Raw genomic sequence first — 56,892 nt, 5'->3', positions numbered from 1 at the left:
GTCCCGTTCGGCAGGAGCCTGACCTACCGGTTCGCGCAGTCGGCGTTCTGGGGGGCGCTGGCCTTCGCCGGCGTCGAGGCGCTGCCGTGGGAGGTGACCAAGGGGCACCTGCTGCGGAACCTGCGCTGGTGGGATCGCCAGCCGATCCGCGACAGCGCGGGACTGCTCACCATCGGCTACGGCTACCCGCAGCCGCACATGGCCGAGCAGTACAACGCGCCCGGCTCGCCGTACTGGGCCATGAAGGCGTTCCTGCCGCTCGCCCTGCCCGCCGAGCACCCGTTCTGGACCGCCAAGGAGGCCGACGCTCCCCCGCTGCCCGAGGTCAGCACGCAGCCGGAGGCGGGCGTGGCGCTGATGCGGTTCGAGGAGGGACGGCATGTGGTGCTGCTCAGCGCGGGGCAGCGCAACCCGTGGGCGCGGCACGGCGCGGCCAAGTACGCCAAGTTCGCCTACTCCACCCGGTTCGGCTTCAGCGTGCCGGCCGGGACGCTGAAGCTGGAGCAGGGCGCCTTCGACAGCACGCTGGCGCTCAGCGAGGACGGTGAGCACTGGCGGCCCTGCGAACTGCCGGACCAGGTCTCCGCCGCCGACGGTGTGCTGCACTCCCGCTGGACCCCCTGGGAGGACGTGGAGATCGAGACCTGGCTGGTGGCGCTGCCCCCGTGGCACGTACGGGTGCACCGGATCACGACCGGGCGGGCGCTGCGCACGGCCGAGGGCGCCTTCGCGGTCGACCGCGACCAGCCGCCCATCCGGATCGACACCGGTTCCGGCCGGGCCCGGCTCGACGCGCCCCACGGCCTGTGCGTGATCGAGGACCTGACCGGTGGGCGGGAGGGCGACCTGGTCACGGCCCTGCCCGGCACGAACGTGCTCACGGCGCGCACCACGATCCCCACGCTGAAGGGCGACCTGCCGCCCGGCGAGCACCTGCTGGCCTGCGCGGTGCTCGGCCTGGGGCCCACGGGCCCGGACGCGGCGGACGGGTGGCCGGAGCCGCCCGCGTGGGAGACCATCAAGCCCCTGATCGGCCCTGGCTGACGCCTATCTGGCCAGGTACTGCTGGAGGAGTTCGTCCATGGTCCGCCCGACCTGGTCGGGGTCGGCGCCGAGCTTGACCAGCACCTGGACCGCCACGCTCGCACGGTCGCGGATGAGCCCGAGCAGGAGGTGTTCGGTGCCGATGTGGTCAAGGCCACGTTGCACGGACTCCTGGTTCGCCGCCTGGAGCACCTCGTTGGCCGACGACGTGAACGGAAGGTAGCCCGACGGAGCGGACTCGCCTCGGCTCCGGCTTTCCTCAACCTGTCGGCGCACATCCTCAAGGGTGAGGCCCAGGTTCTTGAGAACCTGGGCCCCCACACCCTCATCTTCACGGATCAAACCAAGCAGAAGGTGCTCGGTGCCGATGGAGTCGTGGTTGAGCGTCCTGGCCTCGTCCTGGGACAGGACGATGATACGTCGAGCTCGGTCGGTGAACTTCTCGAACATCCCGCCACTCCTCGCAAAGCAGTCAGTCAGGTTTTGTCCTTGCGCATGCTAGTGCGTCACACCCGTCACACCCGCCACACCGGGGCTGCCGCGCTCGGTCAGCTGGTGGACGAGGTGTCGGCCTCCTGCTCCTGACCTGCGGTGGCGGAGCAGCTGTCGGCGGGCCGGAGGTGCTGCGGGTTCTGGAGCTGCCGATTCCCGAGGCCGGGCCGGGCGAGATCCGGATCCGCGTGCACGCTGCGGCGGTCAACCCGATCGACACGATGGTGCGCAGGGGAATCGCCTTCGTCTCCGACGCCGAGCCACCCTACGTCCCGGGGATGGACGCGGCCGGCGTGGTGGAGCGGATCGGCGAGGGCGCCGACACCGATCCGAAGGTGGGCGACCACGTCATGGCCGTCGCGGTCGTGTCCGGGACGCACGGCGCGTACGCGGAACATCTCGTCGTCCCCGCCGAGTCGCTCGTCCGCGTCCCGGCGGGCATGAGCGACGTCGAGGCCGCCACGCTGCCGATGAACGGCCTGACCGCCCGCATGGCGCTGGACCTGCTCGAGCTTCCGCCCGGCGCCACCGTGGCGGTCACCGGCGCGGCGGGTGCCGTCGGGGGCTATGTCGTGCAGCTGGCCAAGGCCGACGGGTTCCGGGTGATCGCCGACGCCGCGCCCAAGGATGAGCGGCTGGTGAAGGACCTGGGCGCCGATGTCGTACTGCCTCGCGGTGATGGGTTCCCGGAGCCGGTGCGCGCGCGGGTGCCCGGCGGAGTGGACGGACTCGTCGACACCGCAGGTCTCGTCGCGTCCGCTATACGCGCGGTTCGCGACAGCGGCCGGGTGGTGTCCTCCCGTGCCGGCACCGAGGGGACTGGTGACCGCGGCATCGTGACCCGTTCGACCTTCGTGCCCCGCTACGCACGCGAGCACGACAAGCTGGACCGCATCCGGCAACTGGCCGACGAAGGCCGGATCGTCCCACGGGTCGCGAAGACCCTGCCCGCCGAACAGGCCGCCGAGGCCCACCGGCTGCTGGAGGCGGGCGGCCTGCGTGGACGGGTGGTGCTCACCTTCTAAAACCGCCGCCGGACGTCAGGCGGCACGGGCGTCCAAGAGGCGCAGGTGACAGCCCGCCAGCAGGTCGAAGAAGTCGGGATCCACGTAACAGCCGTTCTCGTCGGGATGTCCACAGCTACCTGTCCTGCGTGGAGCCGGCCGCCGCCAGGCGGGGCATTCCACCTCTGGTGGAATGCCCCGCCGTAGAGAGCGATTTACCAGTGAGCGCCGTTGTGGAGCTGGCCACGGACCGCCCCGTCGGGGAACTGGGCGGTGTGCATGTTGGCGTACCAGTTCTTGGGGTGCTTCTTGATGTCCCTGAGCAGGCTGCTGTTGACGCGGACGGAGCCGAAGCTGGTGTTGCCGCGAATGGTGCCCTTGGACAGCAGGTCGATCACGACGGGTCCGTTCACGCCCGCCTTGCCGCGGTGGATGTGGAAGTTGGTGGGCTTGCCGGTCTTCCTCCACTGGACGAAGTAGTAGAAGCGGTTGCCGTTGATACGGAACTTGGCAACGGCCACGCCGTCCGGGTCGTTGACCTTCTTGCCCGCCTCGCGCACCTCATTCCTGCCGAGGAGCCCGGCGGCGAAGTAGTACTTCCTGGACGTGCTGGTCATGGGAGCGCGGCTGTGCGCGGCGGGGACCGTGACCGTCTCGGCGGAGTGGGGCAACCGCCATTCCGGTGCGGCGGCCGCGGGAGTGGCGGTCACCGCGGTGGTGGCGACCACCGCGACCGCTCCGGCCGCCGCCGCGCCGCCAATTACCCGCCGCCACGAGATCCGCCCGCTGCCCGCCTGATTTAACGTACTCATCATTGCCTTTCCTTTTTGACTCGCGCTTCTGACCCTTTGATCGCTGCAGACCATATGAAAGACGATAGTAGTCGTTCTGCGTAAAAATGCACATTCGGCATGTGAGCAATGCCACAGGGTTTTCACAAGGGCATGAGATGCGTTCTTGAAAAATACTGAACAGAAAGTGGAATTCGCACTCGCCGACTGGAATCCTCAATAGGCGTCTTGATAACGAGTGAATATTTACTGGATTCGCGACTCAATCGTCCAGCGTGGCCAGGAACTCTTCGGCGCGCCGGGCGAACAGGTGGGTCCCGCGTTCGGTGGACAGCGCGCGGCACCTCTCCGCGACGGCCCTCACCTCGGCGACGGACTCCCCGCCGGCCAGCAGCAGTCGCGCCCGCAGTAGGAGGAGCAGGCCCTCCGCGTAGCGCTGACCGTAGAGATCGAGGCAGGAGTCGGCCCTGTCGAGGGCCGCGGCGGCCTTGTCCAGCGCGCCGGCGACCAGCCACATCTCGCACAGATGCCCGTAGAAGGTCGAGACGCTCGCCCGCGGTGGGTCGAGGAGGTTCGTGGCGATGATCCGCTCGGCCTCCGCCCCGGCGCCGGCCGGGTCCTTGCCGGTCATGGCCAGCGCCCAGCACCGGGCCAGCCGCTGGTAGGTGCCGAGGAAGACGAAGGAGAAGTCGGGGTCGGCGGCGATGCCGCGTTCCGCCGCGCGCAAGGCCCGTACCGGGTCGCCGATCAGTGCTTCCATCCTCGCTGTGTGCGCGGCCCACACCGTGATCGTGAACGGATCGTCGCCAGGGGCCGCCAGCCGGTCGAGCAGCGATCGCGCGCCGTCGATGTCACCGTGCATCGCGGTCGCCTCCGCGAGCATCCCGATCATCAGCAGCTGCAGGTCGTACCAGACGGGATCCTCCTCGCGCCGGACGACGCGGGTCAGCAGGATCTCGCTCGCCTCGGTCAGGCGGCGGAACGCTTCGCCCATGTTCCCGTCACTGAACTGCTGAAGTCCCCACGCCTGCAGCCCGTACGCGCGTACGAGCGGCTTGGCGGACGCTTCACCCGCTGCCAGCAACCGGCGCGCCAGCAGCCCGCTGCGGTCGTTCTCGAGGGCTTGGGCGTGGGCCGCCCAGCGGGAGTAGAGCAAGACGATGGCGTCGACTTCCCGGCCGAGGCGCCGAGCCAGGAGCTCCGCGCGTTCCAGCAGATCCACCGACGCGGTGCCGTACATCTCACGCATCCCGACGACCGCGATCAGCTGGGACAGAGCGGGCAACTCCACCTCCGCGAGGCTGGCCGTCCGCGCCACCCGGACGGCCAGCCGCAGTTGCCGCTCGGCGGCCTCGAGCGCGGACTTGGCCGCCGCGTGACGGCCCGCGCGCACCAGCGCCGCCGTGGTCCGGCGCGGATCGGCGAGCGGGCCGGCCGCCCACAGGTGGTGGGCGACGCGCTCGGCCACGTAGTCGCCGGAGGAGTCGGTACGTTCGAGCGTGTCGGCCACGCGCAGGTGCAGCGGGTTCGCCCGCCCGGGAGGCGTGGTCTCGGAGACGGACTCGCGGACCAGGTCGTGCGAGAAGCGGAACGAGAACGGGTTCCCCGGTGTGGGTTCGAGCAGGCCGAGCGCTTCGACGGGCTCCAGGCGGTCAAGGCAGGTCTGCACGTCCAGGCCGGCGACGCCGGCGAGCAGGCTGAGGTCCACCTCCCGGCCGACCAGCGCGGCGATCTGGAGCAGGTTCCTGGCGCAGTCGTCGAGCCCGGCCATCCGGTCGCGTACGACGTCTCGCACGGTGGCGGGCACTCCCACTCGCGCTCCGGCGTCCTCGACGAGCGCGCCGCTGTCGGCGAGTAGCAGGGCCAGCTCCCGGACGAAGAACGGGTTGCCGGCCGTACGCGTATAGATGCCGCGGACGGCCTGCGGGCCTGGATCCTGGCCGGTCTCGCGGCGGACGAGCTCGGCCACCTCGGCCATTCCGAGAGGACCGAGCCGGGTACGGAAGTGGCCGGGCCCCCGGCTCGCCGCGGCGAGCGTCCGCGTCAGCGCCGATCCGGGTACGGGCGCGCGGTCGCGGAGCCCTCCGATGATCGCGGTGCCGGCCGGCAGCCGGGCCGCCAGGTGGCTGAACAAGCGCAGCGACGCCACGTCCGCCCACTGGAGGTCGTCGATCACGAGCACCAACGGCCGTTGCGCCGCGACCTGGCCGACGGCGGCGACGGCCGCCTCGAACAGGCGGAACTGGGCGCCGGCGTCGGGTGCCACCGATTCGCCGAGGACGTCGCCGGCCGGCTCCAGGAGGTCGCCGAGTTCGCCGGCGAGCCACTTCTCCCGCGCCGCGCCGGGCAACTCGTCCAGGACAGCGCCGACCGCCTGGATCCACGGCCACATCGACGGCGTTCCTTCGCCTTCCAGGCAACGGGCCCAGACGACGGCCGCGTCACGCTGCTCCGCCTCGGCGGTGAGCTCCTCCAGCAGACGGGTTTTGCCTATCCCCGGCTCGCCCTCCAGGACGATGAGCCCCGTGCCGCCGGTGAAGGCCGGCTCGATCGCCTGCCGCAGCGCCGTCAGTTCCTCCGCTCGGCCGACCAGGACGCCTCCGGATCTCGCGATGGCCCGTACCGGCGTGGGCGAGTGTCCGGGCGCCCGCTGCACGGTCTCCGTCAGGTCCTGGTTCAGCGTCCGCCGGTGCGCGGCGGCCAGGGCGTGGCCAGGGTAGATGCCAAGGTCCTCAGCGAGGCGGGCGCGGACCGCGCGGAACACCGACAACGCCTCCGCCTGCTGCCCGGCGGCGCCCAGCGTGGAGATGAGGCTCGCTTGCACCGGCTCGTGCAGGGGCGCCATCCTGGCCGCCAGGTGCAGGGAAGGCAGCATCCGCGCCGGCCGGCCCAGCGACACCGCGAGCTCGGCGGCCGCCGTGCACGCGTCGAAGAACTGGCCGTCCAGCCTGGCGAACATCGACGTCGCGGCCGGTCCCTGGTTCAGCCCATCGCCCGCGGGGCCCTGCCAGAGTTCCAGCGCTTCCACGTAACAGTCGAGAGCCTCCTCGTGGCGCTCCTTCGCCAGGGCGGCCCCGGCGGCCTCGACGAGGTTCCGGAACACGACCAGGTCCAGCGTCCCGGCGCCCGCCGCGAACAGGTAACTGTTGCCGCGCCGCTGCAGGAACGAGCCGGAACTTCGCGCCGAGATCTCCGGCTCCAGCAGCCGGCGCAGCGACCCGACGTACTTGTGGATGACGTTGAGTGCGCTCGCCGGCGGATCATCCTGCCAGATGAGATCGATCAGCTCGTCGGTGCTGATCGGCCGCCCCTCCCGGGCCAGGAGAAGGGCCAGCAGGAAGACCTGCTGCCGCGGACCGGCGCTCAGCTCGACGCCGCCCCGCCAGAGCCGTAAAGGACCGAGAATCTGGAAGAGCAGGGAGTCGCCGGAAGCCCGTCCGTCCTCGCCACCGCCGCCGGTGGGAAGGATTGCCACAGCCACGCGTGTACCACCTTGGAATGTCATGGGGATCGCCTTGAGCTTGGACAGTGAAGCCGAGCGCGAAGCCGGCCGGTACTGTGATCCTGCTCAACCAGTGCCCATTCCCGGTCCAGGCCTGGGGTCGCGTGTCAGGTGGTGGGGTGCCCGCTTCTAAGATCCGAGGTGTGGCCAAGTATTTCGCTCTGCACCCGGACAACCCCCAACCCCGCCTGATCAGCCAGGTCGTCGAGTCGTTAAACACCGACGGGCTGATCGCGTACCCGACGGACTCGTGCTACGCGCTGGGGTGCCGGCTGGGCAACAAGGAGGGCCTCGATCGGATCAGGGAGATCCGCAGCCTCGGCAGTGATCATCACTTCACGCTGGTCTGCCGGGACTTCGCGCAGTTCGGTCAGTTCGTTCACGTGAGCAATGCGGTGTTCCGGCTGGTCAAGGCGGCGACGCCGGGCGGATACACCTTCATCCTGCCCGCGACCAAGGAGGTGCCGCGGCGGTTGCTGCACCCCCGGAAGAAGACGGTCGGTGTGCGGATCCCTGATCACATCGTCACCCAGGCGCTGCTGGCCGAGCTCGGCGAACCGCTGCTGTCGAGCACCCTGCTGCTGCCCGACGAGACCGAGCCCGCGACACAGGGCTGGGAGATCAAGGAACGGCTCGATCACGTGGTGGACGCGGTCATCGACTCGGGCGAGTGCGGCGCCACCCCGACCACCGTCGTCGACTTCTCGCAGGGTGAGCCCGAGATTCTTCGTCGCGGCACGGGAGACCCGTCCCTCTTCGAGTAGGTTCGAGCAAGGGTGAGGGCCGCCCCGATCATCACGGGGCGACCCTGGCGGCGGCCGGCGCTCGGCCGGTACGGCCGCGGCCGCGGAGCACTTGGCCGATGCGAGCCAGTGGCGCGGAGCACTTGGCCGGTGCGAGACGGTGGCGCGGCTACTTGGCGGCCAGCTCCCGGCCCGCGTCGCGGGCGGCGGCGAGGGCGTCGCCGTGAAGCTGCGCGGCCAGCGGGCGCAGCGATTCCATGGCCGGGTTGGTGGCGGCGAGAGTGAGCTCACGTTCGACGATGGTGAGGTCGGCCTCCCACATGTCACTCAGAACCCGCGTCAGGTACGGGGTGGAGTGGTCCCAGCCCTCACGCGGGGTCCCGGGTCCATAGCCGCCGCCACGCACGGTGGCCAGCACGGTCGGCTTGCCCTTCAGCACCGGAGTGCCGGCGCCCGCAGCGGCGATGACCAGGTCGGCCCAGGTCTTGAAGTGCTGGGAGACCCCGTAGTTGTACAGCGGCACGGCCAGCAGAACCGCGTCGGCCGCTTCCAGTTCGGCCGCGAGCCGCACGGCCAGCGCCAGCGCGTCACGCTGCGCCTGCGTGCGGTCGGGTTCGGGGACGAACGCCGCGGTCGCCGCGAGCGCCCAAGCCTCGGCGGGCAGCGGGTCGGTGGCCAGGTGACGACGCACCACCGGCACGCCGGGCCGGGTCGCGGTCCACTCGGCTTCAACGAGGTCGGCGAGCTCGGCGCTGGAAGAGGTGCCGGGAAGGATGCTGGCGTCCAGCCGGAACAGACTCATGATCATCTCCTTTAGAGTGCCGCGTCACGCGGCTCAACGGTGTCGGCGGCGGCCTGACCTGGGTGCCGGCGCCCCGACTCGCTTCAGCATAAGCGGACTTTACCCCGCTTTATATTCCAGAGGTAGGGTGAGAACTTGTGGATCTCCCTGTGGTGCCCTTCGGTCGTCCCCGTGCGGAACGGGTGGACGCGGCGCGCAACCGTCTGCAACTGCTCCAGGTGGCCCGCGAGATGATCGCCGAGCACGGGGTGGAGAAGGTGACCATGGACGGCCTGGCCGAACGGGCCGGCTTGGGCAAAGGGACTGTCTTTCGCCGGTTCGGCACCCGCGCGGGAATCTTCCGGGCCCTGGTGGACGAGGACGACCGCGCCTTCCAGCAGGCCGTCATGGGCGGGCCACCGCCGCTCGGCCCCGGAGCCGACCCGGTGCAGCGGCTGATCGCCTACGGCCGGGCCCGCATCGCCTTCCTGCTCGACCACCACGCGATCGTCCGCGCGGCCCTGGACCGCAACCAGCCCGTCCCCGTCGGCGAGCACAACCTCTCCCGGCTGCACGTCCGCATGCTCCTGGGACAGGCGCGCCAGTACGAACTCCTGGACATCGCCGACCTCGACAGCCTGGCCGTCCAGCTCACCGCCGCCCTCGAAGGCCCGATCCTGCTCTACCTGGGCATGTCGCGGCCCTTCCCGGCCGACCCCACTCCGGCCTCCATCCCGTTGGCCGACAGCTGGCAGACCATCATCGAACGCCTCTTCCGAACACCGTCACACAGCGGTTAGCTCACGGGCAGCGCCCCAGATACCCGATTGACAGGCCCGTCAGAGAGCGGCGTGGGCCCAGTCGGTGAAGGTCGTGGTCGGGATCGCGAGAGCGTGGGCGAACTCGGGACGCGCCGGTGCCGGATGCAGGCTGGCGTACCGCTGCGACAGGACATACTCGCGGCGCAGACCGGCGGCCTGTGCCTCCGAGGGGTCGGCGGGAAGGGTGATGGGCCTTCCGAGGACCTCGGAGAGGATCGCGGCCGCCTCGCGGAAGGTCAGCAGGTCGCCCGCCAGTTCCAGTTCGACGCCGTCGAACCGCCCGGGGCCGGCGAACGCGGCCGCGGCCGCGACGCCGATATCGTTCAGGGCGACGAAGGGCTGGGGAACCTCGGGATCCATGGCGACCAGCAGATGGTCCGGCCGCCCGTCGGGGAAGTAGAACGACGGGTAGAGGAGGTTCTCCATGAACGTGCTTGGGCGCAGGATGGTCGTGTAGCGGGTCGCCGCGTCACGCATCGCCTGCTCCGCGGCGGCCTTGCTGCGCCAGTAGTGTCCCATGTGGGCTCCCCATCGCTCCTCGTCGATCGGTTCGCGGCGGCCCGCCCCCGACACCGAGGTGTGCACGATCTGTTCGACGCCGGCCTTCTGCGCCGCGGCGGCGAGATTGCCGGCGTATCGCACCTCCGAGTCGCCCATGAGATCCGCCAGGTCGGGCATCTGGATCGAGAACACGCCTCGGGCCCCGTCGAGGGCCGCCACCAACGAAGCCGGGTCCCCCAGGTCGCCCGTCACGAGCGTGGCGCCGTGGGCGGCGATCTCCTGTGCGCGCGGCGAGGTGGGATCGCGTACGAGAGCGTGCACGTCCGTTCCCGCTCGGAGCAGGGCTCGCGCGGTCGCCCCGCCCTGCCGGCCGGTCGCGCCCGTGACCAGCACGAATGATGAATCCGACATGTCTGCCTCCAGCGACCCCATAAACGGAGGGGCACCCCGCTTTGCCGGACGCTACGATATGGGGGGTCCCACCGTTTGTCCAGTGAAGGGTGAGAGCGACGATGAACGCGGCAGGTCCGGCGGGCCGGGCAGACAGGCAGCGCAATCGCCGGCGACTGCTCGAGGCCGCGGAGGCGGTGATCGGACGGGACGGCGCACAGGCCTCACTCGAAGAGATCGCGCGCCGCGCGGGCGTCGGCTCAGCCACCCTGCACCGGCACTTCCCCTCGCGACACGACCTGCTCAACGCGGTGTTCCACGAGGGCGTGGAACGGCTCAGCCGGCGCGCCCAAGCACTCGCCGACAGCCTGGCTCCCGGCGACGCGCTCGCCGCGTGGCTCGAGGAAGTCACGACGTACACCGCGACCACACGCGGACTCGCGACGGCCCTGATGTCGGCCCCCGGCTGCGCCGTCGCCGCGGAAGACAGCTGCCACGGCCTGATACATGATGCGGCGACGCGTCTGGTCACGGACGCGGAGGAAGCGGGCGTCCTGCGCGGCGAGGCGACGACCCACGACCTCATGACCCTGGCCAACGCCATCTCCGTGGCCTCCGACGGCGATCCCGACAGCGCTCGCCGGCTGTTGCGGCTCACCCTCGGCGGTGTCCTGAAGAGTCCGCCCGCCGAGCACCCTCCACTGAGCCGAGCGGCGAGGAACACGCACTGACCGCTACCCCCATGCCACAATCCACCGGTGGTGTTCGGCGGCTGCGCTCAAAGCTGACAGCCGCTGTCCACCGTGTCAGGCGAGGATTGTTGGCGACGCTCCATGAGATGATCGAGCTCATGATGGGTTTGTCAGGCACGGGCCGTCCGGTCCTTCACCCCTCCAGGTCGGCCGGCGAGGCTGCCGCGATGTTCACCGCCGGCCTGGTCACGGCGTCGGCCGCGTGCTGAGCATGGTCGAAGCGGAGACCACCCCGCGAGTCCCGCGCACGTTCGGGGACGGCCTCGCCTCTCCCTTCCCCGGCTGCGACCCCATGAGACCCGCGAGCCATCCAGAGCCGGTCGGCGTCGGGCAGATCCCGGGATTACGACCGCGCCTGCGCCCTGGTGACGGGGGCGAGGTCCCCGCGGCCGACGTCGACCTTGTGGACGCGCTGGATCCGCGGACCCGGCGTACGGTGACGGCCTGGCTGTGCGAGAAGCCCTCCGCTCCTCTGCGACAGACACGGTTGCGGGTCCTGGCCTCGTTCCTGCGCTGGCTGCACACCGCCGAGCCGGCCCTCGAGCTGCTCACCGCCACCGAGACTCAACTGGACGCCTACTGCTATGCCGCCCTCACCACCGGCGTACGCGCGTCCGGCAAGCCCTTGACCAGGGCGACGGTGATCCGGAGACGCGCCACGCTGGCCTCCTTCTACGCCTTCGCCCGGCGAACCGGCGCGGATCGGTCTCACCGCGGCGTGACCGGCACGCCTCCGCTCACCCCGGCCGAACGACGCCTGCTGCGAACAGGTGCCGGGCGGCTGGCCGACGGCGGCCGGTGGGCCGAGGCTCTCGCCGTCGCACTGCTGGAGGCGACAGGCGCCTCCATGGAGGCGCTGGCCGCTTTGACCGCCCACGATATCCGCCCTTCCGCCCCCGCCGACCAGCTGACCCTGATCACCTTGCGCGACGGCCGTGATGGCGTCGTCGCGTTCCCGGTGTCGCCCGAGGTCCGCCACCTGCTGCGCGCGCTGTGCGCCAGCCGTTCCCCTGGAGAGCCGCTGATCAGGCAGGATGGCGGGCGGAGCATCGACCTCGAATGGATCGGGGCCGCGCTCACCGACGCCGCGCTCGCCGCCGGCATAGACAGGCAGCGAGCCGAACTCCTGCACCCGCGCCTGTTGCGCGCCCGCACGGTGACCGAGGTCGCGCGCCCGTAACAGGCGAGCCTCGCGCCCGTAACTGGCGGGCAGCGCGCCGCCTGGCGAGCCGAGCGGGCGTAACCGATGGGCCGGGCGGGCGTAACCGGCGGGCCCATCGGGTCAGCGCCCGCCTGTGGCGCGGCTGCGGCGGGAGAAGGCCGAGCTGGTCAAGCTCACGGCGGCGGAGAGGGGAGAGGTCCCGCCGTTGACCGACGCGCAGGCCGAGGCGGAAGCACGCGGACTCTGCGCCTCCATGGACGGCCTGGAGATCCAGTGGCTGCTCGATCCCACGGTGGACCTCGCCGGCCTGTTCGGCTTCCATCTCGACCACACGCTGGAGCGGTGGAAGAGCGGCGCGTACGCGCCACTCCCCCTCGGGGGTCGCTGAGCGATCGGCCGGCCGGGGTCACCTGCCGCCGACGAAGGACCTGGCGGGGATGAAGAGCTCGTGCCCGGTGTTGAAAAGCACCCGCACCCCGGCGGTCGTCCACTCTGTCGTCTTGACAGAGTCGGCGGACGTTTCGATGTCCACCCAATGGCCGTAGGAAAGGCTGGGATCCCGGCCGACGAAGATCTGGTGCGACTCCCCGGCAAGGGCGCTGCGGTGGATCAAGGCCAGCAGATGCTTCGAACCGTCGTCGTAGGCCACAGTGGCCGGCTGGTCGCTGCGATAGACCACCTCGGACCGCGGCCACCGCACCGCGACGGACAGCACCACACCCAGCGCGATGCCGAGAACGACCAGCCCGAGTCCCTTCAGCCGCCGGGACCGGTGCGGACGGGTTAACGACGGTTCCACAGCCAAGGGCGAAGTCATCTACGGCCTCCGTAATGGTCAACTCAGTAGTAGTTCGTCGCTCCGGCAGGAGAAAAAGTTCGCGAGCGCCGACGGCTGTTCACCGTTCCTCGACCCGGGCTTGCTCGCCCGCCTCAGACGTGTACCTCGGCCGTATGGGCGTGCCCGCGGCTGCGACCGACCTCCACCTTGACCGAGCGCTTGGCCTTGCGCACGCCACGGTCGCGCTTCTTGACCGATTTCACCCGCCAGGGCAGCGTGATCTTCACCTCGTCGCCGGTCCTGGACGGGTCGGAGACCGCCAGCCGTACCCGCCCGCGGTCGCGGCGGATCAGCAGCGTGCAGGGTCCGTCGGCGTGGAGCGTTCCGTCCGCGGTCTCGACGGTCCCCGCGCGCCAGAAGACGGCGGCGAGCACGTTGTCACGGGCGATGGCCTGCACCGTTCGGGAGTTGGCGAGGATCTTGATCCGCTGCCCGTACGCCGCGGTCTGCGCGATGGAGGCGTCGGGCAGGACGGCATAGGCGTAGCGCGCCTTGCGCGGATCGACGCCGTGGTCGAGGAGGATCGTCGTGTAGTGCCTGGTGACGGGGGTGTTGTCGCCGCCGGTGGTGGCGCCCTTGTCGATGTCGCGCCAGCGGCCGGTGCGCTGCTCGCGGATCACCTTCGCGTCGGCGCCGTCGAGCAGGGCGTAGCCGGCCACGCCGGACAGGTGGACCCAGCCGTCGCCCCTGGTCAGCGGCGGATGCCAGTCGTGGGTGTTGCGGTTCTCCACGATGGTCTCGATGCGGCGGCCGTCGGAGGCCGCGATGCCGGCGCCGAGGGCGATCACCGCGTCATCGAGCAGGAACCACGCCTTCTTGGCCCGCAGCGAGGAGCCGTCGGCGATCAGCTTCATGGCCGCCACGCCGTACTCGCCGTCGAGTGCCACGCCGCCCGCCCACGGGGTGGGCGGCAGGCGGCGCTTGCTGTGCGAGAGGGCGGCGCGCCTGCGCGTGTCGACCGTCGTGCCCGGCAGCCGGTGCGGGTCGATCGTCGGCCACAGGTCGTCGTTCCAGTGGGTGAGGTCGGCGGTGTAGAGGTAGGTCATGCCGTCGCCGGTGTACCAGCCGTGCAGGTTCTCCTGGTTCATGGCCTCGGCCGCGCCGATGCGCTCCGAGCTCATCGCGATCGCGTAGGCCCAGTTGGGGCGGCGGTGCACGACCCGGTCCATGTCGGCGAAGACGTACGTGCCCGTCATGCGCGGGCCGACCGGCACCGACAGGTCATCCAGCAGGGCCTTGGCCCCGGCGATGCTCGCCAGCGATGGGAGCGTGGGGGCGGCCTGGTTACGGGTGATCCAGCCCTTCACCAGCGGTCGCCAGCGCTGGGCGTAGCGCTCGGGCGCCGCCTCCAGCAGGGTGAGGATGGACTCGACCGCCTTCTCCCCCGAGTGGTGGTCGCGGTGGCCCTGCACCGAGATCTGCCGGCCGCGTACGCAGTCCATCATCAGCCCGTCGAAGATGAACGGCGCGAAGGAGCGATCCACGAGGTCGTAGACGTTGCCGATTCCGGTGATCTTCCACGGCGACCTCGCGAGCATGGCGATCAGCTTGGCCACGCTCTCCAGGTAGTCCACGCCGTAGCTGCCGTTGTAGGGGAACACGTCGTGCTGGATGAACGACCCGTCACGGTAGAAGCCGTCGCCCGGACCCTTGGTCGGCCGCAGCAGGTCGGAGACCGCGTTCCTGGCCCGCTTGACGAGGCGGGCGTCGTGGGTGAGCAATCCGCGCATCGCCACCGCCGTGGCCTTGCCCGCCCGGTTGGCGCCGGTCTCGACGACGCCGGGGTGGCTGACGCGGCGCTCCGGGTTGGGGCACCAGCGGCGCAGGGGGCGCAGCCAGCGCTCGAGGCGGTCCTTGGGCAGGCCGTCGTACAGCAGGGCACAGGTGTCGGTCAGCGCGCGGGGGACGCCGATCTCCCACCAGTACCAGTTGCTGCCCCGCCGGTCCAGTCCCTCGTGGTAGGCGTGCTTGTACAGGAAGTCCAGCGCCATGATCGCGGTGTCGGCGACCCGCCCGTCCCGGTGCATGGTGGTGCCCGGCGTGGCCCAGCCCAGCGCCAGGGTGCGCATGCGGTTGTAGGCGCGGTTGAAGTTGCCCGTACGGGGGTCGTCGAGGGGTAGGTCGGGCCACAGGCTCGGGCGGCCGGGGTCGGGCTTCAGCTTGCGCAGCACCGCGTTGGCCGAGCCGTCGACCGCCTGCGCCTTGTCGGTGTAGACGGAGTCGTACGACCCGCCGGCCAGCAGGCTCACCCACCGCTCACGCGCGGCGTCGAACGTGGCGGCACCGACCGTGGCGGTGCCGGCCGCCTCGGCCGGTCTGTCCCAAAGAGCGAGGCCGGCCACGGCCGAGGTGCCCAGCAGGGCGGACCGCCGGCTGAGGGGGTGGGTCATGGCGGCCTTCCGACAATCGCGCGAACATCAGCTCAAAGGATCATATGTCGACTCGCCCATAGCCCGGATCCGCCGTGCTCACCAGTCATGGACGGTGCCGTCCGCGAGCCGGTTGAACGGCAGGTACGCCGGTTGGTACGGGAATCGCGCCGCGGCCTTCTCATCGAGCTCCACGCCGAGCCCCGGCAGCCCGCCGGGGTGCAGGTAGCCGTCGGTGAAGCTGAACGACTGCTGGAACACCTCGTTGGTCGCCTGACCGTGCTGCATGTACTCCTGGATGCCGAAGTTGTGGATCGCCAGGTCCAGGTGCAGGGCGGCGGCCATGCCGACCGGCGAGATGTCGGTCGGGCCGTGGATGCCGGACTTGATCTGATACTGGGCGGCGTAGTCGAGCAGCTTCCGCATGGCCGTGATCCCCCCGGTGTGGGTGACGGCGGAGCGGACGTAGTCGATGAGCTGTTCGCGGATCAGGGTCTGGTAGTCCCACACGGTGTTGAAGACCTCGCCGATGGCCAGCGGAGTGGTGGTGTGCCCGCGGACCAGGCGCAGCGCCTCCTGGTTCTCGGCCGGCGTGCAGTCCTCCAGCCAGAACAGGTCGTACGGCTCAAGGGCCTTGCCGAGCTTGGCGGCCTGGATCGGGGTCATCCGATGGTGCCCGTCGTGCAGCAGCGGCAGCTCGGGCCCGAACTCGTTGCGCACCGCCTCGAAGACGCCGGGCAGGTGGCGCAGGTAGGCGCGGGTGTCCCAGTCCTCTTCGGCGGGCAGCGCCGTGCGCTGGGCCGGCTCGTAGTCGTACCGCTTGCCGTCCACACTGGGCTGGGCGGCTACTCCGTACACGGCGTTGATGCCGGGTACGGAGGTCTGCACCCGGAGCGACCGGTAACCCATCTCCAGGTGCCGGCGGATCGAGTCGAACAGCTCTGGCAGGTCCCGGCCCGAGGCGTGCCCGTACGCCATGATCCCGTTCCGGGAGGCTCCGCCGAGCAGTTGGTAGAGCGGCATCCCGGCGGCCTTGGCCTTGATGTCCCACAGCGCCACGTCCACGGCCGCGATGGCGGCCATGGTGACGGGCCCGCGCCGCCAGTACGCCGAGCGATAGAGGAACTGCCAGGTGTCCTCGATGCGATGCGGGTCCCGCCCGAGCAGCAGGGGGACGATGTGGTCGGCCAGATACGACGCGACCGCCAGCTCCCTCCCGTTGAGGGTGCCGTCTCCCAGCCCGCTGATCCCCTCATCCGTCGTGATCTTGAGGGTGACGAAGTTGCGGTCGGGGCTGGCGACGATGACGTCCGCCGCGATGATCTTCACGCAGATGCCTTTCTCACAGGTGGTGCCGGCGAGGTCGAGGGATCACGCTCACCATTCCGCGTAGGAACCGTCCCGGTGCCGCCAGATGGGGCCGCGCCAGGCGTGTCCGCTCTTGCCGGCGGAGCGGACCGCCTGATCGTCGACCTCGATACCCAGGCCGGGCGCGGTGAGCCGCTCGACGTACCCGTCCACGAAAGCCAACGGGGTCTTGTCGAGGCAGTAGTCGAGCACCTCGGCACCAAGGTTGTAATGGATGCCGATGCTCTGTTCCTGGATGAGGTAATTCGGGGTGGCGAAGCCGATCTGCAGGCAGGCCGCGAGGGCGATCGGGCCGAGCGGGCAGTGCGGGGCGAGTTGCACGTCGTACACCTCGGCGAGGGTGGCGATCTTGCGTACCTCGGTGATACCGCCGGCGTGCGAGAGGTCCGGCTGGGCGACCGCGATGCCGGCTTGGAGGACGGGCAGGAACTCCTGCCGGCTGTAGAGCCGTTCCCCCGTCGACACCGGGATGGTGGTCGAGCGGACGAACTCGCCGATGAGGTGGGAGTTCTCCGGGACGACCGGCTCCTCCAGGAACAGCGGCCGATACGGCTCCAGCAGCGGCGCCACACGGCGGGCGTTGGCCAGGGTGAACCGCCCGTGGAAGTCGACGGCGACGTCGCGGTCGTCGCCGAGCACCTCGCGGGCGGCGGCCACCCGGGCGACCACGCCGTTCAGCTCGGCGACCGAGCCGAGCGGGCTCATCTTGCCGGAGGCGTTCATCTTCACCGCGGTGAGCCCGGCCTCGACCTGAGCGGCGATGTGGTCGCGGACCTCGCTGGGCTCGTCGCCGCCGACCCAGCCGTACATCCGGATCCGGTCTCGTACCGGACCGCCGAGCAGCTGGTGCACCGGGGCGCCGAAGTGCTTGCCGGCGATGTCCCAGAGGGCCTGGTCGAGGCCCGCCACGGCGCTCGCCAGGATCGGACCGCCCCGGTAGAACGAGCCCTTGGTCAGCACCTGCCAGTGGTCCTCGATGCGCAGCGCGTCCCGGCCGATCAGCAGCTCCGCGAGCTGGTCGATGGCGGCGCGGACGGTCTCGGAGCGCCCTTCGCAGGTGGCCTCACCCCAGCCGACGATCCCGGAGGCGGTCTCCACCCGGACGAAGAGCCAGCGGGGGGCGACGAGAAAGGTCTCTATGCGGGCGATGGTCGTCATGCCGCTCAGCCCTTTGTCGCGCCGGCGGTGAGGCCGGAGACCACGTACTTCTGCACGAACAAGGCGATCAGCATGATCGGTACGGTGACCACGGTGGCCGCGGCCATCAGACCGCCCCAGTCGATGCTGGCGTAGCCGACGAAGTCGAAGATCGCCACGGGCAGGGTCTTGGTGTCCGCGTCGGAGAGCACGAGCGCGAACATGAAGTTGTTCCAGGAGAAGATGAAGGACAAGATCCCAGCGGTGGCGATACCCGGTACGGACAGCGGCAGCAGGATACGGCGGAACGCGCCGATGTGGGTCAGCCCGTCGACCAGCCCCGCCTCCTCCAGTTCCTCGGGCAGGCTGTCGAAGTAGCCCATCATGATGTAGACCACCAGCGGTAGCGCGACGAACATGTGGCTGAGGATCAGCACCCCGAACCCGCCGACCATCTTCAGGTTGGAGAAGACGTAGTACCACGGCACCAGCAGCGAGACACCGGGGATGACCCGGGCCATCAGCACCACCAGCGCGGACTTCCGCATGTTGAACCGGCTCATCGAGTACGCGGCCGGCAGGCCGAGGATCAGCGACGCCACGGTGGCGGCGAACGCCACCCAGAGGCTGTTGACGATGAACTCGACGTAGTTGGCCTGCTTGAGCACCTTGGCGTAGTTGTCCACGGTGGGCGAGAAGGCCAGCGCCTTGCCCGGGTCGTAGATGTCGACGTTGGTCTTGAACGACGCGGCGATCATCCAGAGCAGCGGCGCGAGCAGCGAGAGCACCACGAAGGTGAGTGCCACCACCCGGAACACCCGGTACGCGGGACGGGGCTTCATCGCTTGGCCTCCTTGCGCCGGGCGGTCAGGGCCCACATCGCCCCGATGATGATCAGGAAGAAGAGGATGAGGACGGTGGAGGAGACGCCGTACTCGTTGTAGTCGAAGCTGAGGCCGTAGGCGTACACGTTCAGCGTCTCTACCTCGTGGAACGAACCGCCGCCGCGGCCCTTCGTGGCGTAGAGGATGTCGAAGGTCTTCAGCGCGTCGATGCCGCGCAGCAAGATCGCCACGGTCAGCGTGGGCCCCAGCAGCGGCAGGGTCACGTGCCGGAAACGCTGCCAGGTGCTGGCGCCGTCGATGCGCGCCGCCTCCTGCGGCTCGTCCGACAGCGAGGTGAGCCCGGCGAGCAGGATCAGCGTCACCATCGGGGTCCACTGCCACACGTCGATGAAGATCGTGGTGGGCAGGGCCGTGTGCTGGCCGGCGAGCCACGGCTGCGGCCCGATGCCGACCCAGCCGAGGATCTGGTTGGCCATGCCGATGTTCGGGTCGAAGATGAGCCGCCACATCATGCCGACCGCGACCGGAGTGGCGACGAGCGGCATCAGGATGGCGACCCGGACCCATCTCTGCCCTTTGAACGGCCGCCAGAGCAGCAGGGCGATCGCCATCCCGAAGACCACCTCGAACAGCAGCGCGACCACCGTGAACGTGACGGTCCGTCCTACGGCGGGCCAGAACCGGGCGGTGTCCGTGAAGACGTCGAGGTAGTTCTGGAAGCCCACGAACTCGCTCTCCGCGCGGACGGATCCCTCGGCGTCGGTCAGGCTGAGATAGCCGGTCCAGGCCAGTGGGAACACGATCAGCGCGGTCACGAAGGTCATCGCGGGCGCGGCGAAGAGCCACTTGCGGTGGTCATTGACCCAGCGCACCCAGCCGGGCGTATGGGAGGCGGTCGGGGCGCTGCGCGGCGGCTTGGCGGTGGTGATCGTTGCCATACCTACTTGGCCTCGTCGTCCAGGAACTTCTGGAATGCGGCGTTGGCCGTGTCAGCGGCCGCCGCGGCGTCCTTGCCGGTGATCGCGTCGACGATCGGCTGGCCGACGATCTCGCGGGCCTCGGCAACCTTCACGACCAGCGGCCGGTCATGGCCCACCCCGGCCTTGGTGCTGGCCTTGATGGCCTCCACCAGGTCCTTCGGGAAGGTCGAGGTGCCCTGCGGGTTGGCCCAGACGGAGCTACGGGCGCCCGGCACGCCGGACGTCTGCTGGCTGAGCGTCTGGGCCTTGCCGGTGGCCCACTCGATGAACTTCCAGGCGTTGCCCTGGTTCTCCGAGCTGGAGTTGACGCCCAGTGCCCACGACGGGATGTTGTACGGCTTCGAACCGGCCGGGCCGGCCGGGAACGGCGCGAAGCCGACCTTGTCCGCGACCTTGGATTTGGCCGGGTCGGTGGCGTTCTTGTAGAGCGAGTTGGCCTCGGTGTAGAAGGCGGCCTTGCCCTGGGTGAAGATGGCCATCGCCTCGGGCCAGCCCATGTCGGTGCTGACGTTCGCCGGGCCGGAGTCCTTGATCAGCCCGCCGTAGTAGGCGTACGCCTGCTTGGCCGCGTCGCTGTTGACCGCGGCCTTGCCGCTGCCGTCCACGAAGTCGCCGCCGAAGCTGTAGAGAAAACTGGAGAACTGGGTGACCGCCGGCGACTTGCCGGTACGGGCGACGAAGCCCGCGACGTCCGGCTGGGCCGCCTTGACCTTGGCGGCGGCGGCCTTCAGCTCGTCGAGGGTCTTCGGCGGCGCGCTCAGGCCGGCCTTGTCGAGCAGGTCCTTACGGTAGTAGAGGACCTCCTGCTCGGTGATGATCGGGACACCGACCGGCTTGCCCTCGTACGTGGTGGCCTCCACCGGGCCGGCCTGGAAGTCGCTGAAGTCCCAGTCCTTGTTGGCCTTCACCTGGTCCGACAGGTCGGTCAGGTACTTGTTCTTGGCGAAGAGCTTCCCCTCCTGCAGGGGGCGGTACATCATCACGTCGATGTCGGATGAGCCGGCGTTCAGCTTGACGTTGTACTGATCGGAGAGCTGGTCCTCGCCGAGTTGAGTGACCTCGACCTTGAGCCCGGTCTGCTTCTCGAACTCGGGCAGGGCCTTCTTGATGTTCTCCGTCCACACGTGGTTGGCCAGGGTGACCCGGACCGTCTTGGACGCACCGCTGTCGTCACCGCCACCGCCACAGGCGGACAGGCTCATGGCGACAACCACGGCCAGAGAAGTACTGAATATCGATCGACGTTGCACGTCATCTCGCCTTTCTGTCATGGCCGCCGCCCGGAAGAGCGCCACACTCTCGTAACATCGGCTTAATTCCGGGATGCTAAGACAAAAAAGCAGACTTATTCAAGAGCTGGCCTTCAACTGATATGCTTTATGTCGTGAATCAGTCCTCCTCAGAGGGTGCCCCAACCAAGCCCTCCCCTGCCGAGACTGGGCTACACGCACGCGTCCTCGACCACCTCGGCACCGCCATCTGCAGCGGCGATGTGGCCGCCGGTTCCGTCCTGAGCATCGACGACCTGGTCGACCGCTACCAGGTCTCCCGCTCGGTGATCCGCGAGGTGCTGCGGGTGCTCGCGTCCATGGGACTCATCGAGACCCGGCGCCGGGTCGGGATCATGATCCAGCCCCCCGAGGGGTGGAGCGTCTTCGATCCGCAGGTGATCCGCTGGCGGCTGGCCTCGGCCGGGCGGATGGCGCAGATGCGCTCGATCACCGAGCTACGGACCGCGATCGAGCCGCACGCCGCCTGGTTGGCCGCCGAGCGGATCGACGACAACGAGGCGAGCGAGCTGGTCGGCCTCGCGGCCAAGATGTGGGCCGCGGGGAAAGCCGGCGATGAGCCGCGCTTCCTCACCCTGGACATCGAATTCCACCGGCGGGTGCTGGCCGGCTCCGGCAACGAGATGTTCGCGAAACTGCAGCTGATCGTCGCCGAGGTGCTGGCCGGCCGGCACCACTACCACCTGATGCCGCACAACCCGGACGAGAAGGCGTTGCAGCTGCACACTGACGTGGCCCAGGCGATCCAGCGGCGCGACGGCGAGCGGGCCCGGGAGGCCATGGTGGGGATCATGGAGCAGGGGTTCGCCGAGATGAAGTCCATGTGGGAGCAGGCCGTCGAGCCAGGCGGCGCCTGACCGGCGCGGGTGAGCCCAGCGATCGCCGCCTGCTGCGCGAGATCGCCATCTTCCTGACCCACTACATCGGCTGGCCCCTGGGCGCCGAACTCGGCGTCCAGATCGGCACCCTCATCGCCGAACACGAGAAGAGGCCGAAGTCCGGTTGAGCCGGGCATGACACGTCGCGCTCGGCCTCGGTCACTGCGCCTCCCCGCGACCAGGTGGGGCGGTCGAGCCGCGGATGACCAGGCTGGGGGTGACGGAGAAGCGGACCGCCGAGGTGCGGCCCTGGATGCGTTCGAGCAGGAGCCGGCCGGCGGTGCCTCCCATGACGGCTCCGTCCTGGTTGACGCTGGTCAGCGCGATGTTGGGCAGGGCGGCCAGCTGGGTGTTGTCGTAGCCGGCGACCGAGAGGTCCCGCGGGACGGACAGTCCGGCCTCGTGGACCGCGGCCAGCGCGCCGAACGCCGCCTGGTCGGCGCCCGCGAAGATCGCGGTCGGGCGCGGGGAGCGGCTCAGCAGCTGGCGGGCGCCGTCGTAGCCGCCCTGCTCGTGGTAGTAGGTCTTCGCTATGGCGATCTCGTCGTCGAGCCCGTGTTCGCGCATGACGCGTTCGTAGGCCTCGGCCCGGATGACGTGCAGCAGGTCAGCGGGCCGCGCGTTGCTGTTGTCCTGGTGGGTGATGTGCGCGATGCGGCGGTGCCCGAGGTCGATCAGGTGCCGTACGACGAGCTCCGCGCCGATGTCGTCCTCGTCGAACACCGAGTCGTAGAGCGCCGAGCGCTCGTGGCGGGCCAGCACCACGGTGGGCACCTCCTGCGCCACCTCCTCCAGCCGCGCCCGGCCGGCGAGCGGGGCGACCATGATGATGCCGTCCACCTGCCGGTCCACCAGGGCGTCGACCGCCTGTTTCTCGACCTTGCGGGTGACGCCGCCCTGGATCATGATCGCCTGGTAGCCGGTGTCGGCGAGCTGCTCCATGAGGCCGTCGAGGATGTCGGCGAAGAACGGGTTCCTGATGTGCGGCAGCATCAGGCCGACGGTGAAGGTGCGCCCGCGCATGCCCCGGGCGGCGGCCTGCGGCCGGTAGCCCAGCTCCTCGATGGACGCCTTGACCCGGTCCTTCATGGCCGGGCTGACGCCATAGGCGTTGCGGATCACCTTGGACACCGCTGTGACGGAGACCTGGGCGTGGCCGGCCACATCGGCGATCGTCACCCGCCGCCGTCGATTGTGCGCGGCCAATGGGACTCCCTTCACGAGCGAGATCCCATTCTACGAGCTTGGCCTGCATGGGTAACGTTACCCATTTGATCAAGAAAAACACAGCAGGTCAGGTGGTAACAAGTGGGAAGCGTTACTCAAATACGCTCTTGACGCTGTCCCAGGTAACGCCTACGTTAACTCGCATCGGGGGGCTGTTAAAACGTTTCAACTAGCCCGGAGGGGCGTTGTGAAGACCTCTCACCTGGGAGCGGCGATGGCCGTTCTCGCGATGGCGGCCCTGACCTCATGCGGCTCGGGCTCCGAGCCGGCCGCCGACGGCACGGTCACGCTGTCGTTCATGACGGGTAGCGACCAGTCGACCGTGGACACGACCAAGGCACTCGCCAACGCCTTCATGCAGGCCAACCCCAAGATCAAAATCGAGATCGAGACGCAGCCGGGAGGCAGCGAGGGCGACAACATCGTCAAGACCCGGCTCTCCACCGGCGAGATGACGGACGTGTTCTGGTACAACTCCGGGTCTCTGCTCCAGGCGCTCAACCCGGCCCAGACCATGGTCGACCTCACCGGCGACCCGGTGCTGGCCAACGTCCAGCCCGACTACCTGCCGGTGGTGACCCAGGGCGACCACGTGTACGGCGTGCCGGCCAGCGCGGCCTCCGGCGGCGGCATCCTCTACAACCGCAAGGTCTACGAGAAGCTCGGTCTCCAGGTGCCGAAGACCTGGGCCGCGTTCATGGCCAACAACGACAAGATCCAGGCGGCCGGGATCACGCCGGTGATCTCCACCTTCAAGGACTCCTGGACCTCGCAGCTGTTCGTGCTGGGCGACTTCTACAACGTCCAGGCCGCGATGCCGAGCTTCGCCCCCGACTACACCGCGGGCAAGGCCAAGTTCGCCGGCACTCCGGCGGCGCTCGCGAGCTTCCAGCACCTGGCCGACGTGCACGCCAAGGGCTACCAGAACAAGGGCTTCGGCTCGGCCACCTTGGACCAGGGGCTGAAGCTGCTGGCCGACGGCAAGGGCGCTCACTACCCGATGCTCACCGCGATCCTGCCTCCGGTGCTGAAGACCAGCCCGCAGGCCGCCACCGACGTCGGCTTCTTCGGCATCCCGGGCACGGACGCGGCCAAGAACGGCGCCACCGTCTGGGAGCCGCCCGCCATCTACATCCCCAAGACCACCAAGAAGCTGGACGCGGCCAAGAAGTTCCTCGCCTTCGTCGCCTCGCCCGCCGGCGCGGACGCCGTCACCAAGGCCGTGCAACCGACGGGACCCTACCGGGTGAAGGGCGCCAAGCTGCCCGACAACGCCATCCAGGCGGCCAAGGACGTGCAGGCCTACATCGACAAGGGCGCCACCTCGCCCGCGCTGGAGTTCGTCTCCCCGATCAAGGGCCCGTCGCTTGAGCAGATCACCGTCGCGGTCGGTTCCGGGCTGACGGCCCCGGCCGAGGGCGCCGCCCAGTACGACAAGGACGTGGAGAAGCAGGCCAAACAGTTGGGGCTCCAAGGGTGGTGACCAAGCAGCAGGCCGGGCTCCGCTCGGGGCCCGGCCCCGCCCCCGAGGGCCGGCCCGCCCGGGCCGAGCGCCGCAGGCAGTACGCGGCCTACCCGTACGCGCTGTACCTGCCGGCCACCGTCGTCTACCTGGTGATCTTCGCCGTGCCGACGGTGATGGCCTTCTACTTCGCGCTGACCCGCTGGACGCTGTTCGACAGCACCTTCGTCGGCCTGCAGAACTTCCGCGACTTCCTGGCCGAGCAGAACCTGCGCATCGGCTTCCAGAACACGATCTTCTACGCCGTCGTGACCAGCGGCCTGAAGGTGGTCCTCGGGCTGCTGCTGGGCGTGCTGCTCACCTCGAAGCTGCGGCTGCGCGGCTTCCTGCGCTCGGTGGTGTTCTTCCCCGTCCTGGTCTCGACGGTCGCGGTCGGCATCACCTTCAGCGTGCTGCTCAAGCCCGACACCGGCCTGGTCAACCGGGCCCTGGCCCTGGTCGGGATCGACGGCGGCGACTGGCTCGGCGACGCCACCACCGCGCTGCTGTCGGTGGCCCTGGTCGACGTGTGGAAGGGCGTGGGCCTGGCCACCGTGATCTACATCGCCGGCATCCTGTCCATCCCGCGCGACTACTACCAGGCCGTGGCCGTGGACGGCGGCAACGCCTGGCACCGCTTCCGCCACGTCACCCTGCCGCTGAGCTGGCCCGCCACCTACTCAGTGATCATCCTGTCGTTCATCGGCGGCCTGCGCTCCTTCGACCTGATCTGGACGATGACCCGCGGCGGCCCCGGCTTCACCAGCGACACCATCGCCTCGATCATCTACAAGCAGTATCAAGCCGGCTTCTTCGGCCTGTCCACTGCCGGCAACGTGCTGCTGTTCCTGGTCGTCTCCGCCATCATCGTCCCGCTCACCTGGTTCCTGGGCAAAAGGCAGGTCGCCGTATGAGGGCGCTGCGAAGGTTCGGCGCCGAGGCGATCGCGCTGATCCTGGCCACCGTGTTCTTCCTCGTCCCGTTCGCCCTCATGCTGCTGACCGCGGTCAAGGACCCCGCACAGGCGCTCGACCTGGACTTCGCCTGGCCGGCCAACTGGCGGCTGGTGGAGAACTTCACCGAAGTGATCGAGGCCCGCGACTACGTGCTGCTGCGCGCCTACGTCAACAGCACGGTCCTGACCGTGGTGTCGGTCGCGCTGATCGTGGTCTTCGCCGCCATGGCCGCGTTCGTGCTGCAACGGCGGCCCGGGAAGGTCGGCTCGCTGGCCAACTTCCTGGTGCTGTCCGGGCTGATCATCCCGCCCGCGATCGTGCCGACGATCTGGCTGCTGCAGGCGTTCGGCCTGTTCAAGACGATGCCGGGGCTGATCCTGGTCGAGGTGGCGTTCGGGCTGTCGTACGCGGTGCTGCTGTTTCGCGCGTTCATCGCGGCCATCCCGCGCGAGCTGGACGAGGCCGCCATGATCGACGGCTGCACCGGGCCCGCGCTGTTCTTCCGGGTGATCTTCCCGCTGCTGCGGCCGGTCACCATCACCGTGATCCTCACCAGCTCGGTGGCCATCTTCAACGACTTCGTCAACCCGCTGTACTTCCTGCCCGGCGACGACAACGCCACCGTGCAGGTCACCCTCTACAACTTCCAGAGCCAGTACAACACCCAGTGGAACCTGCTGTTCATGGACATCGTCCTGATCACGATCCCGCCGCTGCTGCTGTTCGTCTTCTTCAACCGCAAGATCGTCGCTGGGATGACCGCCGGCGCCATCAAGGGATGACCAAGATGAAGGGAGTGACCTGTGTCCCGGTTACGTACGCTCGCGAGCCTGGGATTCGCCCTCATGCTCTTTCCAGCCCTAGGAACTCCGGCGGCCGTCGCCGCGAGCGCACCACCCCTCGTCCAGGTGATCGACCTGAACGTGGACGGCCGATACGACCAGCCTCTCGGCCTCGACAACCCCGCCCCTTCGGTGGGGTGGCGGATGAGAGAGACCCGGCAAGCCGCCACTCACGCCTGTTACCGGCCGTCCGCACGAGTCGCGTGTCCGGGTGACGCGCAGACCGCCTATCAGATCCAGGCCGCGACCAGCGAGGCGGATCTCGAGCGCGGCCGGCCGATCTGGGACTCCGGCAAGGTGAACTCCGCAGTCCAGACCGGTGTCCGCTACGGCGGCCGGCCGTTGGGTTCGCGGCAGAAGGTCGTCTGGCGTGTCCGCGTCTGGGACGCCGACAAGAAGCCGTCGGACTGGAGCAAGCCCTCCTCCTGGGAGATGGGCCTGCCGCGGCAGAGCGACTGGGGCGCGGCGCGCTGGATCGAGTACCCAGGCCGTACGGAAACCCAGCCCATGCCGATCTTCGCCCGCCAGTTCGGCGTCGACCGCAAGAAGCAGGTGGCCAGGGCCCGTCTCTACCTGTCCGGCGTGGGCCTGCAACTGCCGACCTTGAACGGTCGCCGGCTCAGCGACGAGGTGCTCGCCCCCGGGTACGCGAACTACCAGCTCTCCAGCGAGTACCGCGCCTACGACATCACCGATCACCTGCGCGCCGGAGCCAACACCCTCGGCGTCCGGCTCGGCAACGGCCCCGCCTACGTGCGGCGCGGTGTCACCAACCCGGCCGTCGGCCGCACGGCCCCGTACTCGTGGTGGCAGAGCCAGCTGAAAGGCGCCGGCGCTCTGGCCGCCGACGCCGGGGCCGGCGCCACGAGCGTGAAACTGAACGACGTCGCCAACTACCACCTCGGCGCCACCATCAACATCGACACCGGAGACGGCGGCGACCACCTCGAATCCCGTACGATCACCGCGATCGGCTCCGCCGGCGCCGACGGGACGGGAATCACCTTCACGCCAGGGCTGTCCAAGGCGCACGCCTCCGGTGCGACGGTGACCGGCTCGGGCAACAACATCGCCGCCAGCGACGCGAGCGCCGGCGCCGCCGTCACCCCGCGCATGATCGCGCGGCTGGACATCGTCTACCGCGACGGGTCCACGGACGTCATCGTCTCCGACCGCGGCTGGCGCACCGCGCTCGGCGCCCTCGTCACCGACGCCTGGTACTCCGGTTCGGACTATGACGCACGGCGCGAGCAGGCCGGCTGGGACCTGCCGGGCTCGGACCTGTCGGCCACCGCCAAGCGCCGCGACGGCTCGGCCACCTCGTGGGTGAACGCGGGCATCGCGCCGCCGCCGAACCTGGCCACCCGGCTCGTCGCCCGCGCGGCGGAGCCGGTCAAGGCCGTCGAGACGTTCACGCCGGTCTCGATGACGAACCCGGCCCCGGGCACCTGGGTGTTCGACCTCGGCCAGAACATCACCGGCTGGCCGCAGCTGAACCTCAAGAGCGCGGTGCCCGGCGGAATCACCATCCGGATGTCCCCCGCCGAGTCGCTCGCCCCCGATGGAAGCGTCGACCAGGCCTCGCTCATGGGCGGAGGCGGCTCCCGGGGCCGCGACCTGTTCAACACCTACACCACGGCCGGATTACGTGGCGGGGAGACCTGGCACCCCGACTTCACCTACTTCGGCATGCAATGGATCCAGGTCACCGGCCTGCCGGAGGGCTACACCCCGGCCAAGGACCTGGTCAAGGGCATCCGTTTGCAGGCCGCCACGCCGGTGGCGGGTGAGGTCACCACCTCCAGCGCGCGCGTCAACCGCGTTCACCGGATGGCCAGGTACTCCTTCGCGTCCAACATGATGTCGGTGTTCACCGACTGTCCCGGACGGGAGAAGCTGTCCTACCCGGCCGACTACACGATGCCGATGGGCGCCATCCACCGCGATTACCAGCTCGCCGCCTACCTGCGGACCACGATCCGGCACCTCGTCGAGGGACAGTCGATCGCCGACACCCCGATGCGCGGCAACGTGGCGTTGAAGACCCCGGTCTACGACTGGGGCTACAGCGGACGTTTCGGCGACGAGATCAACTGGGGCGACGCCATCATCCTGGTCCCGGCGCTGCTGTACGAGCTTTACGGCGACACCTCGACGATGGCCCGCTACTACGACCAGATGGTGGCCTTCGCCGACTACATCCAGCGCGAGAAGGCGGGAACGGGCGCGGACGCGCACATCGTCGACGCCGCACTCGCCGACTGGGTGGCGGCCGACCAGACCTCGGGCCGGATCACCGGCACGTGGGGCTACTACGTCATGATCACGAAACTGGCCACGATGGCCGGGCTGACGGGTCACGCCGACGACGCCGCCCGCTACCAGGCGCTCGCCGGTGACATCAAGAACGCCTTCAACGCCCACTTCTACAACCGGGAGCTGCGCCGCTACACCAGCGCGGGCGACGCCGGGGCCAGCGGCGCCACCCAGACGGCACAGGCGCTCGCCCTCGACGCCGGGCTCGTCCCCGACGGCGAACGCCCGGCGGTCCTCGACGCGCTGGTCGAGCTCGTACGCGCCTTCCACCCCAACGGCGACGGCCCGCACTTCAGCGGCGGCACCATCGGCATGGCCCCCACTGTCCGCGCGCTGGCCGGCGGCGGCCGCGACGACGTCCTGTGGGAGCTGCTGCAGGGCGACGACCAGCCCAGCTACGGGTTCTTCATGCAGCCCACCAGCGCCAACCCGGGCGGCATGACGACGATCGGCGAGAACTGGAACCGCGGGGCCTCGATGAACCACATGATCCTCGCGCAGATCGAGGAGTGGTTCCACACCGGGCTGGCCGGCATCCGCGAGGCCGGCGGCTCCATCGCCTACCGGCGCCTGGTCATCCAGCCCAAGCCGGTCGGCGACCTCACCTCGGTCAAGGGCAGCTACGAAACGCCGCAGGGCCTCGCCCGTTCCGCGTGGACCCGAGGGGAGCGATGGTTCAAGCTGACGGCCGACGTCCCGGCGAACACCACCGCCGAGGTCTGGGTGCCGGCCAAGAACGCGCGTTCCGTCGTCAGCCCACCCCGGGCGACGTTCCTGCGGATGGAGGGTCAATACGCGCTGTACAACGTCCCGTCCGGTTCCTTCACCTTCGTAAGTGATCTGGTCAGGCCGTAGCTAGTCGACCCAGCCCAGCGTGTCGACGGTGGGTCCGCCCGGCACGTACTTCGCGCAGTCCAAGGAGCTGTACACCCTCCCGGTCGCGCTCGCGTTCCTTTCCCAGGGCGACGGCACGATCAACTACGGGGTGATGTTCGCCGGGTCCGTGCTGACGATCGCGCCGATCGTGCTGGTCTTTCTGTTCCTCCAGAGGTATTTCATCTCAGGCATCGCAACGACGGGAATCAAACGCCATCATCCGCCCGCCCGGCGGCACCGCCATGGCGGCCATGCAGTACCGCTCGGACTTCACCGAGTACCGGGGGCTGTTCGAGTCGCTCCAGCAGCGGCACATCCCGTTCGACGTCCTGGGCGCGGAGTACGCGCCGGAGCTCGTCGAACGGCAGGTGCTCGCCCAGTACTCGGTGGTCGCGGTGCCCAGCGACGCGATCATCACGCCCGAGCTGACCGCGGCACTCCACGAGTTCGCCGACGCCGGTGGCGAGCTCATCCTCACGGGTGACCCTTCCGCGCTCCTTGGCGAACTCGCCGTGACCCTGGTGCTCGAAGGCACCCGTCAGCTCGGCGGGCGTTTCGGCGCCCGCCCGGAGGGACCCTTCGGGGACCGGCTGCCGCTCCTCGGCACCTTCTGGGGCGTCGAAGGCGGCGAACACGACGGATGGCTGCTGTCCGAGCAGGCCCCCTTCGGTCCGCCCGAGCTGACGTACGGCAACGAGAACTTCACGCCCTGCCCGCTCCGCCTGAGCGTGCCCCGGGGTCGCGGCCACGTCACCCTGCTGCCGTGGACCGCCGGTACCACCCAGCGGGTCAGCGGGCTGAGCAGCGTCGCGGACTTCATCGCCGACACCGTGGCCGACCGGATCGGCGACGCGCGGATCCTGTCCGCCGAGTTCGCGACGAGCGTCGAAGTCGTGGTCGGGCGGTCCGGCCGCACCCTCGTCATCCATCTCATCAACCATTCGGGTGGCCGGCCGGAGCGGCTCATCGACCCTGTTCCGATCCGTGGCCGCCTGCGTATCCCCCATCGGATGGCCGGTGATCGGCCCGTGGTCACGTCGCTGTCCGGCGCCGACGGGCCCTTCCGGCTGGACGACCTCGTCGACGATCTCGTGCGCGTGCTCGACGGGCGCGGGCTCGACCAGGCGCACCTGGCCGGCGTCTCCCTCGGCGGGATGGTCGCCGCGCGGGCGGCCGCACGGCACCCCGGCCGCGTACGCAGCTTGACGATCATCTGCTCCGCGCCGGTGCTCCCGGAGAGCTCCTGGATCGAACGCGCGGCGACCGTCCGCGGCGCCGGGCTCGCCGTGATCCGCGACACCGTCGTCAAGCGCTGGTTCACCCCGGAGTTCGCGGCCGAGAACCCGGACATCGTCCGGCACTACGGCGCCATGCTCCTCGCCAACGACACCGAACAGTACGCGCGTGCGTGCGAGATGCTCGCGGCAGCCGACGTACGCGACGACCTCGCCGAGGTGACCGCGCCGACCCTGGTCATCGGCGGCTCGGCCGACGTCGCCACGCCTCCCGCCAGCCAAGAGCTCTACGTGGCCGGCATACCGGGGGCGCGCCTGCTGATCCTCGACGACGTGGCGCACATGGCGACGGCCGCCGTACCCGCGAAGATCACGGGCGAGATCATCGGGCACGCCGCTTCGTTCACTGGTTGAGGCGCGCGGTGACCAGGTCGGTGAAGCCGTTGGCGAGCAGGATGACGGCGATGGCGGTGAGCAGGATGCCCGCGATCCGGTCCAGGAGCATGGCGCCCTTGAGCGAGATACGCCGTTGGACGTGGCCGGACAGGTAAAGCGTCACCCCGGTGACCACGGCGAAGCACAGGGCGGCGACTGACAAGGCGATCTTGTCGGTCATGTTGGTCGCCGCCGCCGAGGCGGCGACACCGAAGGCGAAGGTGGTGCCGCCGATGGTCAACGGGAAGGTGAGCGGGGTGTACAGGATGGTCTTGGGGTGCGGCGCCGGCTCGGGTGGCAGTGTGCTGCCCAGCTTCTCCTCTTCCTGGAGTTTCTCCAGCTCTTCGACGGCTCCGGCTTTGCCGCGCATCAGCGGGATGGAGGCATAGGCCAGGGCGATGCCTCCGGTGGCGGTCAGCGCGGCGGTGCTGATGCCGAGCAGTTTGAGGAGCGGCTCGCCGATCCACAGCGCCGCCAGGACGAAGACCGCGACGTTGACGGCGAGTCCGAGCGCCAGCCGGTTGACCTGTTTGTGGTCGTAGGGCCGGACGATCGGCAGATAGGAGGCGAGCGCGGCAACGGGGCTGTAGAGCCCGAACAGGGCCAGGAAGAGAATGATTGCTGGATGGGTCATCGCGGTCCTCCTCGCTTCGGTTACTAGACGGGGTCGCGCAGGATCGGGCAGGTCATGCAGTGCCCGCCGCCACGGCCCTTGCCCAGCTCGAAGCCCTCTATCTCGATGACGTCCACGCCGTGCTCGCGCAGCTTCCTGTTGGTGAACTCGTTCTTGTGGTAGCCGACCACGACGCCGGGCTCCAGGGCGACGAAGTTGCTGCCGCTGTCCCACTGCTCCCTGGCCCGCTGATAGTCGTCCCCGCCCGTGGAGATGATGTCGAGCTTGCCGATGCCGAGCGCGTCCTCTCGGCGAGCAGCTGCTGGTGGTGGAAGACCTCGATGCCGCGACCGCGCATCATCTCGACGAACATGTCGTGCTCGACCTGGGCGCGGCTGACCCAGAGCACGTCGTCGTAGAGCAGGTCGTCCTTGTTGGCCGGGGTGAGCCGTTTGAGGCTGAGATCGGGCCGGTGCACGATCACCTGCCGCAGCGTGCCCACCTCGGAGTGGACTCCGTATTTCGTGCTCACAACGTCCTGCCATGCGGATCGGCAACGGTGAAGGGGAGGATGGCCCGCGCCTCGCGACAGCGGCAGGCACGGGGATCTCCACCGCGCTCGGCATCATTCCACTGCGATGACCGCTCCAACCCGCCGACGGCGATGCTTTGTCGAAAGGTTGAGGTGGCCGGACAGGGCTTGGGCCACCGCGCTCTGTCAGCTCATGACACGGGGCAGAACCTCCTCAGTCAGGCGGAGGAGCTGGCCCTGCTGGTCCCAGGACGTGAGGCGGCCGACGACCTGACCGCCCGCACCGGCGATGAGCGCTTCGAGCGCGGGGTGAGGCTCATGCTGGCCGGCCTCACCGCTTCGTGACTCGCTCGACCCGCTGATCCGCGTCTCGGTTCCTGATCGGGATCGGCGGGCGGCTCGGCGTGCGCGGGCCGAAATCAACTCTCGACAGGGCATGACACTTGTGCCATGGTATCACCATTCCACTTGTGGCACGGTTACCTTCGTTACAACGACGGGCACACTTGATGAAGCTTGAGATCCTTCTCCTCGGGGCGCTGCTGAACCGTCCCAGTACGGGCTACGAACTGAAGAAGTTCTTCGACACGCACGGGCGGTTCGCGCGCTCGAACACCACCATGAGCCAGGCGTACCGAACGCTGGCGGCGATGGAGAAGCGCGGCTGGGTCGAGCACACGATCGAGGAGCGCCCCGGGGCGAGCAACGCCAAGCGCTACCACGTGACCGAAGAGGGCCACACCGTCTTCATCGACTGGCTGACGCGCCCGTACAACCCGCCCACCCGCTTCCAGGACCCCGACCTGTACGCACGCCTGGGCGGCGCCGGTTTCATGACGGTCGAGCAGGTGCTCGCCATCCTCGACGTCGAGATCAACACCCGGGTGGCGGAAGTGGCCCGCTACCGCCACCGTGACCGCAGCCGCCACGACGAGCCCCCGCGCGGCTACGACGTCGCACTCGGGAACCAGATGGACGAGTGGCTTCATCGGCGCGGGGCCGAGGCGATGGACCGGCACATCGCCTCCCTCATCGAGCTGCGCCGGCGCCTGCTCGACGGGGAGCCGCTCAATCAGGACGCCCCGCCCACCATCGTGCGGACGGAGGAGGATGCGCGATGAGGGCCATCATCGTCATGTTCGACAGCTTGAACCGGCACATGCTTTCGCCTTATGCCGACACCTTCGTCGACGCGCCCAACTTCGCGCGGTTGGCGGCCAAGGCCGTGACGTTCGACAACTTCTACGCCGGTTCGATGCCGTGCATGCCGGCGCGCCGGGAGATGCACACCGGGCGGTACAACTTCCTGCACCGCAGCTGGGGCCCGCTGGAGCCGTTCGACGACTCCATGCCCGAGATGCTCAAACAGGCGGGCGTACACACTCATCTGGCCTCCGACCACCCCCACTACTGGGAGGACGGCGGCGCGACCTACCACACGCGTTACAGCACCTGGGAGTTCTTCCGTGGCCAGGAGGGCGATCCGTGGAAGGGCGTGGTCGGCGACGCCCCGAACGGCCCGTTCGCCGCGATGAAGCGGCAGGACGCGATCAACCGCGCCTACATGGCCACCGAGGCCGAACACTCGCAGACCCGGACCGTGGACGCGGGCCTGCACTTCCTGGAAACCAACGTCGCCGCCGACAGGTGGTTGTTGCAGATCGAGATGTTCGACCCGCACGAGCCGTTCTTCACCCACCAGCGCTACAAGGACCTCTATCCACACGACTACGACGGCCCGGAGTTCGACTGGCCGCCGTACCAGAAGGTCCTCGAACCCGGCGAGCAGGTCGAGCACGCCCGCAACGAGTACGCCGCCCTGGTGTCCATGTGCGACCGCTCGCTCGGCCGCGTCCTGGACTTCATGGACGCCCACGCCATGTGGGACGACACCCTGCTCCTGGTCAACACCGACCACGGCTTCCTGCTCGGCGAACACGGCTGGTGGGCCAAGTCGGTGATGCCGTGGTTCAACGAGCTGGTGCACCTGCCGATGTTCCTGTGGGACCCGCGTACCGGCGACCAAGACCAGCGCAGAGGCGCGCTCGCGCAGACCATCGACATCGCGCCGACCATGCTGCGCTACTTCGGCATCGAGCCGACCCCTGACATGCAAGGCGCGGACCTCACCCAGGACGAGCCCGTCCGTGAGGGCGCCCTGTTCGGCATCCACGGGGGGCACGTCAACGTCACCGACGGCCGCTACGTCTACATGCGCGCCAGCAAGGACCAGGCCAACGGCCCGCTCGAAGAGTTCACCCTCATGCCCACCCACATGCGCACCCGCTTCTCAGCACAGGAGCTCAAGGAGTGGGAACCGGCCGAGCCCTTCACCTTCACCAAGGGCGTGCGGACCATGCGGATCCCCGCCTCGCCCTCGTGGATGAGCCCGTGGCAACACGGCACGCTCCTGTTCGACCTCCACGAGGATCCGGCCCAGGAACACCCGATCCTCGATGACGACGTGGAGCTCCGGATGATCGAGCTGCTGCGCCGCCTCATGCTCGACGCCGATGCCCCGCCCAGCCAGTTCGAGCGCCTGGGCATCCCGCGCGAAGGCGCCATCACCCGCGAGCATCTGCTGGTCCGCGAACAGCGCGAGCGCGCGGCCGCTGTCGCCGCGCCGCTGCCCGCGCCAGCAGAATTCCGCGCTCCCGGCTTGCTCCGCACCCCCCTCCTGGAGCTCCTGCGGATGACGGGCCCCAAGGACGTCCTCGCCCAGGAAGCGCCCGCGCTCGTGCAGTCGGAGATGCTCTCCGCCCCCGTCTCCATGAGCCTTCTCGATCTCGCCCGTTACGGCTACGTGCCCGCAGGGGTCCTGCGCCGCATCGACGAGCAGCTCGGCCTTCTTTCGGCACCACCCGTCGCCCCAGCCCCCTGAGGCGACGTCGCTCTATCGCACCACTGCACAGACAGGGGCACCCCATGGATGCCGGCTCCCCCGCCACGTCCGTCCAGCCAGGAGCGGCTCAGGCCGCCAACATCCCCCACCGCTGGCGCAACCTCGCCGTCCTCTCCGGCGTGAGCGTCGTCGACAACACCGAAGCCGGCCTCATCAACACCGTCTTCCCCACGCTGGCGGCCGCGCTGCGGCTCAACAGCGGTCATCTCGGTCTCATCGCCGCCCTCGGCAAGATCGCCAGTGTGCCCGCAGGGCCGTTCTGGGTCTGGCTGGCCGGCCGGATCGGCCGCCGCGCCACGCTGACCGCCACGACGGTGACCGGCGGCCTGTTCGGCATCGCCGCCGGCTTCTCGCAGAACTTCGTCCAGCTCCTGATCTGCTGCACCCTCATGTCCGCCGCGGTGATCGGCAGCTCTCCCATCACCATGGCCGTCATCGCCGACTCCTTCCCCGACGAGCAGCGCGCCCGGGCCAACGGCATCTTCTTCGGAACGCTCCAGGTCGCCGGCCTCGTCCTCGGCCCCGTCATGGCAGCCTTCGTGGGGCTGGAGGACGGCTGGCGCTGGGCGCTGTGGACCCTCGGCGGGGTCTGCATCGCGGCCGGACTCCTGGTCGTCGCCCTCTACAAGGACCCGGACATCGGGGCCGCCGAAGAGCAGCTCGCCGACCTCGCCGCCGAGGAGCGGCCGAAGGCGAGGGTCACCGTCGCCTCCGTCATCGGACTGTTCCGCATCCCCACGTACACCGTGATGATGCTGAGCCGCCTCCTGTCCGGCCACCTGCTGATCATCATCTTCGGCGTCCAGTTCCTGGTGACCGAGCGCGGCATCTCCAACTCCACCGCCATCCTGGTGGCGCTGCCGTTCGGGATCGGCTACAGCGTCGCCACGCTGGGCGCCGGATTCCTCCTTCCGCGGATCGACCGGCTCATGCCGAGCCGCGGCCGCGTCCTGGTGCTGCAGCTGGCCCAGATCCTGTTCGCCGTCATCGCCTTCTTCGGCACGCAGTTCCGGTACGAGAGCATCGGCGTGTACGCGGTCTTCTGGGCCCTGCTCGGCGCCTGCCAGGGGCTCAACCCGCCGGTCAACCGCCCCATCGTGGCCGCCGTCGTGCTGCCCGAGCTGCGCGGCCAGGCGTACGCGATCTGGCTGACGGTGTTCGAGACGATCGCGTGGGCGCTGTTCGCGCTCCTGGCCGGCTCGTTCGCGGCGACGATCGGCATCCAGGGCGTGTTCCTCTGGGTACTGGTCATCCTGATGATCGTCAACGGCCTCCTGCTCTCGATCCTGTACGTCACCTATCCGCGCGACACCGGCCGGGTCGGCGAAACACTCGACCTCCGCCGTCAGCAGGCGCTCTCGAACTGACATGCACTCCCCTACCAGGAAGGTCACGACATGACCGACGGACGATCCGTCGTCGAGCGGCTCACGCTCGAGGAGAAGGCGAGCCTCGTGTCCGGCGCGCGGTGGAGGCCGCTCGCGGCGCCGCCGTGGTGTTGGTGTTCCTCGGCGAGCCGTCAGAGGCCGAGTCCGAGGGCTTCGACCGCGACGACCTGGATCTGCCGGCCGTGCAGCTGCAGATGATCGAGGCGGTCAGCGCGGTCAACCCGTCGGTCGCGGTCGTGCTGAGCAACGGCGGCCTCGTACTGACCGGCCCGCTCACCGATCGGGCGGCGGCCCGTCCCGTACGCGGCTGCGCGGCTTCCACAAGGTGCGCCTGGCGGCCGGTGAGAGCGCCCGCGTGGTGATCGAGCTCGACGCCCGCGCTTTCCGCTACTGGAGCACCCGGCACGGCCGGTGGGTGGCCGAGCCGGGCGAATACGGTGTGCACGTCGGCTCCTCCTCCCGCGACCTGCCGCTGGAGCAGCGTGTCCACCTCGATCTGGAGGTGCCGCCGATCCCTCTCACGGCCGACAGCACACTCGCGGAATGGCTCGCCCACCCCCGCGGGCAGGAGATCGTCGCGAAGGCCACGGGAGAAGGACCGTCCTTCCTCACCGACCCGGCCGGCCAGCCACTGATCGCCCAGATCCCGTTGGCCACCCTCCTCAGCATGGGCGCCTCGCACACCGGGCAACTCCCACCGTCCATCGACGACCTGCTCCGGATGGCGGACTCCTAGCCCCCTCCTCAGGCCGTCAGCAGGGGCAGCGGCTCGAAGGTGTGGTCCTGCCACAGGCGGCGCGAGGTCTCCTCGGGGTAGGAGGTGACGGACGGTGTCGTGTCGAAGACCTGGGTCAGGCGCTGCCGGGAGTCGTACGCGGGCCAGCCCGGGTCGCCGGTGGCGGCGAAGGCCGTCCAGGCCGTGCGGATCTGCGCCGTCAGCGCACGAGCCTCGGCGGTGTGCTCCGGGCCGATGGTCACCGGGCCGAGGTGGGCGTCGTAGGTGCCGAACAGCAGCGGGCCGTCCAAGCCGTGGCAGGCCCGCAGCAGTCCGCCCGTGCCCGGGGACTGCCAGGTCAGGTCGTACAGGTACGCCCGCCCGCCCCCGGCGGCCTGGGCCTCGGCCAGGTGCAGCGTCGGCATGCGGAACAGCCAGTCGGTCTGCACGAGCTCGAACAGGTCCTCGGCGGAGGCGTCCGGGAAGGCCGCGCGGTAGGCGCGTTCGCCGTCCTCGCCCGGGCCGTAGCGCCGCAGTGTGTCCGCCGCCTGCTCCTCGGTGACCTTGCCGAACAGGTTGCCGAGGAGCAGGAACGTCCGCCACTCGTCGCGGTTGTGGCCGATGATCAGCTCCACGTCCCGTCCCGCGCCGCGGGCCAGTCCCTCCCAGGGCGTGACCGGCAGCACCTCGCCGTCGACGACGGGAGAGTAGAGGGACAGGGTGTGGGCGAAGGAGCCCCAGCGGTCCTCGTACTGCCGCATCTTGGCCGTCAGCGCCTGGCCGACCGCCGGGAGCTCCCGCGGAGCCACGCCGGACAGCTCCTCGGCCGTCGGGCGCAGGCCGGCCTCGGCGGCGATGGCCGCCCCGACGTCCCGGGCCAGGGCGCCGGAGAGGAACGTGCCCGGCAGGCTCTGCCCGACGGCCCGCCGGAACAGGCCCGTCGCGCTCGGCATGACCATCAGCGCGGCGATGGACCCGGCGCCGGCCGAGTCGCCGAGGATGGTCACCTGGCCGGGGTCGCCCCCGAACGCCGTGATGTTGTCCCGTACCCACTCCAGGGCGGCGACCTGGTCGAGCAGGCCCCGGTTGGCGGGCGCGCCGTCGATGCCGGCGAAGCCCTCGATGCCCAGCCGGTAGTTCAGCGACACGAACACCACGTCGCCGTCGCGGACGATGTGCTGGGCGTCGTAGCCGGGGCTACCGGAGAAGCCGAGCTTGTAGGCGCCACCGTGGATCCACACCATCACCGGACGGCGAGCGGCCGGGTCCGGGGCGGGCGTCCAGACGTTGACCGTCAGCCAGTCGTCACCCGCGCCCTTGAGCTCGAAGATGTCCCCGCCGCCGCGACCACCCATGTTCGTGTCCTGCGGGACCGGCGGCCCGAACTCGTGCGCTTCTCGTACGCCGTCCCAGCGGCGCGCCGGCCGCGGCGCCTGGAAGCGGGCCGCGCCGAGCGGGGGTTCGGCGTACGGGATGCCGCGGAAGACGGCCAGGCCGTCCTCGGTGCGGCCGCGCACGACGCCGGCGGTGGTGCGGACCTCGGGCTCGACTCCGGACATCTCCGACTCCCTTAAAACGGCTGATTTAACAGTTGTCCATTTTCTAACACATGTCTAGGGTTGGCGGCGTGCACGTCAGACAAGACCGCCGCGTGCTCCGCTCTCGCGCCGCGCTGATGGCCGCCGCGGTACGCCTGGTCTCCGAGCGCGGCACCACGGCGCTTCCCGTCGGGGATCTCTCCGATGCCGCGAACGTCAGCCGGCAACTGGTCTATCTGCAGTTCGGCGACCGTGACGCGCTCCTCGTGGCGGCCGCGGCCGATCTGGTCGAACGGGAGCTCATTCCGGAGGTGGGCGACGACAGCGCGCCACGTCACGCGCGGGTGCTGGCGATGGCCCGGCACTTCGCCCGGCACCGGCCCTTCTACCGCGCGATGCTCACCGGATCCTGCTCCTTTCCCATGACCAGGGCACTGAACAGGCTGTTCGGCTCGCTGATCACCATGGCGGGCCTGCGGGAGGTGTTCGGCGACCTGGACGACGACACGGCGCGGGACCTGGCGACGATGATCACCGGCGGCACCGGCGCGATCGTCCACGACTGGGTGGTCGACGCGGACGACCCCCTCGACCCCGAGGAACTCACGGACCGCCTGCTACGCCTCTCGACGGCGCTGGCCGGCGGCCTGCCCGCCCTCGCCCCTTTTACCGGAGGCCGCCCCCGATGAACCTGACCAGCCACCTCCTCCAGCGCATGCTGCGTCTGCCCCCGCCCCTCACCAGGGATCTGACCGTCGAGCGCGGCCTGCGTGTCCCGATGCGTGACGGAGCCGTCCTGCTGGCCGACCGCTGGACCCCGGCGACGGGCGGCGACGGCCTGCCGACCGCGCTCATCCGCGTCCCCTACGGCAGATCCGGTACGACCGCGGCGCCGATGGTCCGGCCGCTGGCCGAGCGCGGCTTCCAGGTCCTCATCCAGAGCAGCCGCGGCACCTTCGGCTCCGACGGCCCCTTCGACCCGCTGCGCCGCGAGCGCGAGGACGGTCTCGACACCCTGGACTGGGTGATCGAGCAGCGCTGGTTCGGCGAGTCGATGGTCCTGGTCGGCGCCAGCTACAGCGGCTTCACCCAGTGGGCGGTCGCCGACGCCGCGCCACCCCAGGTCAAGGCCATGATCCCGGGGGTCTCCGAATCGGCTCTCACTCTGGACTTCCTGCACGGGGACGCCTTCTCCCTGGAGACCCCGTTCGTCTGGGGCGTCCAGGTGGCCGGTCAGGAGCGCAGGTTCGGCATGCTACGCCAGATGCTGGGCGGGAAGAAGGTCCAGCGCGCCCTGCGTACGCTCCCCTTGAATCAGGCCGACGCCGCCGTGCTCGGCCACCCCTACGACTACATCCAGAACATGCTCGTCCACGACGCCGACGCGCCGTTCTGGCGGGACCTCGACCACCGCCAGCGGGTCGCGGACATCACCGTGCCGGTGAGCAGCGTCGGCGGCTGGTACGACATCTTCCTGCCCGGCCAGCTCCGCGACCACCGGGCGCTGCAGGACGCCGGACGCTCCCCCGTCCGCCTCACCGTCGGCCCCTGGGCCCATATCTCCATGGGCGTAGGACACACCTACACCGCCGAGGCCCTCGACTTCGGCCTGGCCCTGGCCCGGGGCGAGCAACCGGCCGAGCGCGCGCCGGTACGCCTGTTCGTCATGGGCGAGGACAAGTGGCGCGACTTCCCGTCCTGGCCGCCACCGGGGTACGAGCCCCAGCGCTTCCACCTTCAGCCGGGCGGCGCCCTCGCCGCCGAAGCGCCCGCCGAATCATCCCCTGACGGCTACCGCTACGACCCGGCCGATCCCACCCCCGCCGTCGGCGGCGTCCGCATGGCCTTCGGCGAGAAGGCCGGGCGCGTCGACAACACCGCCCTCGAGGCCCGCCCCGACGTCCTCACCTACACCACCGCCGCGCTGGACGGCGACGTCGAGGTCATCGGCGACGTCAGCGCCGAGATCTTCTTCCGATCCAGCCTCCCCTTCGCCGACGTCTTCGTCCGGCTGTGCGACGTCGACGCCGACGGCCGCTCGGCCAACGTCTGCGACGGCCTGATCAGCCTCACTTCCGCCGACGAGACGTCGACGGCAGAAGTGCGGATGTGGCCGACGGCCTACCGCTTCAAGCGCGGGCACCGCATCCGCGTCCAGATCTCCAGCGGCGCCTTCCCCCGCTACAACCGCAACCCCGGCACCGGCGAACCCCGCGCCACCGCCACCACCCTTCTGCCGACCAGCAGGTCTTCCACGACCCGCGGCACCCGTCGGCGGTGATCCTTCCCATCCGCCGGGTGACGCCGGCAGCATAGGCCGGTTGACGGCTGAGATGCGGACGGCGGGAAAGGTCCGGGAAATGACCGGCGCAAGCCCTGGTGACGGCAACCGCGCGTTGTGAGTCTGGCCGCAAACCGTTCTGTCGAACTCACGGGGAGACTCGATGCGGACAGCAGGCACAACACGTGATGCTGCTGACCAACCTCGCCTCCGCCACCGCCGCGACGGTCAGGCCGTCGGCGTACTGGGCTGGAACATGCCCGAACAGGCCCGTCAGCACCGGCCGGAACTCACCACGACCCCGCTGCTCACAGGATCGGCATAGCCGGCGCCTCGGGCTTCTTCGGCCACCTGCCTTCGTCAGATGGGTGCCCGCCACATCGCGACGATCACGTCGATCAGACCGTTGGCGGTGTCGCCCCAGGTGGGCCGGAAGGTGGGGTCGTGTTCGGCGAGGGCCCGTTCGCGCTCGACGCACATCTGCACGAGGAGGTGACGGGCCATGGTGACGCGTTCGCGGCGGATCTCGTCGGGCAGGCCAGGCAGGGACCGGGCCAGGCCGTCCCGGAACAACCGCAGGATCGGGGCGGCGGTCAGAGCTTCCTCGACCATGACCGCGTTGAGCGCGGGGTCGGCCATGACCTGCGCGGTGAACCGGGCGTACCAGGTGGGGCTGCCCAGGGTGTCCAGGTGTTCGGCGAAGGGGCGGACCAGGCACGACGCCCAGTCCCGCGGGTCGGCGGAGTCGGCGATGTCGGTCATCATGCGTTCGCGGATGTGCTCGATATGTCCGGCGTGCTTGCGGGCGATCGCCCGGATCAGGTCGGCCTTGGTGCCGAAGTGGTAGCTGACCGCGGCGTTGTTGCCCTGCCCGGCGGCCTCGCTGATCTGGCGGTTGCCGACGGCGTGCACCCCGCGTTCGGCGAACAGCCGCTCGGCCGCGGCAAGGAGGGCCTCCCTCGTCGCGCTGACCTGCTCGTCCCGTGTCATCTTCATGATCTTCGTCTTCTACCGCACCGGGACTTCGCGCAGCCCGCGACGGCCCAGTCCCTCAGGTCGTCGCAGGTCCTCGGCCATGTACGGCGAGGCGTGATGGAAGGACAGCTTATGCAAAGGGCCGACCAGAGGCCGTGCCCTCCGCTTTGACAGCCGCCCACCCCACCTGAACGACGACCCGTCGCCCGAGCGGCTGGCGGACGTCCAGCAGGCCGCCATGGTCTGCCCCGCCCTGGCCATCACCGTCGAGGAATGACCCCCGCGCCCACGCGCGTCCAGGGCTCCGTCGCGGGCGGCTCCCGGATGGCGTCCGCACTCGCGTGACCCGAAGTCCGTGTCTCCACGGCGGTCAGCGATCCTGACCGCCGTGGCCCGCGTGAAGAACGCGGGACATGAAGACCATTGACACACCTTCGATACCGGATCTACGCTCCGGTCGAATCGATTCGTTAGAGCCGCCCGCAAAGTGTCCTCGCGATAGGCGAAAGCCCGGCTATACGCACGGGCACAGCTGTCGAATTGATTCCGAAGGAGCCGCACATGTTCACGGCAACCCCACGACCGCCCGGTAGACGGCTCGCTCGCGTCACCGGACTCCTGGCCGGGATGCTCGTCGCCTTCACCATCCCGGCGCCGGCGCACGCCGCGGACGAATCCATCGGCGTCGACTTCGCCACAGCCGGCGGCGCCCCCACCTACCGCGCGTCCGGGTGGATCTACGGCATGACGGAGAACGCGTCCGGACCGGCGGATCACTTCTACCGTGACGTCAAGTTCCGGTACATGCGGGCCGGTGGCGCGCAACTCGGCTCACCCGGCGGCTGGGTGTCGGGCGCCTACGACCGCAGGTGGAACGCGACGCTGGCCCAGGCCCGCAGGACGATCGCGCTCGGCGGCCAGTTCATCATCCTTCCGCATGACCTGTGGGGGGCGGACGGATACCCGATCTCCCGCTTTCCGGGCGACAACGGCAACTGGTCCGACTACGACGCCTTCCTCACCCGCCTGATCAACGACGTACGGGCCGCCGGAATCACCGTGCAGTGGGACATCTGGAACGAGCCGAACATCTCCCTGTTCTGGAACCGCCCACAGGCCCAGTACTTCGAGCTGTGGCGGCGCAGTTACCAGCGCATCCGTGCCGCCTTCCCGAACCATGTGATCGTGGGGCCGAGCTGCGCCTGCGTGCCCTCCACGACGAACGCCTGGTGGAACGGCTACCTCGACTTCGTCCGCGCCAACAACGTCATCCCTGACATCGTCAGCTGGCACTCCCTGCCCGGCGACCCGGTGGCCAACGTGGCGGCCGCCAACGCCACGCTCGACCCGCGCGGCGTCCCGCACCCGCGCCCGTACCAGATCAACGAATACGGGGCGTCCAACGAGCAGAACCCGGGAGACGGGTCGTGGTACATCGCCCGGCTGGAGCGCGCGGGCGCCGACGGGTTGCGCGCGAACTGGGCGAGCGCCGGCAACCTGCACAACGATCTGGGCAACCTGCTCGTCCGCGACAGCGCCGGCCGGCACCTGCCCAAGGGCGAATGGTGGGTCTACCGCTTCTACGCCTCCCAGACCGGCCAGATCGTCTCGACGACCCCGAGCGCCGCCTACGACGCCTTCGCCACCAAGACGGCCGGCGTGGCCAAGGTCCTGGTGGGCGGGGGCGGGACGACCGGCAACATCGCCGTCGGTCTGCGCCGCCTCGACACCACCAGCGGCATCGTGCAGAACAACCAGGTCCGCGCGGTCGTGCAGCGCGTCCCGTACAACGGCGGCGGCGCGGTCCAGGGGCCGATCACCGTTCAGAACACGGTCCTGACGCTGTCGGGGAACGCGATCACGCTGAACCTGCCGCACACCAACGCCGACGACACCTTCACCGTCACGCTGCTGCCGCCATCGGACGGCGGCTTCCAGTCCGTGGCGGTCGCGCAGCACTCCCAGCAATGCCTGGACAACACCGACCTGAGCACGGCCGACGGCAACGTGCAGCAGCAGTTCCCCTGCGAGGGCGGCGACCAGCAGCTGTGGAACTTCCAGCCGGTGGCCGGCGTGAGCGGCACGTACACGCTGGTCAACCAGCAGAGCGGGAAGTGCCTTGAGGTGAACGCGGCGGCCACGGCCGACGGCACGCCGGTGAGCCAGCGGACCTGCGCCGGCGGGGCGCAGAACCAGCAGTTCGCCCTGCGCAAGGTGACCTACGCGGGCAACGATCCCCGGGACTATCAGCTCGTCGCCCGCCACAGCGGCAAGTGCGTCGATGTCAGCACCATCTCGACCGCCCCCAGGGCGCCCATTCACCAGTGGCCCTGCAACCCGGTCGGCCAGGCCGGTCCGCTCAACCAGACCTGGCGGCTCTGGGGCCGGTGACCGGCACGAGCGCGGCGCGTCGCCGCTCGTGGGCCGCGGCGAGGATGAGGTACGCGCTGGCCGTCCAGGTGTAGGCGCGGTCGCGCAGGCCCGCGCCGGTGCGGGCGTCGAAGTTCTCCGCGAATCCTGACTTCTCGCACAATGCGCGGAAGCGGGCGCTGATCTCGTCGGCCAGGTCCGGGAATCCGGCGCGGCGCAGACCGTCCTCGATCAGGACCGTCGAGGGCGCCCAGATCGGACCGCGCCAGTAACCGTCGTCCTGGTAGTGCTCTGAGGAAGGCGACTCGGTGGCGAGCCCGAACGCGGTCAGGTGCCGCTCGATGCGGGCGGCCAGCGCCGCCCGGACGGGTCGCGGCAACTCCTCGCCCAGCACGATCGGCATGAGGTCGAGCAGGCTGGAGCTGGACCAGGTACGTCCCGAGTGCGCGCCCCGGGCGACGAACCGCTCGCCGTCCCACAGTTCGGCCAGGAGTGCGTCACGCATCCGGTCGGCCTGTTCGGTCCACTCGGCGGACGCGCCGGGGTCGGGTGCCAGGCGGGCCAGCTCGCGCATCTGCAGGACGAGGAAGGCGGGCAGGTCGGCGGTCTCGACGACCCGCTCGGGATCGAACGTGGTGGCGTTGTCCCAGCCGCTGTCGTTGCCGTGCTGGTAGTGCGGCAGCTCACGGCCGGGGGCGCGGCGGGCGTCGAGCCAGAAGGCGCTCCAGCGTTCCAGCAGCCGGTAGACATCGGCCGGGTCGGACGCTGGAGGGAGGTGGCGCAGGGTCCAGCCGTGGATGGGCGGCTTGACGAAGTTGTACAGGATCTCGGAGTGGGTGACGGAGTCGGGCAGCGCGCCGGCGGCGTCCTGGTGGTCGAAGGGCAGCCGGAACTGGCTCCAGGCCAGCTCCGGCAGGCCACCGGCGAGGGCGATGGCGTTGAAGCAGTGGTCCCAGCTCCACACCTTGTCCATCCAGTGCTTGGACATGAGCACGGCGGGCCGGGTGACGAACCCGGCGGGGCGGACGGTGGCCGACCACAGTACGTAGGCGGCCAGTTCGGCGGCGGGCGTGCGGTCGCCGCGCCAGGGCGCGACCGCCGCGGCGAACGCGTCGAACTCCGCCCGCGCCGCCTTGGCGACCTGCTCGAAGGCGGCGTCGCTGGTGTAGGGGGCGCGGGCGGTCTCGTACTCCTCGATGGCGATCTCCCACTCGCCGCTGAGGAGGAGACCGCGTTCGGCGGTGCCCAGCGCCTGCGTGCCATGGTGTTCGGCCTGCCCGCTGAGGAGCGTGACGCGGTAGCGGCGGCCGGTCTGGTAGACGGTGAAGACGTACGACCCGTCGACGGGATCCTGGTAGAAGTACGGGCCGCTGAACGGCGTCAGGACGGGGTCGGCGGCCAGCAGACGGAGCCCGAGGCCGCGGCCTCTGACCCGTACCGTGTCCGGGCCGTCGTAGGCGAGGTCGATCCGGCCGTCGTCACGGCTCCAGGTGAGCTGATGCGGGGTGGCCGTGACGACGCTCTCGGCGCTGGGGATCAGCCGCAGGATCGCGTGCATGCCGGTCTGGTGCGAGACCAGGTGCACGTCCTCGGCGTAGGTCTGCTCCGCCACCACGGGCGAGAAGCCGAACCAGGAGCCGTGGAAGCTGAACGGGATGTCCCGCAGGGAGAACACCGGGCCTGAAGCGGCGACGGTCATGGAGTGACAGGTCCCTTCTCAGTCTTTGACGGCGCCCGCGGTGACGCCGGCGGCGACATAGCGCTGGGCGACGACGAGCAGGATGGTGGCGGGGACGGAGGCGATCACGGCGGTCGCCATGATGGCGTTCCATTCCTGGTTGTTGTTGCCGATGTAGTGGTAGATGCCGAGGGTGATCGGCTGGTGGTCGCCGCCCTGGTCCAAGGTGGAAGCGAAGATGAAGTCCGACCACGCCCACAGGAACGCGAACAGCGACACGGTGATGAGAGAGTTGCGGCTGACGGGCAGCACGATCGAGACGAACGTACGCACCACACCGGCGCCGTCGGTGCGCGCGGCCTGCAGCAACTCCTCCGGAATGCCGGACATGAACGTGGTCAGGATCAGCACCGCGAACGGCACCGCGAGCGTGGAGTCGGCCACGATCAGTCCGGGAACGGTGTTGAGCACGCCGCTGGACAGGAAGATGGCGTAGAAGCCCATCGCCATGATGATCCCGGGGATCATCTGCGCGATGAGCAGCACGAAGCTCAGCGCCCCGCCGCCGCGCGGGCGCAGCTTGGCCAGCGAGTACGCGGCCGGCGCCGCGAGCAGCAGGGTCAGCGCCACCGTGCCCAGCCCGACGACCAGGCTCACTCCCAGGTAGGGCAGCTGCTGGTCCAGTACCGCCCGGTAGCCGTCCAGGGTGCCGTTGACGGGGAACCAGTTGGTCCTGCGCATGTCCTGGTCGCGGGTGAACGACACGTTGATCATCCAGTAGACCGGGAACAGCATCACGCCGGTCAGCACCAGCCCGATCGCGGTCTTGACGTGTTTCATGCCGGCGCCTGCCTTCGCTGCGCGCGGATGTAGACCAGGCCGAAGACCAGCGCCATGACGATGAGCAGGTTGCCGACGGCGGCGCCGGGGCCGAAGGAGGGCACCAGGTTGCCGAACCCGAGCCGATAGGACCAGGTGGCGAACGTGGTCGACGCCCCGCTCGGCCCGCCCTTGGTCATGATCCAGATGATGTCGAACACCTTCAGCGTGTAGACCAGCCCGAGCAGCAGCGTGATCGCCGACACCGGCCGCAGCAGCGGGAACGTGACCCGCCAGAAGCGCTGCCAGCCGTTGGCGCCGTCCAGCGCGGCGGCCTCGTAGATGGCCGGCGAGATCGCCTGCAACCCCGAATACAGCACCACCAGGTTGAACGGGATGCCGATCCAGATGTTGGCGATGATGACCGACCACAGCGACCAGTCCGGCGAGGTCAGCCAGTTCACCGGGCCGATGCCGAACCACGACAGCGCCGCGTTGACCACGCCGGAGTCACTGTTGAGCATCCACGACCAGGTCGAGGCGGACACGATCAGCGGCAGCAGCCACGGCACCAGGAACAACCCGCGCAGCGTGGCCGAAAGCCGGAAGTTCTTCAGGAAGAACAACGCCAGCGCGAGCCCGATGGCGAACTGGAAGGCCAGCGAGACCAGCGTGAACACCACTGTGTGCCACAGCGCGGGCCCGAAGGTCGCGTCGGCGAACACTTTCGCGTAGTTGGCGAACCCGGCGAACGGGGCGTCGCCCCGCACGAAGGAGCGCACGGTGTAGTTACGCAGGCTCAGCTCGATGTTGCGGTAGAGCGGATAGGCGTAGAAGACCAGCAGGTACAGCACGACCGGGGCGAGGAACGCCCATGCCGCCCACTGGCCGGAACGCGCGCGTGCCGCCCGATGGCCCCGCGCCGTCGAGCGGTCCAGGGCCATCGGGGTCCGTGTCGCCTGACTCATTGGGTGGCGTTCGCCGCCGACGACTGCGCTGCCGCCATCGCCTCCTGGGGAGACTTCGACCCGCTCAGCGCCGCCTGCACCGCGCCCCACATGGGCTCGGAGATCTTCGGGTACTTGGTGCCCAGGTCGTCGCTGGTACGGCCCTTGGCCGCCTTGACCGCGTCCACCCACACCCGCAGGTCGGGCGTGGCCGCCACCTGCTTGGCCTGCACCGCCTCCGTGGGCGCGATGTAGGACAGCGTGGTGGTCGTGGTGAGCGAGTTGTCGGCGCTGGTCAGGCAGGTCACGAGCTTCTGCGAGGTGGCGTAGCGGGCGGTGTCGGACTGGACGGGGATGCTGACGAACTCGCCGCCGGTGGGGGCGGGCGCGGTGCCGCCGCCCTTGGCGGGGACCGGGATGATGCCGTACGCGAAGCCGGCCTTCTTGGCGTTGGCCAGCTGCCAGGTGCCGTTCTCGGCGAAGGCGAAGTCACCGCCGGCGAACTCCTGCCAGCTCGTCGTCTGGGTGTTGTTGATGACCGAGTTGGGGGCGTACCCCTTCTTCAGCCAGTCGCTCCACAGCGCCACCGCCGACACGCCCTCGGGCGAGTCGAGTTTGGTGAGGTTCGCGCCCGAGCCCCAGAACCAGGGCAGGAACTGGAAGCTGCCCTCCTCGGTGCCGATCGCCGAGAACGTGATGCCCTTCTTGCCGGACGCCTTCACCTTCTCCAGCGCCCCGGTCAGCGACGCCCAGTCCTTCACCGAGGCGATGTCCACCCCGGCCTTCTTCAGGACGTCCTTGTTGTAGTACAGGGCGAGGGTGTTGGCGCCGATCGGGACGCCGTAGGTCTTGCCGCCGCTCTGACCGGCCGCCAGCAGGTTCGGCGCGATCGCCGTGACGTCGAGCTTGTTCTCCTCGGTGGTGGTGAGAACGCCTGCCTCGGCGAGGGTGGAAACGACGGGATTGTCGACGATGAGCACGTCCGGCGAGTTGCCCTGCTGAGCGGCCAGCAGCGCCTTGTTGGTCAGGTCGCTGGTGTCGTAACCGGTGCGCTCGACCTTGACCCCGGCGTCGGTGCCGCACTTCTCCAGCAGCTTCACCCACTCCGAGCTCTTGTCGTACTGCGGGTACGGGTCCCAGACCGTGTAAGTCCCGCCCCCTGCGGGCTGGCTCGCGCTCGCCGCGGCACCGCTGCCGCTTTCGGGCGATGACGAGCAGGCGACCAGCCCGCCCACGGTGGCCAGGACCGCCAGACTCGCGCCGGCCGCACGCCGGCTCCTTGCCGCTGATCTCATTGGGCTGACCTCCGCTGGCAGGCGTTACGCGGCCGTTTCCCGGCCGAGTCGAATCGATTCGTCGAACCGATTCGCTGAAGATAGGCCGCTTCACCGCGAGAGTCAATGGGAGGTGCGGCCGGATCTCCGAGACAGCGCGTGGGATGGGTGGCGGGCGGCACATCCTCGTCACGGGCTCCGGCGACGTACCATCTCGTGAACCGGTTCGACCTACGATGGTCAGCGACCGGCGGATCGGACGAGGAGCACGGGTGAACATCGGAGAGATCGCCAAGCGGGCGGGCGTGTCACGCAGCACCGTCTCGTACGCGCTCACCGGCAAGCGCCCGGTGTCGGAGGAGACCAAGCGCCGCATCCAAGCGGTCATCGACGAGCTGGGCTACCGGCCCAACGCCGCCGCCAGGGCGCTCAAGGAGGGCCGTACCCGCACCATCGGCCTGGTCATCCCGCCGGCCAGCCAGCGGCTGACCGACATGCAGCTCGGCTTCGTGGCCAGTGTGGTCGACGCCGCCGCCCGCGCCGACCTCGACGTCCTGCTGTCACCCTCGGGCGGCGAGCACGACCGCTCCTTCGAGCGCGTCGTCACCGGCCGGCGCGTGGACGGCGTCATCCTGATGGAGATCCGGCTGGAGGACGACCGGGTGGCCCGGCTGCTGGAGAGCGGCCCGCCGTTCGTCGGCATCGGCCGTACTCGCCAGCCGGAGGACATGTCCTGGGTGGACATCGACTACGAGACGCTCATCGCCAAGTGCGTCCACCACCTGGCCGACCTCGGCCACCGGCGGCTGGCGCTGGTCAACCGCAACGCCGAGCTGGTCGCCGCCGGCTACGGGCCGGGCCACCGCGCGCAGGCCGGCTTCGATCGCGCCGTCGCCGAACGCGGCCTGCACGGCGTGCGGGTCTGCTGCGCCGACGACGCCCAGGCCGGGCAGAGCTGCCTGCGGCAGCTGCTCGCCGACCATCCGGAGCTGACCGCCATCGCCACCATCAACGAGGCGGCGGTGCCCGGCATCTACCGCACGCTGGCCGAGGCGGGCTTGACCGTGCCCGGAGACTTCTCCATCGCCGGCGTCGCCGCCCAGCACTGGGCCGAGAACCTGCACCCGCCGCTCACCGCCGCCGACGTCCCCGCCGACGAGATGGGCGCCCGCGCCGTCGAGCTGCTCATCCAGCGCATCGCCGACCCGGCCACCCCGCACCGCCACCTCCTGATCGCCCCGCCGATCTCGCTGCGCGCCACGACCGGGCCCGCCCGCCCCCGCGCCTGACGGCCAGACGGCGCTCGCCGCCTGAGGCCCGCTCCGGGTCTGACTTGGGCCCGGCTCGCGTGCCGGCGGCATGTCGCGACCGTTTCCGGCTCTTGACCACCGCGCCAAGAGACGCTTATGGTCCAGTCGAATCGATTCGACATTCCTTTTGGCACTCCCCGAATGGGAAAGGCCTATGGCTGAACCCTGGTCCCAGCAGGCACGCCTGCGCGTGTCCCACGCCGCCCTCGCCCTGGGACCACGCCGACACCGAGGTCGCGCTGACCAAGGGCGAGCACGTTCTCACCCTGGCCGCCAAGAGCCTGGACGGCACACGAGCCACCAAGGGTGACGCGCTCGTCGACAAGATCGATCTGTCCCTCGCCAACCGCGCGGCGGCCGAGACGATCTACGAAGCGGAGTACGCCACCCTGAAGGGCGCGAGCACCGACTACAGCCGCAAGCGCGGCCACGCCACCATCGGCAAGGACCAGACCGCTACCTTCTGGGCCTACTCCCCCGACGACGGCGAATCCACCCTCACCGTCGACAAGATCGCGGTGACGCGGCTCGCCAAGCCGTGAGTCAGCGCAGGTCCGCGGCTACATCGCCGGGTTCCCGGCTGTCGCTACCGGAGCCCTGGGGACGTTGCCGCGGACCTCGCGCGAGAACGTAGACGAACAGGACCGCCATGACCGCCGCGCCCGCCCACATGGCCTGCTGCCAGCCGTCGACGAAGGACTCCTGGGCGGCTCGGATCAGCGCGTGCGCCTGAGGGCCGGCCCCGTCTGCGGCGGCGAGGGCGTTGACGACGCCCTCACGGGCGGTGTCGGCGCCTGGCACTCCGTCGAGGCGGGCATCGATGGCGCCGCGGTAGCCGGCGGTCAGGACCGCTCCGAGCAGCGCGACACCGAGCGCGGTGCCGAACTCCCGGGTGACGTCGTTGAGCGCGGACGCGACACCTTGACGCGCACGCGGCAAGGCGGCGGTGATGGCCTCGGTGGCGGGCGTCATCGTCAAACCCATGCCGAGTCCCATGGCGAGCATGCCGGGGAGGATCGACAGGTAGCCGCCGTCGACGGAGACGAAGGCGGCCATGAGGACCAGCCCCGCGCCACCCAGGAAGATCCCCGAGGCCATCGTCGAGCGGCTGCCGACGCGCGCGGCCACCCTCGGTGCGAGGCCGGAGGCGAACATCATCAGCAGCGCCATCGGCATGAGCGCCAGGGTGGAACGCAGGCCGGACCAGCCGAGCACCGCCTGGAAGTACGGGAAGAGGACCACGAAGATCCCTGCCTGCACGCCGAAGACCGCCAGGAGCGACACGGAACCGCTCGCGAGACCTCGCTCGCGGAACAGGCGGATGTCGAGAAGTGGCGCCAGCCGGCGTAGCTCCCATGCCACGAATGCGGCGGCGGCGATGACGCCGATGAGGAGGCTCAGTAGCGTCGCGGGCGCGCTCCAGCCCCGTTCGGGGCCCTCCTGGAGGAAGAAGACGAGCCCGACCACCGCGACCACGGACGACAGCGAACCGACGGCGTCGAACCCGTGCCCGGACGCCTCGCGCGAGTTCGGCACGGATCGCAGCGCCATGACGATGGCGACGACGACGAGCACGACCGGCAGGACGAAGAGCCACCGCCAGCTCGCCAGGTCGACCAGGATGGCCGACAGGTACATCCCCAAGATGCCGCCACCGCCGGCGACGCCGGTCCACACGCCGATCGCCTTGGCGCGTTCCTCGTCCGGGAAGGTCGAGGTGATGACCGCGAGGGTGGCCGGCATGATCATCGCCGCGCCCGCGCCGCTCAGGAAACGCGCGGCGAGCATGAGCTCGGACGACGTGGCAAGGCCGGCCGCCGCACTCGCCACGCCGAAGACGAGCAGGCCGGCGAGCAGCACCGGCCTGCGGCCCCACCGGTCGCCCAGCGCGCCGAGCGGCAGGAGCAACGCGGCCAGAGTGAGGGTGTAGATGTTGATGAACCACAAGACCTCGGATTGCGAGGTGTCGAACGCGATGCTGAGCTCCGGCTGGGCGACGTTCAACCCGGACACCGAAGCGATGACCGCCATGAGCGCGACGCAGACCCCGGCCAAGATCGTACGTCGTTGTCGTGGGTCTTGGATGGTCTGGCCGGGGGCTTCCGCGTCTGAGGACGGGTTCGTACTCATGGGATTCCTTTCACGAGGGCAAGGGGCATCGGCGCCGGAGCGGTGGGCTCCGGCGCTGTCGGATGGTGTGGTCACCGGCGTCGGGTGGCGCGCACGACGACGTCGTGGAGGGTCTTTTGGCCCTCACGGCCGGTGAGCTCCCAGAAATCCTTGTCGAATTCGTGCGTCATAGGTCGTCCCTCTCTGCAGGCGCGTTCCCCATGCTGCTGAGGGCAAGGCGGATGTGCAAACCTTGTTGCCGAATGGCAAAATGAGTGGATGGATGAAGCCATTGACCGCACTCTCGACGCCGTCGGACCGAGGTTGAAGCGCCTTCGGCTGCATCGGGAGGTCACGCTCGCCGACCTCGCGGCGGAGACCGGGATCTCCACCAGCACCTTGTCCCGGCTCGAGGCGGGCCTGCGACGTCCCACGCTCGAGCAACTGCTGCCGCTCGCTCGCGCCTACGGGGTCACCATCGACGAGCTCGTCGACGCGCCGCCGACCGGCGACCCCCGCGTCAACCTGCGACCCATCTCCCGTGGCGACGGCGCCGTCATCCTGCCGCTGACCCGGAGGCCCGGAGGGATCCAGGCCTACAAGTTCGTCCTCCCGGCCGGAAGCGATGACGCCGAACCCGACCTGCGCAGCCACGAGGGCTACGACTGGGCCTATGTCCTCAACGGAACGCTCCGCCTCGTACTCGGCGAACACGACCTCATCCTCAAGCCCGGGGAGGCGGTGGAGTTCGACACGCGCACCCCGCACTGGTTCGGGGCCACCAGCGCCGGTCCCGTCGAGTTCCTGAGTCTCATCGGGAGACAGGGCGAACGCACGCACATCCGCGCGGCACCGAGACCTGGCTCGGCCGAGTGAGAGAGCTCGGGGACCTCAAGCCCTAGAAACCGCGTCCACCGTCATCATCTCGACCGGGTGCCGCCACCGCTGGTTCACTCTTGCTTCATCGTCCTTCCCTACCGTGGGGCTCGCGTCGGCAGGCCCGCACCCCCGGAGGAGCGATGAGCAAGTTACTCGGCGGCCTCGCGCGAGTCGCCGTGGCAGCGGCCATCACCCTGACAGCGGCCGGGTGCGGGATGAGCCTCCTCCGCCATACCCCGTCCATCCTGGACAAGGACGAGCTGATCGTCGCGGTGAAGCCGGACCAGCCCGGCCTGGGCCTGCGGACCAAGCAGGGCACCTTCGAGGGCTTCGACGTGGACGTGGCCACCTATGTGGCCGGCCACCTGGGCAAGAAGATCTCCTTCGTCGCCACGACGTCGGAAGGCCGGGAGGCCAAGCTGAACTCCGGCGAGGCGGACATGGTGGTGGCCACCTACTCCATCAGCCCACCGCGCAAGATGCAGGTGACGTTCGCGGGGCCGTACTACGTCTCGCGGCAGGACATCCTGGTCCGCAACGGAACGACGAACATCGGCGACGTACGAGATCTCGCGGGGCGCAAACTGTGCGAGGCCCAGGGCTCCATCTCCACGTCGCGGATCATTGAAGGCCGCGGCGTGGCCGCCGTCCTGGTCCCGGCCCGCACCTACAGCGAGTGTGTGGACCTCCTCAGGTCCGGCGCGGTGGACGCGGTCTCCACCGGCGACCTGATCCTGGCCGGGTTCGCCGCCCGGGACAAGGGCGCGTACACCATCGTCCACGCCCCCTTCACGGAGGAGCGGTACGGCGTCGCCCTACGCCATGGCGACGTAGCCGGGTGCGAGGCGGTCAATCGGGCCATCACCGCGATGTACCAGTCCGGAACGGCGCCCAAGCTCCTCCGCAAACACTTCGGCGCGACGGGCCTTTCGATATCCACCTCAGTGCCGCAGTTCGAAGGCTGCGCCTAAGAGGTCATCGGCGTTCCGCGGGGGCGCGGCTCAAGCGGATCATCGCCCGGTACAGGGCCGTCGGGGTGGGCGCGGGCGGCAGGGGCTCGGGGTTCGCGGGGTCCGGGACGGCGTACGACTGGATCATGCAGCCGACGAGCCGGCGCCACGCCTCCGGTGCCGCGCCGGCCGTGGCCGCGATGACACCGGCGTTGGCCATCAGCAGGATGACCAGGTCCTCGGTGGTGAAGTCGGGGCGCAGCCGGCCGGCTTCCTTGGCCCGGACGACCAGCTCGCTGAAGCCGCGGTAGGCCTCGTCCCGTTTGGCCTCCATGTCCCTGGCGCTGGGAAAGGTCATGGTCAGCACCTCGGAGAAACCGCGATCCGCGGCCTGCATGCCGCAGACGGTCTCGATGTACCAGGTGAATCCATGCCAGGGATCGGGGTCGGCCAGCGCGGTGGCGGCGGCCTCGGCGTACGTCTGCATGGTGTCGGCGAAGACGGCCGCGACGAGGTCCTCGCGGGCGGAGAAATGCCGGAAGAGCGTCGCGATTCCGACTCCCGCCTCGCGCGCCACGGAGGCCATCGAGGCCTCGATGCCGTCGCGCGCGTAGACCCGCCGGGCCGCCGACAGGATGCGATCGCGGTTGTGCCGGGCATCGATGCGCAGGCCCTGGGCCGAGGGGTCTGGGGAATCGGGGACGCGGCGGGCGGCAGGGGTCATGAAGCCATCATAGCCAATCGGAAAGGCCTATCCGATTCTGGTGCTACGCTGCACAGAACAACCGGATAACCCATTCCGATTAGTTGAGGAGAGTCGCCATGCGCGCAGTTGCCCTGAGTTCCGTACCCGCGAGCCCCGCCGTCACCGAGGTGGCCGCGCCCCGGCCCGAAGCCGGTGAGCTGCTGGTGAAGGTCGCCGCTTCGTCGATCAACGGCTTCGACGCGATGACCGTGGCCGGCTACCTGCAGCAGATGATGGAGCACCGCTATCCGCTGATCCCGGGCAAGGACTTCGCGGGCACGGTCGAGGCCGTGGGCGAAGGCGCCGAGGGGTTCGCCGTCGGGGACCGCGTCTTCGGCGTGGCGATGAAGCCGTTCCTGGGCACCGGCTCGCTCGCCGAGTACCTTGTCGTGCCCGCCGCCTACGGTGTGGCGCACATTCCCCAGGGGCTCTCGACCGCTACGGCCGGAGCGCTGGGACTGGCCGGAACGGCCGCCCTGGACAGCATCGACGCCGTGGACCCGCAGAAGGGCGAGACCGTCCTGATCTCGGGCGCCACCGGCGGTGTGGGCGCACTCGCCGTACAGGTCGCGGTGGCTCGCGGCGCCCGGGTGCTCGCCACCGCGCGGCCGGGCGCCGAGAGCGATTTCGTCCGGGGGCTGACCGACGCCGAGATCGACCTGGTGGACTTCACCGCCGAGGTGGCGGCGCAAGTACGCGCGCTGGCTCCGAACGGCGTGGACGCGGTGCTGCACCTGGCCGGTGACGGCGCCCAGCTGGCCGCGCTGCTGAGGCCGGGCGGCCGGCTCGCCTCCACTCTCGGCTTCGGGCCCGACGCGGTCCAGGGCCAGGAGGTCAGCGTCACCTCGGTGATGGCCGACCCGAACCAGGTCACCTTGGACAGGCTGGCCGCCGATGCCGTCGCGGGCGCCCTACGGGTGCCCATCACCGCCACCTACCCGCTGGACCAGATCGCCCAGGCGTTCGCCGACTTCGGCGCCGGCGCGCAGGGCAAGCTCGCGGTCTCCATCGCCTGAATCCGTTTCCCTTCACCTGACAGGACTTTGATCATGCCCACCCTCGCCATCGTCGGCGCCGGCCCCGGTATGGGCCTGTCCATCGCCAAGCTGTTCAGCGGACACGGCTTCGACGTCGCCCTGATCGCCCGCGGCAAGGACAAACTGGATGGGCTCGTCGCCGAGCTCGCCGGCTCGGGCGTCACGGCGGCGGCCTTCCCCGCCGACATCATGGACCGCCCCGCCCTGGCCGCCGCTCTGGAACAGGCGGCCGCGCACTTCGGCGGCATCGACGTACTGGAGTACTCCCCCGCCCCGCACACCCCGGTCCCGGGCATCACCATGGCCGGGCCGCTGGAGGTGACCGTGGACAACCTCCAGCCGCAGATCGACTACTACCTGTACGGCGCGGTCGCCGCCGCCCAGCAGGTGCTGCCGGCGATGCTCGAAGCCGGCGTCGGCACCCTGCTGTTCACCACGGGAGGCGGCTCCATCACGCCGAACCCGATGATGGGCAACATCAACGCGGCCGCCGCCGCCCTGCGCAACTGGGTGCTCAACCTCAACGGCGTCCTGGCCGACCGGGGCGTCTACGCCGCGCACGTGGCGATCAGTGTCTGGATCGGCTCGAACGCGCCGGCGGGCTTCCCCACGGCGGAGGCGGACGACATCGCCTCGGTCTACTGGGACCTGTACACCAGCCGCGACCGGGCCGAACTGGAGTTCACGGGCTGATCGGGTTACTCGCGGGTGCTCCTGTCAGGAAGGCACCGGCCGTGCGGCCAGGACGGTGGTCC

The 56,892-nt window shown here is 69.7% G+C and carries 52 protein-coding genes (1 of these 52 only partly in view); 29 read left to right on the top strand and 23 right to left on the bottom strand.

The genetic code is table 11. The annotated features are described in order from the left end of the window. Positions 1-1,044 carry the 3' portion of a DUF2264 domain-containing protein gene (locus AB0B61_RS44190; protein WP_358445796.1) on the top strand. Its footprint begins 741 nt before the window's first position, so 1,044 of the gene's 1,785 nt are visible here — the last part of the coding sequence; its start codon lies beyond the left edge, outside the window; the stop codon is at positions 1,042-1,044. A 3-nt stretch (positions 1,045-1,047) separates the two neighbouring features. Here AB0B61_RS44190 and AB0B61_RS44185 read toward each other — a convergent pair whose 3' ends face one another. Beyond that, on the bottom strand, positions 1,048-1,494 hold the full coding sequence (locus AB0B61_RS44185) for a Clp protease N-terminal domain-containing protein (protein ID WP_358445793.1): 447 nt from the start codon (positions 1,492-1,494) through the stop codon (positions 1,048-1,050). Positions 1,495-1,664: 170 nt separating this feature from the next. Here AB0B61_RS44185 and AB0B61_RS44180 point away from each other — a divergent pair, with 170 nt between their 5' ends. Next, positions 1,665-2,561 carry an NADP-dependent oxidoreductase gene (locus tag AB0B61_RS44180; protein ID WP_358445790.1) on the top strand — a complete coding sequence of 299 codons (897 nt, stop codon included), beginning with the start codon at positions 1,665-1,667 and terminating at the stop codon, positions 2,559-2,561. A 194-nt stretch (positions 2,562-2,755) separates the two neighbouring features. Here AB0B61_RS44180 and AB0B61_RS44175 read toward each other — a convergent pair whose 3' ends face one another. Continuing rightward, complete coding sequence (locus AB0B61_RS44175) at positions 2,756-3,352, bottom strand: CHRD domain-containing protein (RefSeq protein ID WP_358445787.1); 597 nt, start codon at positions 3,350-3,352, stop codon at positions 2,756-2,758. A 241-nt stretch (positions 3,353-3,593) separates the two neighbouring features. Continuing rightward, positions 3,594-6,812 carry a BTAD domain-containing putative transcriptional regulator gene (locus AB0B61_RS44170; RefSeq protein WP_358445784.1) on the bottom strand — a complete coding sequence of 1,073 codons (3,219 nt, stop codon included), beginning with the start codon at positions 6,810-6,812 and terminating at the stop codon, positions 3,594-3,596. Between the two features lie 164 nt (positions 6,813-6,976). Here AB0B61_RS44170 and AB0B61_RS44165 point away from each other — a divergent pair, with 164 nt between their 5' ends. Next, complete coding sequence (locus tag AB0B61_RS44165) at positions 6,977-7,597, top strand: L-threonylcarbamoyladenylate synthase (RefSeq protein ID WP_358445781.1); 621 nt, start codon at positions 6,977-6,979, stop codon at positions 7,595-7,597. A gap of 148 nt (positions 7,598-7,745) precedes the next feature. On the opposite strand, the gene AB0B61_RS44160 is transcribed toward AB0B61_RS44165, so the two are convergent. Next, positions 7,746-8,378, bottom strand: coding sequence for an NAD(P)H-dependent oxidoreductase (locus tag AB0B61_RS44160; protein WP_358445778.1), 633 nt, complete (start codon positions 8,376-8,378; stop codon positions 7,746-7,748). A gap of 137 nt (positions 8,379-8,515) precedes the next feature. Here AB0B61_RS44160 and AB0B61_RS44155 point away from each other — a divergent pair, with 137 nt between their 5' ends. Then, the gene (locus AB0B61_RS44155; RefSeq protein ID WP_358445775.1) at positions 8,516-9,157 is read left to right on the top strand and encodes a helix-turn-helix domain-containing protein; all 642 of its coding nucleotides are present in this window, start codon (positions 8,516-8,518) and stop codon (positions 9,155-9,157) included. A gap of 39 nt (positions 9,158-9,196) precedes the next feature. On the opposite strand, the gene AB0B61_RS44150 is transcribed toward AB0B61_RS44155, so the two are convergent. Beyond that, on the bottom strand, positions 9,197-10,090 hold the full coding sequence (locus tag AB0B61_RS44150) for an NmrA/HSCARG family protein (RefSeq protein WP_358445773.1): 894 nt from the start codon (positions 10,088-10,090) through the stop codon (positions 9,197-9,199). Between the two features lie 101 nt (positions 10,091-10,191). Here AB0B61_RS44150 and AB0B61_RS44145 point away from each other — a divergent pair, with 101 nt between their 5' ends. The 3 genes from AB0B61_RS44145 to AB0B61_RS44135 all read left to right on the top strand — a co-directional run bounded on the left by AB0B61_RS44145 (position 10,192) and on the right by AB0B61_RS44135 (position 12,371). After that, positions 10,192-10,800: a TetR/AcrR family transcriptional regulator gene (locus tag AB0B61_RS44145; RefSeq protein ID WP_358445770.1), complete on the top strand. Its 609-nt coding sequence runs from the start codon at positions 10,192-10,194 to the stop codon at positions 10,798-10,800. Positions 10,801-11,023: 223 nt separating this feature from the next. Further along, the gene (locus AB0B61_RS44140) at positions 11,024-12,001 is read left to right on the top strand and encodes a hypothetical protein (protein WP_358445768.1); all 978 of its coding nucleotides are present in this window, start codon (positions 11,024-11,026) and stop codon (positions 11,999-12,001) included. 115 nt (positions 12,002-12,116) lie between these two features. Next, positions 12,117-12,371 carry a hypothetical protein gene (locus AB0B61_RS44135; RefSeq protein ID WP_358445766.1) on the top strand — a complete coding sequence of 85 codons (255 nt, stop codon included), beginning with the start codon at positions 12,117-12,119 and terminating at the stop codon, positions 12,369-12,371. A gap of 18 nt (positions 12,372-12,389) precedes the next feature. Here the strand turns inward: AB0B61_RS44135 and AB0B61_RS44130 are convergent, their stop codons facing one another. From AB0B61_RS44130 to AB0B61_RS44100, 7 genes are all read right to left on the bottom strand, one after another. Then, positions 12,390-12,800: a hypothetical protein gene (locus AB0B61_RS44130; protein ID WP_358445763.1), complete on the bottom strand. Its 411-nt coding sequence runs from the start codon at positions 12,798-12,800 to the stop codon at positions 12,390-12,392. A 113-nt stretch (positions 12,801-12,913) separates the two neighbouring features. Further along, positions 12,914-15,211 carry a polysaccharide lyase 8 family protein gene (locus tag AB0B61_RS44125; RefSeq protein ID WP_358445761.1) on the bottom strand — a complete coding sequence of 766 codons (2,298 nt, stop codon included), beginning with the start codon at positions 15,209-15,211 and terminating at the stop codon, positions 12,914-12,916. A 78-nt stretch (positions 15,212-15,289) separates the two neighbouring features. Then, a complete protein-coding gene (manD, locus tag AB0B61_RS44120) occupies positions 15,290-16,519 on the bottom strand; it encodes a D-mannonate dehydratase ManD (RefSeq protein ID WP_358445758.1) in 1,230 nt (409 codons plus the stop codon). A 48-nt stretch (positions 16,520-16,567) separates the two neighbouring features. Beyond that, positions 16,568-17,716, bottom strand: a complete 1,149-nt coding sequence (dgoD, locus tag AB0B61_RS44115; RefSeq protein WP_358445755.1) for a galactonate dehydratase — start codon at positions 17,714-17,716, stop codon at positions 16,568-16,570. A gap of 5 nt (positions 17,717-17,721) precedes the next feature. Beyond that, positions 17,722-18,537: a carbohydrate ABC transporter permease gene (locus AB0B61_RS44110; protein WP_358445752.1), complete on the bottom strand. Its 816-nt coding sequence runs from the start codon at positions 18,535-18,537 to the stop codon at positions 17,722-17,724. Next, positions 18,534-19,478, bottom strand: coding sequence for a sugar ABC transporter permease (locus tag AB0B61_RS44105; protein ID WP_358445750.1), 945 nt, complete (start codon positions 19,476-19,478; stop codon positions 18,534-18,536). Before AB0B61_RS44105 ends, AB0B61_RS44110 begins: the two co-directional genes overlap by 4 nt. Before the next feature lie 2 nt (positions 19,479-19,480). Continuing rightward, on the bottom strand, positions 19,481-20,722 hold the full coding sequence (locus AB0B61_RS44100; RefSeq protein ID WP_358445748.1) for a sugar ABC transporter substrate-binding protein: 1,242 nt from the start codon (positions 20,720-20,722) through the stop codon (positions 19,481-19,483). A gap of 182 nt (positions 20,723-20,904) precedes the next feature. Between AB0B61_RS44100 and AB0B61_RS44095 the strand changes: the two genes are divergently transcribed. Together AB0B61_RS44095 and AB0B61_RS44090 are read left to right on the top strand one after the other, a co-directional pair. Then, the gene (locus tag AB0B61_RS44095; RefSeq protein WP_358445745.1) at positions 20,905-21,666 is read left to right on the top strand and encodes an FCD domain-containing protein; all 762 of its coding nucleotides are present in this window, start codon (positions 20,905-20,907) and stop codon (positions 21,664-21,666) included. Next, on the top strand, positions 21,633-21,815 hold the full coding sequence (locus tag AB0B61_RS44090; protein WP_358445742.1) for a hypothetical protein: 183 nt from the start codon (positions 21,633-21,635) through the stop codon (positions 21,813-21,815). Before AB0B61_RS44095 ends, AB0B61_RS44090 begins: the two co-directional genes overlap by 34 nt. A 31-nt stretch (positions 21,816-21,846) precedes the next feature. Here the strand turns inward: AB0B61_RS44090 and AB0B61_RS44085 are convergent, their stop codons facing one another. After that, positions 21,847-22,893 carry a LacI family DNA-binding transcriptional regulator gene (locus AB0B61_RS44085; protein ID WP_358445739.1) on the bottom strand — a complete coding sequence of 349 codons (1,047 nt, stop codon included), beginning with the start codon at positions 22,891-22,893 and terminating at the stop codon, positions 21,847-21,849. A 235-nt stretch (positions 22,894-23,128) separates the two neighbouring features. Here AB0B61_RS44085 and AB0B61_RS44080 point away from each other — a divergent pair, with 235 nt between their 5' ends. From AB0B61_RS44080 to AB0B61_RS44060, 5 genes are all read left to right on the top strand, one after another. Beyond that, positions 23,129-24,397, top strand: coding sequence for an ABC transporter substrate-binding protein (locus tag AB0B61_RS44080; protein ID WP_358445736.1), 1,269 nt, complete (start codon positions 23,129-23,131; stop codon positions 24,395-24,397). Beyond that, positions 24,394-25,329 carry a sugar ABC transporter permease gene (locus AB0B61_RS44075; protein WP_358445733.1) on the top strand — a complete coding sequence of 312 codons (936 nt, stop codon included), beginning with the start codon at positions 24,394-24,396 and terminating at the stop codon, positions 25,327-25,329. The genes AB0B61_RS44080 and AB0B61_RS44075 overlap by 4 nt, the downstream gene beginning before the upstream one ends. Further along, entirely contained in the window at positions 25,326-26,153 is an 828-nt protein-coding gene (locus tag AB0B61_RS44070) for a carbohydrate ABC transporter permease (RefSeq protein ID WP_358445731.1), read from the top strand. The genes AB0B61_RS44075 and AB0B61_RS44070 overlap by 4 nt, the downstream gene beginning before the upstream one ends. Before the next feature lie 21 nt (positions 26,154-26,174). Further along, complete coding sequence (locus tag AB0B61_RS44065; RefSeq protein WP_358445729.1) at positions 26,175-29,384, top strand: family 78 glycoside hydrolase catalytic domain; 3,210 nt, start codon at positions 26,175-26,177, stop codon at positions 29,382-29,384. A gap of 272 nt (positions 29,385-29,656) precedes the next feature. Next, positions 29,657-31,054, top strand: coding sequence for an alpha/beta fold hydrolase (locus AB0B61_RS44060; protein ID WP_358445728.1), 1,398 nt, complete (start codon positions 29,657-29,659; stop codon positions 31,052-31,054). Here the strand turns inward: AB0B61_RS44060 and AB0B61_RS44055 are convergent. Together AB0B61_RS44055 and AB0B61_RS44050 are read right to left on the bottom strand one after the other, a co-directional pair. Next, the gene (locus tag AB0B61_RS44055; protein ID WP_358445726.1) at positions 31,044-31,709 is read right to left on the bottom strand and encodes a MarC family protein; all 666 of its coding nucleotides are present in this window, start codon (positions 31,707-31,709) and stop codon (positions 31,044-31,046) included. The genes AB0B61_RS44060 and AB0B61_RS44055 overlap by 11 nt on opposite strands. Positions 31,710-31,732: 23 nt before the next feature. Then, the gene (locus tag AB0B61_RS44050) at positions 31,733-31,963 is read right to left on the bottom strand and encodes an arginine deiminase family protein (RefSeq protein ID WP_358445963.1); all 231 of its coding nucleotides are present in this window, start codon (positions 31,961-31,963) and stop codon (positions 31,733-31,735) included. 425 nt (positions 31,964-32,388) lie between these two features. On the opposite strand from AB0B61_RS44050, the gene AB0B61_RS44045 reads away from it, so the two are divergent. From AB0B61_RS44045 to AB0B61_RS44020, 6 genes are all read left to right on the top strand, one after another. Beyond that, positions 32,389-32,565, top strand: a complete 177-nt coding sequence (locus AB0B61_RS44045; protein ID WP_358445724.1) for a hypothetical protein — start codon at positions 32,389-32,391, stop codon at positions 32,563-32,565. 164 nt (positions 32,566-32,729) lie between these two features. Next, positions 32,730-33,341, top strand: coding sequence for a PadR family transcriptional regulator (locus AB0B61_RS44040; RefSeq protein WP_358445722.1), 612 nt, complete (start codon positions 32,730-32,732; stop codon positions 33,339-33,341). Beyond that, entirely contained in the window at positions 33,338-35,101 is a 1,764-nt protein-coding gene (locus AB0B61_RS44035) for a sulfatase (protein ID WP_358445719.1), read from the top strand. Before AB0B61_RS44040 ends, AB0B61_RS44035 begins: the two co-directional genes overlap by 4 nt. 44 nt (positions 35,102-35,145) lie before the next feature. Beyond that, entirely contained in the window at positions 35,146-36,489 is a 1,344-nt protein-coding gene (locus AB0B61_RS44030; RefSeq protein WP_358445717.1) for an MFS transporter, read from the top strand. Beyond that, positions 36,486-36,872: a glycoside hydrolase family 3 C-terminal domain-containing protein gene (locus AB0B61_RS44025; protein WP_358445961.1), complete on the top strand. Its 387-nt coding sequence runs from the start codon at positions 36,486-36,488 to the stop codon at positions 36,870-36,872. Before AB0B61_RS44030 ends, AB0B61_RS44025 begins: the two co-directional genes overlap by 4 nt. Beyond that, on the top strand, positions 36,836-37,246 hold the full coding sequence (locus AB0B61_RS44020; protein ID WP_358445714.1) for a fibronectin type III-like domain-contianing protein: 411 nt from the start codon (positions 36,836-36,838) through the stop codon (positions 37,244-37,246). The genes AB0B61_RS44025 and AB0B61_RS44020 overlap by 37 nt, the downstream gene beginning before the upstream one ends. Before the next feature lie 8 nt (positions 37,247-37,254). On the opposite strand, the gene AB0B61_RS44015 is transcribed toward AB0B61_RS44020, so the two are convergent. Further along, positions 37,255-38,784, bottom strand: a complete 1,530-nt coding sequence (locus AB0B61_RS44015) for a carboxylesterase family protein (RefSeq protein ID WP_358445712.1) — start codon at positions 38,782-38,784, stop codon at positions 37,255-37,257. A 68-nt stretch (positions 38,785-38,852) separates the two neighbouring features. Between AB0B61_RS44015 and AB0B61_RS44010 the strand changes: the two genes are divergently transcribed. Both AB0B61_RS44010 and AB0B61_RS44005 read left to right on the top strand, forming a co-directional pair. Further along, positions 38,853-39,452 (top strand): helix-turn-helix domain-containing protein, encoded by a 600-nt coding sequence (locus tag AB0B61_RS44010; RefSeq protein WP_358445709.1) that lies wholly within the window; start codon positions 38,853-38,855, stop codon positions 39,450-39,452. Then, positions 39,449-41,044, top strand: a complete 1,596-nt coding sequence (locus AB0B61_RS44005; RefSeq protein WP_358445706.1) for a CocE/NonD family hydrolase — start codon at positions 39,449-39,451, stop codon at positions 41,042-41,044. Before AB0B61_RS44010 ends, AB0B61_RS44005 begins: the two co-directional genes overlap by 4 nt. A gap of 360 nt (positions 41,045-41,404) precedes the next feature. Here the strand turns inward: AB0B61_RS44005 and AB0B61_RS44000 are convergent, their stop codons facing one another. Beyond that, a complete protein-coding gene (locus AB0B61_RS44000) occupies positions 41,405-42,040 on the bottom strand; it encodes a TetR family transcriptional regulator (RefSeq protein ID WP_358445704.1) in 636 nt (211 codons plus the stop codon). Positions 42,041-42,580: 540 nt separating this feature from the next. Between AB0B61_RS44000 and AB0B61_RS43995 the strand changes: the two genes are divergently transcribed. Beyond that, positions 42,581-44,410 (top strand): RICIN domain-containing protein, encoded by a 1,830-nt coding sequence (locus tag AB0B61_RS43995; protein WP_358445701.1) that lies wholly within the window; start codon positions 42,581-42,583, stop codon positions 44,408-44,410. Here the strand turns inward: AB0B61_RS43995 and AB0B61_RS43990 are convergent. The 4 genes from AB0B61_RS43990 to AB0B61_RS43975 are packed head-to-tail and all read right to left on the bottom strand — an operon-like array spanning position 44,379 to position 49,128. Further along, positions 44,379-46,088: a hypothetical protein gene (locus tag AB0B61_RS43990; RefSeq protein WP_358445698.1), complete on the bottom strand. Its 1,710-nt coding sequence runs from the start codon at positions 46,086-46,088 to the stop codon at positions 44,379-44,381. The genes AB0B61_RS43995 and AB0B61_RS43990 overlap by 32 nt on opposite strands. A gap of 18 nt (positions 46,089-46,106) precedes the next feature. Further along, positions 46,107-46,907 (bottom strand): carbohydrate ABC transporter permease, encoded by an 801-nt coding sequence (locus AB0B61_RS43985; RefSeq protein ID WP_358445696.1) that lies wholly within the window; start codon positions 46,905-46,907, stop codon positions 46,107-46,109. After that, positions 46,904-47,854, bottom strand: coding sequence for a sugar ABC transporter permease (locus AB0B61_RS43980; RefSeq protein WP_358445693.1), 951 nt, complete (start codon positions 47,852-47,854; stop codon positions 46,904-46,906). Before AB0B61_RS43980 ends, AB0B61_RS43985 begins: the two co-directional genes overlap by 4 nt. Then, positions 47,851-49,128, bottom strand: coding sequence for an extracellular solute-binding protein (locus AB0B61_RS43975; protein WP_358445690.1), 1,278 nt, complete (start codon positions 49,126-49,128; stop codon positions 47,851-47,853). The genes AB0B61_RS43980 and AB0B61_RS43975 overlap by 4 nt, the downstream gene beginning before the upstream one ends. Positions 49,129-49,379: 251 nt before the next feature. Here AB0B61_RS43975 and AB0B61_RS43970 point away from each other — a divergent pair, with 251 nt between their 5' ends. Both AB0B61_RS43970 and AB0B61_RS43965 read left to right on the top strand, forming a co-directional pair. After that, entirely contained in the window at positions 49,380-50,396 is a 1,017-nt protein-coding gene (locus AB0B61_RS43970) for a LacI family DNA-binding transcriptional regulator (protein WP_358445687.1), read from the top strand. A gap of 92 nt (positions 50,397-50,488) precedes the next feature. Beyond that, a complete protein-coding gene (locus AB0B61_RS43965) occupies positions 50,489-50,959 on the top strand; it encodes a hypothetical protein (protein WP_358445684.1) in 471 nt (156 codons plus the stop codon). Between the two features lies 1 nt (position 50,960). Here AB0B61_RS43965 and AB0B61_RS43960 read toward each other — a convergent pair whose 3' ends face one another. Next, a complete protein-coding gene (locus tag AB0B61_RS43960) occupies positions 50,961-52,547 on the bottom strand; it encodes an MFS transporter (RefSeq protein ID WP_358445682.1) in 1,587 nt (528 codons plus the stop codon). Positions 52,548-52,805: 258 nt separating this feature from the next. On the opposite strand from AB0B61_RS43960, the gene AB0B61_RS43955 reads away from it, so the two are divergent. Both AB0B61_RS43955 and AB0B61_RS43950 read left to right on the top strand, forming a co-directional pair. Further along, positions 52,806-53,402, top strand: coding sequence for an XRE family transcriptional regulator (locus tag AB0B61_RS43955; protein WP_358445679.1), 597 nt, complete (start codon positions 52,806-52,808; stop codon positions 53,400-53,402). Between the two features lie 143 nt (positions 53,403-53,545). Beyond that, the gene (locus tag AB0B61_RS43950) at positions 53,546-54,376 is read left to right on the top strand and encodes a glutamate ABC transporter substrate-binding protein (protein ID WP_358445676.1); all 831 of its coding nucleotides are present in this window, start codon (positions 53,546-53,548) and stop codon (positions 54,374-54,376) included. Positions 54,377-54,380: 4 nt separating this feature from the next. Here AB0B61_RS43950 and AB0B61_RS43945 read toward each other — a convergent pair whose 3' ends face one another. Beyond that, positions 54,381-55,079 (bottom strand): helix-turn-helix domain-containing protein, encoded by a 699-nt coding sequence (locus AB0B61_RS43945; protein WP_358445674.1) that lies wholly within the window; start codon positions 55,077-55,079, stop codon positions 54,381-54,383. Positions 55,080-55,177: 98 nt separating this feature from the next. Here AB0B61_RS43945 and AB0B61_RS43940 point away from each other — a divergent pair, with 98 nt between their 5' ends. After that, positions 55,178-56,116 (top strand): NADP-dependent oxidoreductase, encoded by a 939-nt coding sequence (locus tag AB0B61_RS43940; protein ID WP_358445671.1) that lies wholly within the window; start codon positions 55,178-55,180, stop codon positions 56,114-56,116. Positions 56,117-56,149: 33 nt separating this feature from the next. Then, complete coding sequence (locus AB0B61_RS43935) at positions 56,150-56,830, top strand: SDR family NAD(P)-dependent oxidoreductase (RefSeq protein ID WP_358445669.1); 681 nt, start codon at positions 56,150-56,152, stop codon at positions 56,828-56,830. Positions 56,831-56,892 lie beyond the last annotated feature (62 nt).

The organism is Nonomuraea sp. NPDC049158, from assembly GCF_040648335.1.
In the GTDB taxonomy this organism is placed as follows: Bacteria; Actinomycetota; Actinomycetes; order Streptosporangiales; family Streptosporangiaceae; genus Nonomuraea.
Note: the sequence above shows the minus strand (reverse complement) of the source record. Positions and strands in the feature narration are given on the sequence as shown.

Excerpts from the sequence above, each read along its gene's own strand:
- AB0B61_RS44160 (WP_358445778.1), bottom strand. The coding sequence starts at position 8,378 with ATGAGTCTGTTCCGGCTGGACGCCAGCATCCTTCCCGGCACCTCTTCC.
- AB0B61_RS43995 (WP_358445701.1), top strand. The coding sequence starts at position 42,581 with ATGTTCACGGCAACCCCACGACCGCCCGGTAGACGGCTCGCTCGCGTC.
- AB0B61_RS44035 (WP_358445719.1), top strand. The coding sequence starts at position 33,338 with ATGAGGGCCATCATCGTCATGTTCGACAGCTTGAACCGGCACATGCTT.
- AB0B61_RS44100 (WP_358445748.1), bottom strand. The coding sequence starts at position 20,722 with ATGAGCCTGTCCGCCTGTGGCGGTGGCGGTGACGACAGCGGTGCGTCC.
- AB0B61_RS44060 (WP_358445728.1), top strand. The coding sequence starts at position 29,657 with ATGCAGTACCGCTCGGACTTCACCGAGTACCGGGGGCTGTTCGAGTCG.
- AB0B61_RS44145 (WP_358445770.1), top strand. The coding sequence starts at position 10,192 with ATGAACGCGGCAGGTCCGGCGGGCCGGGCAGACAGGCAGCGCAATCGC.
- AB0B61_RS44030 (WP_358445717.1), top strand. The coding sequence starts at position 35,146 with ATGGATGCCGGCTCCCCCGCCACGTCCGTCCAGCCAGGAGCGGCTCAG.
- AB0B61_RS44040 (WP_358445722.1), top strand. The coding sequence starts at position 32,730 with ATGAAGCTTGAGATCCTTCTCCTCGGGGCGCTGCTGAACCGTCCCAGT.
- AB0B61_RS44185 (WP_358445793.1), bottom strand. The coding sequence starts at position 1,494 with ATGTTCGAGAAGTTCACCGACCGAGCTCGACGTATCATCGTCCTGTCC.
- AB0B61_RS44070 (WP_358445731.1), top strand. The coding sequence starts at position 25,326 with ATGAGGGCGCTGCGAAGGTTCGGCGCCGAGGCGATCGCGCTGATCCTG.
- AB0B61_RS44015 (WP_358445712.1), bottom strand. The coding sequence starts at position 38,784 with ATGTCCGGAGTCGAGCCCGAGGTCCGCACCACCGCCGGCGTCGTGCGC.
- AB0B61_RS43940 (WP_358445671.1), top strand. The coding sequence starts at position 55,178 with ATGCGCGCAGTTGCCCTGAGTTCCGTACCCGCGAGCCCCGCCGTCACC.
- AB0B61_RS43985 (WP_358445696.1), bottom strand. The coding sequence starts at position 46,907 with ATGAAACACGTCAAGACCGCGATCGGGCTGGTGCTGACCGGCGTGATG.
- AB0B61_RS43945 (WP_358445674.1), bottom strand. The coding sequence starts at position 55,079 with ATGACCCCTGCCGCCCGCCGCGTCCCCGATTCCCCAGACCCCTCGGCC.
- AB0B61_RS44000 (WP_358445704.1), bottom strand. The coding sequence starts at position 42,040 with ATGAAGATGACACGGGACGAGCAGGTCAGCGCGACGAGGGAGGCCCTC.
- AB0B61_RS44125 (WP_358445761.1), bottom strand. The coding sequence starts at position 15,211 with ATGACCCACCCCCTCAGCCGGCGGTCCGCCCTGCTGGGCACCTCGGCC.
- AB0B61_RS44055 (WP_358445726.1), bottom strand. The coding sequence starts at position 31,709 with ATGACCCATCCAGCAATCATTCTCTTCCTGGCCCTGTTCGGGCTCTAC.
- AB0B61_RS44175 (WP_358445787.1), bottom strand. The coding sequence starts at position 3,352 with ATGAGTACGTTAAATCAGGCGGGCAGCGGGCGGATCTCGTGGCGGCGG.
- AB0B61_RS43955 (WP_358445679.1), top strand. The coding sequence starts at position 52,806 with ATGGATGAAGCCATTGACCGCACTCTCGACGCCGTCGGACCGAGGTTG.
- AB0B61_RS44080 (WP_358445736.1), top strand. The coding sequence starts at position 23,129 with ATGGCCGTTCTCGCGATGGCGGCCCTGACCTCATGCGGCTCGGGCTCC.
- AB0B61_RS44110 (WP_358445752.1), bottom strand. The coding sequence starts at position 18,537 with ATGAAGCCCCGTCCCGCGTACCGGGTGTTCCGGGTGGTGGCACTCACC.
- AB0B61_RS43990 (WP_358445698.1), bottom strand. The coding sequence starts at position 46,088 with ATGACCGTCGCCGCTTCAGGCCCGGTGTTCTCCCTGCGGGACATCCCG.
- AB0B61_RS44150 (WP_358445773.1), bottom strand. The coding sequence starts at position 10,090 with ATGTCGGATTCATCATTCGTGCTGGTCACGGGCGCGACCGGCCGGCAG.
- AB0B61_RS43960 (WP_358445682.1), bottom strand. The coding sequence starts at position 52,547 with ATGAGTACGAACCCGTCCTCAGACGCGGAAGCCCCCGGCCAGACCATC.
- AB0B61_RS44005 (WP_358445706.1), top strand. The coding sequence starts at position 39,449 with ATGAACCTGACCAGCCACCTCCTCCAGCGCATGCTGCGTCTGCCCCCG.
- AB0B61_RS43935 (WP_358445669.1), top strand. The coding sequence starts at position 56,150 with ATGCCCACCCTCGCCATCGTCGGCGCCGGCCCCGGTATGGGCCTGTCC.
- AB0B61_RS43950 (WP_358445676.1), top strand. The coding sequence starts at position 53,546 with ATGAGCAAGTTACTCGGCGGCCTCGCGCGAGTCGCCGTGGCAGCGGCC.
- AB0B61_RS43980 (WP_358445693.1), bottom strand. The coding sequence starts at position 47,854 with ATGAGTCAGGCGACACGGACCCCGATGGCCCTGGACCGCTCGACGGCG.
- AB0B61_RS44105 (WP_358445750.1), bottom strand. The coding sequence starts at position 19,478 with ATGGCAACGATCACCACCGCCAAGCCGCCGCGCAGCGCCCCGACCGCC.
- AB0B61_RS43975 (WP_358445690.1), bottom strand. The coding sequence starts at position 49,128 with ATGAGATCAGCGGCAAGGAGCCGGCGTGCGGCCGGCGCGAGTCTGGCG.
- dgoD (WP_358445755.1), bottom strand. The coding sequence starts at position 17,716 with ATGACGACCATCGCCCGCATAGAGACCTTTCTCGTCGCCCCCCGCTGG.
- AB0B61_RS44130 (WP_358445763.1), bottom strand. The coding sequence starts at position 12,800 with ATGACTTCGCCCTTGGCTGTGGAACCGTCGTTAACCCGTCCGCACCGG.